This window comes from Sphingopyxis sp. BE235 (assembly GCF_031457175.1).
GTDB lineage: Bacteria > Pseudomonadota > Alphaproteobacteria > Sphingomonadales > Sphingomonadaceae > Sphingopyxis.
In genome coordinates this window covers 620,796-677,101 of sequence record NZ_JAVDWC010000002.1, presented here as the reverse complement: position 1 = coordinate 677,101, position 56,306 = coordinate 620,796, and the positions used below count along the sequence as shown (strand labels likewise).

56 protein-coding genes (2 of these 56 cut by a window edge) are annotated in these 56,306 nt (G+C 64.0%); 25 read left to right on the top strand and 31 right to left on the bottom strand.

Going from position 1 to position 56,306, the window contains the following annotated elements:
* A protein-coding gene (locus J2X38_RS10445; protein WP_310253798.1) for an acyl-CoA dehydrogenase family protein crosses the window boundary here: on the top strand, nt 1-517 show its 3' portion. Its footprint begins 677 nt before the window's first position; only the last 517 of its 1,194 coding nucleotides appear in the window; its start codon lies beyond the left edge, outside the window; it ends in the stop codon at nt 515-517.
* Between the two features lie 102 nt (nt 518-619).
* Complete coding sequence (locus tag J2X38_RS10440) at nt 620-1,759, top strand: acyl-CoA dehydrogenase family protein (protein WP_310253796.1); 1,140 nt, start codon at nt 620-622, stop codon at nt 1,757-1,759.
* 144 nt (nt 1,760-1,903) lie between these two features.
* Here the strand turns inward: J2X38_RS10440 and J2X38_RS10435 are convergent, their stop codons facing one another.
* The 5 genes from J2X38_RS10435 to J2X38_RS10415 form a co-directional block, all read right to left on the bottom strand.
* Entirely contained in the window at nt 1,904-4,411 is a 2,508-nt protein-coding gene (locus tag J2X38_RS10435) for a TonB-dependent receptor (protein ID WP_310253795.1), read from the bottom strand.
* Between the two features lie 2 nt (nt 4,412-4,413).
* Complete coding sequence (locus J2X38_RS10430) at nt 4,414-5,346, bottom strand: FecR domain-containing protein (RefSeq protein WP_310253792.1); 933 nt, start codon at nt 5,344-5,346, stop codon at nt 4,414-4,416.
* On the bottom strand, nt 5,336-5,857 hold the full coding sequence (locus J2X38_RS10425) for a sigma-70 family RNA polymerase sigma factor (RefSeq protein WP_310253790.1): 522 nt from the start codon (nt 5,855-5,857) through the stop codon (nt 5,336-5,338). The genes J2X38_RS10430 and J2X38_RS10425 overlap by 11 nt, the downstream gene beginning before the upstream one ends.
* Before the next feature lie 498 nt (nt 5,858-6,355).
* Nucleotides 6,356-9,571 (bottom strand): autotransporter domain-containing protein, encoded by a 3,216-nt coding sequence (locus J2X38_RS10420; protein WP_310253788.1) that lies wholly within the window; start codon nt 9,569-9,571, stop codon nt 6,356-6,358.
* A gap of 115 nt (nt 9,572-9,686) precedes the next feature.
* Nucleotides 9,687-10,538, bottom strand: a complete 852-nt coding sequence (locus J2X38_RS10415; protein WP_310253786.1) for a class I SAM-dependent methyltransferase — start codon at nt 10,536-10,538, stop codon at nt 9,687-9,689.
* A gap of 152 nt (nt 10,539-10,690) precedes the next feature.
* Between J2X38_RS10415 and glk the strand changes: the two genes are divergently transcribed.
* The 4 genes from glk to J2X38_RS10395 all read left to right on the top strand — a co-directional run bounded on the left by glk (nt 10,691) and on the right by J2X38_RS10395 (nt 15,009).
* Nucleotides 10,691-11,662 (top strand): glucokinase, encoded by a 972-nt coding sequence (gene glk / locus J2X38_RS10410; RefSeq protein WP_058538431.1) that lies wholly within the window; start codon nt 10,691-10,693, stop codon nt 11,660-11,662.
* Nucleotides 11,663-11,739: 77 nt separating this feature from the next.
* Nucleotides 11,740-12,480, top strand: coding sequence for a gamma-glutamyl-gamma-aminobutyrate hydrolase family protein (locus J2X38_RS10405; protein WP_058538432.1), 741 nt, complete (start codon nt 11,740-11,742; stop codon nt 12,478-12,480).
* A gap of 199 nt (nt 12,481-12,679) precedes the next feature.
* Nucleotides 12,680-14,053, top strand: a complete 1,374-nt coding sequence (locus J2X38_RS10400; protein WP_310253783.1) for an aspartate aminotransferase family protein — start codon at nt 12,680-12,682, stop codon at nt 14,051-14,053.
* Nucleotides 14,054-14,073: 20 nt separating this feature from the next.
* Nucleotides 14,074-15,009 (top strand): DUF808 domain-containing protein, encoded by a 936-nt coding sequence (locus J2X38_RS10395; protein ID WP_058538434.1) that lies wholly within the window; start codon nt 14,074-14,076, stop codon nt 15,007-15,009.
* A 268-nt stretch (nt 15,010-15,277) separates the two neighbouring features.
* Here J2X38_RS10395 and J2X38_RS10390 read toward each other — a convergent pair whose 3' ends face one another.
* The 8 genes from J2X38_RS10390 to J2X38_RS10355 all read right to left on the bottom strand — a co-directional run bounded on the left by J2X38_RS10390 (nt 15,278) and on the right by J2X38_RS10355 (nt 24,749).
* Nucleotides 15,278-16,408, bottom strand: coding sequence for an ABC transporter ATP-binding protein (locus J2X38_RS10390; RefSeq protein WP_058538435.1), 1,131 nt, complete (start codon nt 16,406-16,408; stop codon nt 15,278-15,280).
* Nucleotides 16,409-16,410: 2 nt separating this feature from the next.
* Nucleotides 16,411-17,253 carry an ABC transporter permease gene (locus J2X38_RS10385; protein WP_310253779.1) on the bottom strand — a complete coding sequence of 281 codons (843 nt, stop codon included), beginning with the start codon at nt 17,251-17,253 and terminating at the stop codon, nt 16,411-16,413.
* On the bottom strand, nt 17,253-18,158 hold the full coding sequence (locus J2X38_RS10380) for an ABC transporter permease (RefSeq protein WP_310253777.1): 906 nt from the start codon (nt 18,156-18,158) through the stop codon (nt 17,253-17,255). The genes J2X38_RS10385 and J2X38_RS10380 overlap by 1 nt, the downstream gene beginning before the upstream one ends.
* Before the next feature lie 23 nt (nt 18,159-18,181).
* Nucleotides 18,182-19,288 (bottom strand): PotD/PotF family extracellular solute-binding protein, encoded by a 1,107-nt coding sequence (locus J2X38_RS10375; protein ID WP_058538438.1) that lies wholly within the window; start codon nt 19,286-19,288, stop codon nt 18,182-18,184.
* 92 nt (nt 19,289-19,380) lie between these two features.
* Nucleotides 19,381-20,772, bottom strand: coding sequence for a glutamine synthetase family protein (locus J2X38_RS10370; protein ID WP_310253775.1), 1,392 nt, complete (start codon nt 20,770-20,772; stop codon nt 19,381-19,383).
* Nucleotides 20,773-20,779: 7 nt separating this feature from the next.
* A complete protein-coding gene (locus tag J2X38_RS10365) occupies nt 20,780-22,123 on the bottom strand; it encodes an aspartate aminotransferase family protein (protein WP_310253773.1) in 1,344 nt (447 codons plus the stop codon).
* Complete coding sequence (locus J2X38_RS10360; RefSeq protein ID WP_310253771.1) at nt 22,120-23,388, bottom strand: FAD-binding oxidoreductase; 1,269 nt, start codon at nt 23,386-23,388, stop codon at nt 22,120-22,122. The genes J2X38_RS10365 and J2X38_RS10360 overlap by 4 nt, the downstream gene beginning before the upstream one ends.
* A gap of 14 nt (nt 23,389-23,402) precedes the next feature.
* Complete coding sequence (locus tag J2X38_RS10355; RefSeq protein WP_058538442.1) at nt 23,403-24,749, bottom strand: glutamine synthetase family protein; 1,347 nt, start codon at nt 24,747-24,749, stop codon at nt 23,403-23,405.
* A 241-nt stretch (nt 24,750-24,990) separates the two neighbouring features.
* Between J2X38_RS10355 and J2X38_RS10350 the strand changes: the two genes are divergently transcribed.
* Nucleotides 24,991-26,307, top strand: a complete 1,317-nt coding sequence (locus J2X38_RS10350) for an aspartate aminotransferase family protein (RefSeq protein ID WP_310253769.1) — start codon at nt 24,991-24,993, stop codon at nt 26,305-26,307.
* Between the two features lie 12 nt (nt 26,308-26,319).
* Here J2X38_RS10350 and J2X38_RS10345 read toward each other — a convergent pair whose 3' ends face one another.
* From J2X38_RS10345 to J2X38_RS10330, 4 genes are all read right to left on the bottom strand, one after another.
* Entirely contained in the window at nt 26,320-26,532 is a 213-nt protein-coding gene (locus tag J2X38_RS10345) for a hypothetical protein (protein ID WP_058538444.1), read from the bottom strand.
* A 226-nt stretch (nt 26,533-26,758) separates the two neighbouring features.
* Nucleotides 26,759-27,022, bottom strand: a complete 264-nt coding sequence (gene infA / locus J2X38_RS10340; RefSeq protein ID WP_058538445.1) for a translation initiation factor IF-1 — start codon at nt 27,020-27,022, stop codon at nt 26,759-26,761.
* A 4-nt stretch (nt 27,023-27,026) separates the two neighbouring features.
* On the bottom strand, nt 27,027-27,233 hold the full coding sequence (locus J2X38_RS10335) for a cold-shock protein (protein ID WP_058538446.1): 207 nt from the start codon (nt 27,231-27,233) through the stop codon (nt 27,027-27,029).
* Nucleotides 27,234-27,410: 177 nt separating this feature from the next.
* Entirely contained in the window at nt 27,411-28,643 is a 1,233-nt protein-coding gene (locus tag J2X38_RS10330) for a cell wall metabolism sensor histidine kinase WalK (protein ID WP_058538447.1), read from the bottom strand.
* Between the two features lie 149 nt (nt 28,644-28,792).
* Here J2X38_RS10330 and J2X38_RS10325 point away from each other — a divergent pair, with 149 nt between their 5' ends.
* A complete protein-coding gene (locus tag J2X38_RS10325; RefSeq protein ID WP_058538613.1) occupies nt 28,793-29,206 on the top strand; it encodes a hypothetical protein in 414 nt (137 codons plus the stop codon).
* A 57-nt stretch (nt 29,207-29,263) separates the two neighbouring features.
* The gene (locus tag J2X38_RS10320) at nt 29,264-30,265 is read left to right on the top strand and encodes a fumarylacetoacetate hydrolase family protein (RefSeq protein WP_310253765.1); all 1,002 of its coding nucleotides are present in this window, start codon (nt 29,264-29,266) and stop codon (nt 30,263-30,265) included.
* Nucleotides 30,266-30,324: 59 nt separating this feature from the next.
* On the opposite strand, the gene J2X38_RS10315 is transcribed toward J2X38_RS10320, so the two are convergent.
* From J2X38_RS10315 to J2X38_RS10285, 7 genes are read right to left on the bottom strand one after another with little or no spacing between them, the layout of a single operon-like run.
* Nucleotides 30,325-31,368: a type II secretion system F family protein gene (locus tag J2X38_RS10315; protein ID WP_082639763.1), complete on the bottom strand. Its 1,044-nt coding sequence runs from the start codon at nt 31,366-31,368 to the stop codon at nt 30,325-30,327.
* A gap of 13 nt (nt 31,369-31,381) precedes the next feature.
* On the bottom strand, nt 31,382-32,350 hold the full coding sequence (locus tag J2X38_RS10310) for a type II secretion system F family protein (RefSeq protein WP_058538450.1): 969 nt from the start codon (nt 32,348-32,350) through the stop codon (nt 31,382-31,384).
* Nucleotides 32,351-32,407: 57 nt separating this feature from the next.
* The gene (locus J2X38_RS10305; RefSeq protein ID WP_058538451.1) at nt 32,408-33,679 is read right to left on the bottom strand and encodes a pilus assembly protein CpaE; all 1,272 of its coding nucleotides are present in this window, start codon (nt 33,677-33,679) and stop codon (nt 32,408-32,410) included.
* Nucleotides 33,676-34,317: a CpaD family pilus assembly protein gene (locus J2X38_RS10300; protein ID WP_058538452.1), complete on the bottom strand. Its 642-nt coding sequence runs from the start codon at nt 34,315-34,317 to the stop codon at nt 33,676-33,678. Before J2X38_RS10300 ends, J2X38_RS10305 begins: the two co-directional genes overlap by 4 nt.
* A gap of 25 nt (nt 34,318-34,342) precedes the next feature.
* On the bottom strand, nt 34,343-35,905 hold the full coding sequence (locus J2X38_RS10295) for a type II and III secretion system protein family protein (protein WP_058538453.1): 1,563 nt from the start codon (nt 35,903-35,905) through the stop codon (nt 34,343-34,345).
* A 1-nt stretch (nt 35,906) separates the two neighbouring features.
* Nucleotides 35,907-36,944 (bottom strand): Flp pilus assembly protein CpaB, encoded by a 1,038-nt coding sequence (gene cpaB, locus J2X38_RS10290; protein WP_310253760.1) that lies wholly within the window; start codon nt 36,942-36,944, stop codon nt 35,907-35,909.
* Between the two features lie 54 nt (nt 36,945-36,998).
* Nucleotides 36,999-37,481, bottom strand: a complete 483-nt coding sequence (locus J2X38_RS10285; protein ID WP_310253758.1) for a prepilin peptidase — start codon at nt 37,479-37,481, stop codon at nt 36,999-37,001.
* Between the two features lie 96 nt (nt 37,482-37,577).
* Between J2X38_RS10285 and J2X38_RS10280 the strand changes: the two genes are divergently transcribed.
* Nucleotides 37,578-38,708 carry an FAD-dependent oxidoreductase gene (locus tag J2X38_RS10280; protein ID WP_310253756.1) on the top strand — a complete coding sequence of 377 codons (1,131 nt, stop codon included), beginning with the start codon at nt 37,578-37,580 and terminating at the stop codon, nt 38,706-38,708.
* Between the two features lie 89 nt (nt 38,709-38,797).
* A complete protein-coding gene (locus J2X38_RS10275) occupies nt 38,798-38,974 on the top strand; it encodes a DUF1508 domain-containing protein (RefSeq protein ID WP_081933099.1) in 177 nt (58 codons plus the stop codon).
* 269 nt (nt 38,975-39,243) lie between these two features.
* On the opposite strand, the gene rnhA is transcribed toward J2X38_RS10275, so the two are convergent.
* From rnhA to ispH, 3 genes are read right to left on the bottom strand one after another with little or no spacing between them, the layout of a single operon-like run.
* Nucleotides 39,244-39,717, bottom strand: coding sequence for a ribonuclease HI (rnhA, locus tag J2X38_RS10270; protein ID WP_310253752.1), 474 nt, complete (start codon nt 39,715-39,717; stop codon nt 39,244-39,246).
* The gene (gene thrB / locus J2X38_RS10265; RefSeq protein WP_310253750.1) at nt 39,714-40,676 is read right to left on the bottom strand and encodes a homoserine kinase; all 963 of its coding nucleotides are present in this window, start codon (nt 40,674-40,676) and stop codon (nt 39,714-39,716) included. The genes rnhA and thrB overlap by 4 nt, the downstream gene beginning before the upstream one ends.
* Nucleotides 40,676-41,656, bottom strand: a complete 981-nt coding sequence (gene ispH, locus J2X38_RS10260) for a 4-hydroxy-3-methylbut-2-enyl diphosphate reductase (RefSeq protein ID WP_310253748.1) — start codon at nt 41,654-41,656, stop codon at nt 40,676-40,678. Before ispH ends, thrB begins: the two co-directional genes overlap by 1 nt.
* 174 nt (nt 41,657-41,830) lie before the next feature.
* Between ispH and J2X38_RS10255 the strand changes: the two genes are divergently transcribed.
* The 9 genes from J2X38_RS10255 (at nt 41,831) to tatC (ending at nt 49,101) form a co-directional block, all read left to right on the top strand.
* Entirely contained in the window at nt 41,831-42,502 is a 672-nt protein-coding gene (locus J2X38_RS10255) for a hypothetical protein (RefSeq protein ID WP_310253744.1), read from the top strand.
* A gap of 132 nt (nt 42,503-42,634) precedes the next feature.
* Nucleotides 42,635-44,362 carry an arginine--tRNA ligase gene (gene argS / locus J2X38_RS10250; protein ID WP_310253742.1) on the top strand — a complete coding sequence of 576 codons (1,728 nt, stop codon included), beginning with the start codon at nt 42,635-42,637 and terminating at the stop codon, nt 44,360-44,362.
* A complete protein-coding gene (locus tag J2X38_RS10245; protein WP_310253740.1) occupies nt 44,362-45,129 on the top strand; it encodes an SPOR domain-containing protein in 768 nt (255 codons plus the stop codon). Before argS ends, J2X38_RS10245 begins: the two co-directional genes overlap by 1 nt.
* A gap of 107 nt (nt 45,130-45,236) precedes the next feature.
* Nucleotides 45,237-46,244, top strand: coding sequence for a beta-N-acetylhexosaminidase (nagZ, locus tag J2X38_RS10240; RefSeq protein ID WP_310253739.1), 1,008 nt, complete (start codon nt 45,237-45,239; stop codon nt 46,242-46,244).
* 6 nt (nt 46,245-46,250) lie between these two features.
* Nucleotides 46,251-47,024, top strand: a complete 774-nt coding sequence (locus tag J2X38_RS10235) for a ScpA family protein (RefSeq protein ID WP_310253736.1) — start codon at nt 46,251-46,253, stop codon at nt 47,022-47,024.
* Nucleotides 47,021-47,614: an SMC-Scp complex subunit ScpB gene (scpB, locus tag J2X38_RS10230; RefSeq protein ID WP_058538465.1), complete on the top strand. Its 594-nt coding sequence runs from the start codon at nt 47,021-47,023 to the stop codon at nt 47,612-47,614. Before J2X38_RS10235 ends, scpB begins: the two co-directional genes overlap by 4 nt.
* A gap of 25 nt (nt 47,615-47,639) precedes the next feature.
* Nucleotides 47,640-47,876: a twin-arginine translocase TatA/TatE family subunit gene (locus J2X38_RS10225; protein WP_037515303.1), complete on the top strand. Its 237-nt coding sequence runs from the start codon at nt 47,640-47,642 to the stop codon at nt 47,874-47,876.
* A gap of 32 nt (nt 47,877-47,908) precedes the next feature.
* On the top strand, nt 47,909-48,304 hold the full coding sequence (gene tatB, locus J2X38_RS10220; RefSeq protein WP_310253732.1) for a Sec-independent protein translocase protein TatB: 396 nt from the start codon (nt 47,909-47,911) through the stop codon (nt 48,302-48,304).
* 41 nt (nt 48,305-48,345) lie between these two features.
* Nucleotides 48,346-49,101 (top strand): twin-arginine translocase subunit TatC, encoded by a 756-nt coding sequence (tatC, locus tag J2X38_RS10215; protein WP_058538614.1) that lies wholly within the window; start codon nt 48,346-48,348, stop codon nt 49,099-49,101.
* 22 nt (nt 49,102-49,123) lie between these two features.
* Here the strand turns inward: tatC and J2X38_RS10210 are convergent, their stop codons facing one another.
* Both J2X38_RS10210 and mgtE read right to left on the bottom strand, forming a co-directional pair.
* Nucleotides 49,124-49,252 (bottom strand): entericidin A/B family lipoprotein, encoded by a 129-nt coding sequence (locus J2X38_RS10210; protein ID WP_037515306.1) that lies wholly within the window; start codon nt 49,250-49,252, stop codon nt 49,124-49,126.
* Nucleotides 49,253-49,474: 222 nt separating this feature from the next.
* Nucleotides 49,475-50,926 carry a magnesium transporter gene (gene mgtE / locus J2X38_RS10205; RefSeq protein ID WP_310253731.1) on the bottom strand — a complete coding sequence of 484 codons (1,452 nt, stop codon included), beginning with the start codon at nt 50,924-50,926 and terminating at the stop codon, nt 49,475-49,477.
* Nucleotides 50,927-51,082: 156 nt separating this feature from the next.
* On the opposite strand from mgtE, the gene J2X38_RS10200 reads away from it, so the two are divergent.
* Complete coding sequence (locus tag J2X38_RS10200; RefSeq protein ID WP_056374810.1) at nt 51,083-51,529, top strand: peptidylprolyl isomerase; 447 nt, start codon at nt 51,083-51,085, stop codon at nt 51,527-51,529.
* Between the two features lie 37 nt (nt 51,530-51,566).
* Here the strand turns inward: J2X38_RS10200 and J2X38_RS10195 are convergent, their stop codons facing one another.
* Nucleotides 51,567-52,703, bottom strand: coding sequence for a nitronate monooxygenase (locus J2X38_RS10195; RefSeq protein WP_310253727.1), 1,137 nt, complete (start codon nt 52,701-52,703; stop codon nt 51,567-51,569).
* Nucleotides 52,704-52,799: 96 nt separating this feature from the next.
* Here J2X38_RS10195 and nadC point away from each other — a divergent pair, with 96 nt between their 5' ends.
* The 3 genes from nadC (at nt 52,800) to J2X38_RS10180 (ending at nt 54,675) form a co-directional block, all read left to right on the top strand.
* Complete coding sequence (gene nadC, locus J2X38_RS10190; RefSeq protein WP_310253725.1) at nt 52,800-53,648, top strand: carboxylating nicotinate-nucleotide diphosphorylase; 849 nt, start codon at nt 52,800-52,802, stop codon at nt 53,646-53,648.
* On the top strand, nt 53,635-54,357 hold the full coding sequence (locus tag J2X38_RS10185; RefSeq protein WP_310253723.1) for a ribonuclease T2 family protein: 723 nt from the start codon (nt 53,635-53,637) through the stop codon (nt 54,355-54,357). Before nadC ends, J2X38_RS10185 begins: the two co-directional genes overlap by 14 nt.
* Nucleotides 54,358-54,450: 93 nt before the next feature.
* The gene (locus tag J2X38_RS10180; RefSeq protein ID WP_058538471.1) at nt 54,451-54,675 is read left to right on the top strand and encodes a hypothetical protein; all 225 of its coding nucleotides are present in this window, start codon (nt 54,451-54,453) and stop codon (nt 54,673-54,675) included.
* A 6-nt stretch (nt 54,676-54,681) separates the two neighbouring features.
* On the opposite strand, the gene J2X38_RS10175 is transcribed toward J2X38_RS10180, so the two are convergent.
* Nucleotides 54,682-55,977 carry an MFS transporter gene (locus J2X38_RS10175; protein ID WP_310253721.1) on the bottom strand — a complete coding sequence of 432 codons (1,296 nt, stop codon included), beginning with the start codon at nt 55,975-55,977 and terminating at the stop codon, nt 54,682-54,684.
* A gap of 135 nt (nt 55,978-56,112) precedes the next feature.
* On the opposite strand from J2X38_RS10175, the gene pgsA reads away from it, so the two are divergent.
* On the top strand, nt 56,113-56,306 hold the 5' end (the start) of the coding sequence (gene pgsA, locus J2X38_RS10170; protein WP_037515508.1) for a CDP-diacylglycerol--glycerol-3-phosphate 3-phosphatidyltransferase. 379 nt of this gene lie beyond the right edge of the window; only the first 194 of its 573 coding nucleotides appear in the window; its start codon is at nt 56,113-56,115; its stop codon lies beyond the right edge, outside the window.

The window sequence follows — 56,306 nt, the reverse complement described above, 5'->3', positions numbered from 1 at the left end:
CGTTTATGAAGAGAATAAGGGCTGGACCTGCGCCAAGTTCCTGCTTGCGCACGAACGCACCGGCATCGCCGGCGTCGCGGCGTCGAAGCGCGGGATTGAGAAGGTGAAGGCGATCGCCCGCACCGAACTCGACGGCGACAAGCCGCTGCTAGCCAACGCCTTTTTCAAGCGCAAGGTCGCCGAGCTGGAAGTCGATCTGGCGGCGCTGGAATTCACCGAATTGCGCAGCCTTGCCGGCCCCAACGCAAATCGCGGTCCCGGGCCGGAATCGAGCCTGCTCAAGATCAAGGGCAGCGAAATCCAGCAGCGGCTGACCGAGCTGACGCTCGAAGCCGTCGGCCATTATGGCGCGCCCTATTTCCGCGGTTTCGGCGAAGGCGACAACGAGCATCCGATCGGGCCGGACTATGCGCATCGCGCCGCGCCGACCTATTTCAACATGCGCAAGACGACGATCTATGGCGGGTCGAACGAGATTCAGCGCAACATCATCGCGAAGATGGTTTTGGGTCTCTGAACGCGTCGCCCCCGCGAAGGCGGGGGCCGCATCGGCCTGACCTGACGCCGCAGCATAAACCTACAGCGGCCCCCGCCTTCGCGGGGGCGACGGGGATAAAAAATGGATTTCACCTACACCGAAACGCAGGACATGATCCGCGACACGCTCGCCCGTTTCCTCGGCGACACCTATGATTTCGAAACGCGCCAGAAGTTCATCAATAGCGACGCGGGTCGCGATCCAGCGATCTGGACGGCGCTTGCGCAGGAACTCGGCATGCTTGGCGCGCCTTTTGCCGAAGAGCATGGCGGCCTTGGCGGCGGCGCGCTCGAAAACGCGATCGTGATGGAGGAACTCGGCAAGGTCATCGGGGTCGAGCCCTATCTGCCGACCGTTGTCATCGCGGGCGGCGCGCTCAAGGCCGTCGGCGGCGCGCAGGCCGATGCGATGATCCCCGAGATCATCGCGGGCAATGCGATCATCGCCTTCGCTTACGCCGAGCCGCAGGGCCGCTATGACCTCGCGAACCTGCGCACCACCGCGAAGAAGGACGGCCCGGGCTATGTGCTGAGCGGACATAAATCGGTCGTCTATGCCGCGCCTTGGGCGACGCATCTGCTCGTCACCGCGCGCACCGGCGGTAATGCGCGCGACCGTGATGGTGTGTCACTGTTCCTGATCGACGCGAACCTGCCGGGCATCGTCCGCCGCGACTATCCGACGGTCGACGGCAGCCGCGCATCCGAAATCTATTTCGAGAATGTCGCGATCCCCGGCGATGCGCTGCTCGGCGGCGAGGGCACCGGCCTGCCGCTGATCGAACAGATCGTTGACGAGGCGACCGTTGCAGTCTGCGCCGAAGCGACCGGCGTGATGCAGAAGCTGCACGAAGGCACGCTGGAATATACGCAGCAGCGCAAGCAGTTCGGCGTGCCCATCGCGAAGTTCCAGGTGCTCCAGCACCGCATGGTCGACATGTTCATGGAAGTCGAACAGGCGCGCTCGATGACGATCATGGGAACGCTGAAGCTGGGTCTGCCCGCGAACGAGCGCATGGCGGCGGTCTCGGCCGCCAAGGCGAAGGTCGCGCGCGGCGCGAACTTTGTCGGGCAGAATGCAATCCAGACGCATGGCGGGATCGGCATCACGCAGGAACTGGCGATCGGCCATTATTTCAAGCGCGCGACGATGATCGAAGGCCAGTTCGGCAGCGCCGACCATCATATGGACCGCTACGAGCGGATCACGCTGGCGGATTGACCGCCTATCCTCCCTGTCGCGTAGCGATGGGGAGGGGGACCGTTCGCGAAGCGAATGGTGGAGGGGCCGCGACGTCGCGTCCTTAGCCCCTCCATCAGCCCTTCGGGGCTGCCACCTTCCCATGCCTGCGACACAGGGAGGATCTCAATAAGCGACGTCGACGGCGATCCGGAGCGTGCGCGGGCGGAGCGGCGTGAGGAAGCCCTCATTCCCCTCAAGGAACGGCGTTCCGAGCGAAAAGCGATTGCCGCGCGAATCGAAGAGATTGGTGAGCGTCAGCGACAGGCCGCGTCGTTCGTTGCCAACGCGCATCGCAACCCCGGTATCGACATAGTCGCCCTGACTTTCGCCGAGTACCGGCCCGATACCGAGCCGCGACGGGCCGATATAATTGGCCCAGCCGTTCACGCGGAAATCCTCGTCACCGATGACGGTGGCGTAATTGACCGACCCGCGCACCGCATGGCTCGCGACATTGGGAATGCGTCCGAGGCGGCCCGGCGCGGCGTCGAACACCGGCAGGATCTGCGGCGCGAGATCGTCGACCCGGCTATGATTGTAAACCGCGCCGAGTTCGAAGGTGAGCGCAGCGGTCGGCCGCATCGCGACCGCCCCCGACAGGCTGGTAATGCGGCCATCGCCGATATTGGCGGTCGTCGGGAAGCCCGTGCTGTCGATGAAATCGGCCTGGATATTGCGCCAGCGGCTGTGCGAAATCGAAATGCTGGCGTCTAGCAGGCTCTGCCCCTTGTCGCTGAACCGCATGCCCGCTTCCCATGTGCGGACCTGGTCGTTGAGGAAACGCCGCACGAAATTGCCGTCGACCGCGAGCCCGCCAGGACGAAAACCTTCCTGATAGCGCGCATAGAGCCGGACATTGTGGAGCGGCGTCGCGAGCAGCGAGAAGGACGGCAGCAAATCGGTTTCTTTACGCGATGCGGTCGCCGCACGGTTGGCCTGCGCGAGGGCATAGGAGACGCCCTCGGCCGCGCCGCCCAGTTTGGCGTGCGACAGGCGAACGCCGCCCGATGCGATCAGGTCGGGCATCACCTCGACGGTCGCCTCGGCATAGCCGGTGAATTCGGTGATCTTGTTGGTCACGCCGGGCAGGGTCGCACGAAGCGGGCCATAGCCATATTCGCGGTCCTGCCGCGCGCGATTGTCGATAAAGCTGGCGCCGATCACCCAGCCGAGGCCGTCGCGATACGGGCGCGACAGGCGGTTTTCGCTGACGAACATGCGCGTCGCATTATGCTGGTCGAGCACGCGCGGAACATCGTTCAGCGGAATGACCTGGACCGGCGCGAACAGGCGCTCGACATCGACGCTTCCAACCGAAGGCGGCGCGGGAACGCCGCCGCTGGACATATCGGTCCCTTGCCGCGCTTCGGGCAGGCTGGCGTCGAAGCGTTCGAACAGCCGGTGATCGATATAGGCGTTGGACGACTGGAAATGCAGATCGTCCCAGTCCTTCATCACGACGACGGTGCCCATGCCATAGCGCGCGGTCGCATTCTGCTCGACCATTGAATTACGGGTGAGCGGCGCGCCATCCTTGTCGGCATATTGCGCGTCGTCGGAGGTGATCGCCTGATAGACGCCGCCCAGGTCGACCGTCCAGTCGTCACCCGCCTCGAACCGGAAAGTGCCGCGCCCGCCGCGGACATGCACGCGGTTGACGTCGTTCTGCCCGCGCAACGGATTGTCGATATAGCCGCCGTCGGTGAGCATATAGCCGACGAGGCGCAGCGCGTGCCCGTTGTCGCTGACCGGGATATTGGCGATCGCGGCGATATCCCCGCCGGGGTCGCCATGCTGGGTGATCGAGACGCCGGCAATCGCCTGCACCGTCATCTCGCGCGGGTCGGGGGCTTTCGGGATGACGCGGATGATCCCGCCGAGCGACCCGGCGCCATAGAGTGTGCCCTGCGGCCCTTCGAGGATTTCGACATTGTCGATGTCGTAGAGGCGCAGGTCCGGGTCGGGCGCGTTATAGCTGAGCCGGATATCGCCGAGATACTGGCCGACGGTCGATTGGGTCGGTCCGGTGAAACTTGAATCGGCTATCCCGCGAATGAACAGCTTGTTGCGCCCCGAACCCAGATGGGTCGAGGACACGGTCGCGGTCCGCGACAGGATCGAATCCATCCCGCGCTCGCCGCCAAACGCCAAATCGCCGCCATCCAATTTGGTGACGACGCCGGCGAAGTGCGAAAGGGGCAAGTCGGTCTTCGACGCGGTGACGATGATTTCGTCCTGCGCCGCCGCGACCGCATCTTGCGATGGCTCGCGTGCCCTTGGCTGCGGTGCGTGTCGCGGTGCCGGTGCCGCCCGCGCGACACGGGCGGGGGCAGGGCGACGCTCGATACGCCAGCTCGTCGCGCTGACCCTTACGGCGCGCGCGTCGGACCCCGCGAGCAGGCGGCGGATCGCTTCTTCGACGCTCATCCGCCCGCGCACCGGTTTGACGCGGCCCTGCCACAGTTTCGCATCGCCGACGCTGATGCTGACCCCGGCCTGCCGGCTGATGACGGGCAGCGCGGTCGACAGGCTGCCTTTGGGCACGTCGAACGCGCGTTCCTCCGCCGCCTGCGCCTGCGCGGGCAGGCACAGCGCTATCGCTGCTGCGGCGAGGGAAAGGCGCGGGTGCATGCTCAGCGGGTCAATATCCAGCCATCGCCCTGGCGCTCGGCCTTCGTTCCCGACAGCGCGGCAAGATCGGCGATCGTGCGGTTCCGGTTTTTGTCGATGATCAAGGCGCCGCGGAACGACAGATCGCTTGCCTCGGGCGCGATACGGACCTGCATCTCGGCGGTCCGCTTCAGATCCTCGGCCACGACGGCGAGCGGCGTGCCGTTGTAGACGAGCAGGCCGCTCCGCCAGCCGCCGATGCTGGCCACGTCGACATCCTGGACGACCGGGGGCTGACGGTCGCCATCGCGCGCTTCGATGCCCTTGCCGGCAACGAGGCGGACCTTGTCGCGGTCGGGATTGTAGAGGACGATGCCTTCCGACACTGCGACCGACGTTTGGCGGTCACGGCGCACGACATTGAACGCGGTTCCGAGGTCGACGATCTTTGCGCCGCCCGTTTCGACCACGAACGGATCATCGTCGCGGTGGACGACATGGAACATCGCCTCGCCCGATTCCAGCCGGGCAAAGCGCGGTCGCTCCTTGTCGATCTCGATCACCGAGGCACCGTTGACCTCGATCTTCGAGCCATCGGCCAGCTCTATGGTGCGATGCTCGCCGGCCTTGGTTTCGATCCGGCCTTCGGTTCCGAACAGGCCGAGGCCCGACAGGCTGATAGCGCCGACCAGTGCCGCGGCCATTGCCCCGCCAAACCAGGCGCGCCGCGACGGGCGGCGCGGCGCATCGGGCACAATCACGACCGATGGCTTGGGCGCCGCGGGCAGGGCGTCGAGATCGCGGTCCAGGCTCGCGACCGCGTCGTAGATCGCATTGTGCGCCGGATCCTCGGCAAGCCAGTCGGCAAAGCCGTCCCAGTCGTCGAAAGCGGGGTCGCGCTGGCGGATCAGCCAGTCGATGGCGCGCGCTTCGGCGTTTGTCGCGTCAGCTTGCATCGAACTGCCTCCGGATCACGGCGAGCGCCGCATAGACCTTGCGCAGATCGGCTTCGACGGTGCTCAGGCTGACCCCCATTTCACTGGCGATATCGCGTTGATTCTGGCCGTCGACGCGGAACCGGCGGAAGATGCGTGCCGGCCGCTCGCCGGTCGCGGTGATCGCCGTTTCGACGAGCGCGAGTTGTTCGCGCGAGATCAACGAGGTTTCGGTCGAGGGGCTTTGCGTCGCGGCGGCTTCACCCCATGCCTTGTCGCGCAGATCGCTCTGGCGCGCCGACCGATAGCGATCGAGCATCAAATTGTTCGCGGCGCGCATGATATAGGGCATTGGCTCGGCGACGGGCCCAGTCTTGCGGTCGGTCAACCGCATCCACAAATCCTGGAACAAATCCTCGGCGCCGTCGCCCGCGCCGCGCACTTCCAGAAAGCGGACGATACGATCCCGGTTGGCGAGCAATACGCCTTCGATGCCTTGGGCGGCGTCGGTTCGATCACGCGACTCGGTCATGGATTGCTTGCTTTGGAACGCCATCTTCTGTCGGTAAGCGCCGCTTCGCCCTGCGCCATACGTCCCCCTGATGACGCCGTCATATAGCGCCATTGCCCAGCCGCGCAACTGCGGCGGAAAGAGAGGAGCGGTGGCAAGTGCAAGCATCGGTTCGTTCATTCATTTCTCGAGGGTCAGGACCTACCATTTGCACGATCGAGGCGTCGAAATGGCGAAGATATCGGGTTCGGGTGGCCGCCGCGGGTAGCATCGCTACCCGCAAGGTCACGCGGACACGAGATCGAAGCCATTTCGGCGTCCCTTCGGGATTTGACCGATTTTGTCCATTGCGTCGTCGGCAAGTCTGGAAATATCGACATATTCCTGCGCCTTGCCTCCTCGCACCGAACAAAATCGCTTCAAACCTCGATCGCGCAATTGGTAGGTCCTGACCCTAGGCAAGGGGGAAGCGTGGGTAGGGGTTACGCTTCCCCCTTGCGGGCGGGGCCGGCCGGGGGGCTAGAGGCCGACCCGCAAGCTCGCACGGAAAGCCCAGCCGATATGGCTTTGCTGTTCTTCCGCGGACACTTCGCCAGCGACCTGGAAGGCCGAATTTCCGGCGATGCCACGGAAACGGCCGACCCAGCCGCTCGTGCGATCATCAGGAACAAGGGTGAAAGGCGTGCCGTTCTTGAACGACGCCGTCGTCGTGCCGAGGGTGCCGCTGACGATCTGGCGGCGGCCGCCTTCGAGTTCGAAACGCGTCCAGCCGTCATATTCGTCGGCACCGCCAAAATCGAGACCGATGGCGACAGTGCCCGACACGGCAAGCTCATCGCTATCACGGCTCAGCACCGTGAGATCGAGCGCGTCGCCGCCGCCGGTTTCCTGATAGCCGTCTTCCTTCAGCTTGAAGTAATCGACCGCGACCATCGGGCGGAAGCTCAGGCCGCCGACGCGCGTGTCGTAAGCGACCGAACCCGAGGCCGACCACAAAGTGCCGTCCCACTTGCCCTTCATCGTCTTTTCGATGTCATCGGCGCCGGCTTCAGCGCGGAAGATGCGCGTGCCCTTCAAGCTGATCGGCGCGCCCGAAACACGGGCGCTCGCCATAAAACCGTCCGAACGCAGGCGCCAGTGCAGCGCACCTTCGAACTGGCTGGTGCTGACTTCATTGGCGTTGCTGCCGTTGCCATCCTTACCGCTGAGGTAAGCGATCGAGCCGCCGAAGTTGCCCAAGTTGCTCTTGATTTCGGCGCCGCCCGAAATGCCCCAGCCGCTGACGTCATAGCTCGCGGTGTTGCCGACGCCTTTCGACGTGCCCCAGACGGCCTGGTTGACCCAATAACCCCATTTGCCCTCGTCCTGGAACGGTGCGTTGGGGTCCTGCAGGTAGCGCGACAGCGCGCGCGAGCCCGAGGTGACGGTTTCGAAGACGCCGCCTTCATGTTCGGGCAGCATCTGGCCAAGCTGGTTGTGGAACTGCTCGCCGTCGGTGATGCCGAGGAAGACGTCCTCGATCTTCTGGTCGGCTACCACCGCGTCGAGCACCGCGTCGAACGCGCTCGATTCCGAACGGTTGAGCCCGAGTTCGGTTGTGGTCTTGCGCGATACGTCGACGATCAGCTGGGTCGCGTTCGATGTCAGCGTGCCCTTGTAGAGGAAGGGCAGCAACGTCTGCGATGCGGTGAGGTTGCTCGCGCCGGTGAGCGTCCCCGCGGTCAGCACGATATGCTGGCCCTCGGCCTTTTCGAGGCTCGACAGCTTGAGCGCGAGCTTCGATTCAGCCCCGAAGCTGGCGTTGCCGCTGACCTGAAGGTTGGTGCCCGTGGTACCGGTATCGAGCATCACGCCAAGCGTGCCCTTGTCGGTGATCGCGAGCGACGAAATCGTCGCGGCGCCGCCGACGTCAAAGGTGCCGCCAGCGACCGAAACCGCCAGACCCTGCGAATTGGCGAGCGTGCCCGAGAAGATCGAGGTGCCGCCGATTGTCAGCGTATCGGCGCCGCCGCCAAAGTCCGCCAGGCCGGTGAACTTCGAAGTGCCGGCCAGCGTCATCGTGTCGCTGCCAGCGCCGAAGCGGGCGTTGCCGGCGTAGGTCGCGTCACCCGACAGCGCGAGTTTGTTGTTGCCGGCGCCGAAGAAGCCGTTCCCCTTTACCGAGCCATCGGCGATATCGAACACATCGTTGCCGCCACCGAAGCGGACGTCGCCAACGATGCTGGGGGCGGTGATGCCCGCAGCGACCGCGGTCTGCTTGACCGTCGCGCCGTTGTTGTTCGCCGACAGGTCGATCGCGATGTTGCGGTCGGAGGAGGCGAGGGCGCCGGTGGCGCTGATCGTGCCGCTGTTTTCGACCGTGCCGACCTTGCCCGACAGATCGAGGATGGCGCGCGCCGTGCCATTGTCGCCGCCCGTCTTGGCGGTGATCGAACCGCTGTTGCGGATCAGCGGGACGTCGCCGCCCGCCTCGATCAGCACCGCGGTTGCAACTGCACCCGCGGCATTGCCGCCGGTCGTCGCTTCGATCTTGCCCGCATTGCGAAGTTCGGGGGTGGTCGCACCGCTGCCGAAGCGGATTGCGGTTGCCGCCGTGTCTTTCGACAATGCCGTCACGCTGCCGGTGGCACCGATGCCGATGCCGCCCGCGATGGTGACCGCACCGCCGAGGCCGCCGATCTGCATGCCGTTGCCGTCCTTGCCGGCGTAGAGGCCGTTGCCGAGCACGGCGCCGTCGATGATGAGGCCAAGGCCGGTGCCCGTTCCGGCGACGGGGCCGATTGTGACGGCGCGGTCGGCTGACCCGATGCGGATCGCGGCGGCCGAACCGAAGGAGCGCACGACGGCGTTTCCTTCCTTGTCGTCGTCGATGCCGTCCTTGTCCTCGTCCTTGTCGTCGGGCTTCGTGTCCTTGGGCGCGGCGGCGAGGACGATGCCGCCGGTGACATTGCCTTCAATCGATAGCGCGTTGCCGCCGGTCAGCAGGTCATCGGCGTCGAGCTTCGAGGGATCGGCAGGCGGCGTCGTGAAGCGGTAGCCGGTGGCGGTCAGATTGCCCTGGACGACCAGTGCGCCGTTGATGTTGCCGGCGAGCCGCGCGCCGATCGCGTCGACGCCTTGCACGCTGATCGTGCCGGCAAGGCGGACGTTGCCCGTCACATCCTGCATCCCGACGCCGAGCGCGCGGTCGCCGATGACGCTGATAGTGCCGTCGTTGGTGAAATTTCCGGTCAGCGGCCCGCCGAGGCGGATGCCCGCCGAATTATTGCCCTCGATCGCGATCGCGCCCGAGTTGACGATATTGCCGGTAAAGGCGCCTGCGGTCGCGATGCCGACGCGGTTGCTGCCGATAGCGAACGCGCCGTCGATGTCGCCGTCATTGTCGATGTCGGTCGGCGCATAGGTTTCGCCGATGGTGATCTTGCCGCTCGCGCTGTTGGTGATTCCGCCCGACGTGCCGGCATTCGCGAGAATGCCCGTGGCGCCGTCGACGTTGCTGAACTCGATCGTGCCTTCGTTAACGACCTTGTGATTGCTGTCGATGGTGACTGCCGGGCCCGTGACGGTGGGCTTGATCGAACCCGCTGCGACGATCTTGATGTCGTCGGCGGCGCCCGATTTGATCGTCGATGTCCGCACCGGCGCCGTAGTGGCGGTGCTGATCGTCGTCTCGGCATAGGCGGCGGTCGAAATGAGGGTGGCCAGGCAGGTGGAGGCCAGCAAGGTTTTGCGCATCGGGTTCCTCTTGAGATCGGGGCCGGGATGTCTTCCCGGCGACAATCACAAGACGGAGCGGTGTCGGCGCAGCCTTGGAAAAAAATCACCTCAATCGCGCGCGGTCTAAGCGCGGCTAATTCCGTGCGGTCACAATCCACGCCGCGCCGTCGATCTGCACAGACGTCTCGCCAAGGCGTTTCACGAATGCCGCACGGACAGCTGCCGCTGATTTCGCGCGAATATCGTCGGATTGGTCGGCGAGCGCGCGCGATAGCGGACCCACCTGGAACGCCATGTCGAGTGCATCGTCGATCGCCTCTTCGCGCGTTGCGCCGCGACCATAGGAAATACTCGTGTCAAAGGGCGTGATGTCGATCGCGGTAAAGCCTGCTGCCGAGAGAATATCCGCGACCTTTTGCCGATCGCCAAAGGCGAAGGGTCCGGGGGCATTCGGATCGGCGGGCACCGGCTGCACGATGTCGCGGATCGCCGCCATCGGCAGCCGCACCCAGTCATTCTCCTGCGCCCCGCGCCAGCACACGAACGCCAGCCGTCCGCCGGGTTTCAGGGTCCGGCGCATATGGGTGAAGGCCGCAACGGGCTCGTCGAAGAACATCACGCCGAAGCGCGAGAAGAGAAGGTCGAACTTTCCTGCGGGCAGCGGGGCGGTCGCGGCATCGGCGCATCGAAATTCGACGGGCGCGCCAGCAGGGGCGGCGGCGCGGGCGATCTCGACGAGCTGTTCCGATATGTCGACGCCAAGGATGTGGCCGCCGGCTCCGACCTGCTCTGCAAGCGGAAAGGTCGAGGTGCCCGATCCGCAACCGATGTCGAGAACCTGTTCGCCGGGCCGCGCATCGGCCGCTGCGATCGCGGCATTGCCGAAGTCCTCGAGCATCACATCCAGCCGCGCCAGGTTCGCGGCCCAGCGTGTTCCGCTGTCGCCGTTCCAGTCATGCGTGGGGACGGTCTCGACATCGGACATGCGCTTGCTCCTTTATTGCGAATAATTCGCAACTACGCCAATCTCCGGCCGAGCGCAAGGCTCGTCCGAATAGCTATGCCCTGTTGCATCGCTCCCGGCCATGCGACATTCCACCGGCAGGACCGGCCGCGTGGGACCGGCAAGGGAGAGTCATGAGCGAACAGATCGTCACGGTGGACATCGGCGGCACGCACGCGCGCTTTGCGATTGCCGAGATCGAAGGCGGGCGCGTTCTGGCGCTCGGCGAGGCGACGACGCTCCATACAAAGGACCATGCAAGTTTCCAAACCGCCTGGCAGGATTTCGAACGTCAGCAGGGCGGAACTTTGCCGCGGGCGGTTGCGATAGCCATCGCGGGGCCGACACGCGGCGAGATCATCCGCTTCACGAACAACCCGTGGATCATCCGCCCGGCTTTGATCAACGAGAAGCTGGGCGTCGATCGATATGCGCTGGTGAATGATTTCGAGGCGGTCGGTCATGCCGTCGCGCAGGCCGACGACAGCTATTTCGAGCGGTTGACGGGTCCTGACGAGCAGCTTCCCGCGACCGGGACGATCACCATCATCGGCCCCGGCACCGGCCTTGGCGTTGCGCATGTCTGGCGCGACGGTGCCGACTATCGCGTCCAGGCGACCGAGGGTGGACATATCGACTTCGCGCCGCTGGACAGCATCGAGGATGCGATCCTCGCGCGGCTGCGCAAACGCCATCGGCGCGTGTCGATCGAACGCATCGTGTCGGGACCGGGAATCGTCGACATCTACGAAACGCTGGCGGCGCTTGAAGGGCGCGCGATCCCGCGGCTCGACGACAAGGCGATCTGGACCAATGCCCTGAGCGGCGAGGACAGCCTGGCGGCGGCGGCGGTCGATCGCTTCTGCCTGTCGCTCGGCAGCGTCGCGGGCGACCTTGCATTGGCGCAAGGTGCCGGTGGGGTGGTCGTTGCGGGCGGGCTGGGCTTGCGCATCCGCGACAGTCTGGTGCGTTCGGGTTTCCCCGAACGCTTTATCGAAAAGGGGCGTTTCGAAGGCTTTATGTCCGCGCTGCCGGTAAAGCTCATCACCCATCCACAGCCCGGCCTGTTTGGTGCCGCGGCGGCGTTCGCGCGCCAATACACCTGAATCCGCAAATACCGCTGGCATCGGGCGGCGAAAATCGGCAGCAATGGAACTTCGATTTCTGAAGGATTCCATCGCTCGTGTCCGCCCGTCCCGTCCTCGGCATCATCGCCTGTAACCGGCAGGTCGGCTCCGAATATGCGCAGGCGGTGATGAACCGTTATGCGAAGGCCGCGATGCGCCATGCCGACTGTGCCGCGCTGCTCATTCCGTCGCTTCCGGACTATATGCGCGCCGACGAGATCGTCGGTCGGCTCGACGGCGTTTTGCTCACCGGCTCGCCATCGAACGTCGAGCCGGCACGTTATGGTGAGGAAGATGCAGGGGAGGGGCCGTTCGATCCCGATCGCGATCGGATGATGCGCGATCTGGTCGAGGCGGTGATCGCGGCGCAGAGGCCGTTATTCGGCATTTGCCGCGGGTTCCAGGACATCAATGTCGCGCTTGGCGGCACGCTGCGCCGGGACACCGCGACGAACGGCGAACTGCTGCGCCACCATACCCCTGACGGGACATTGTTCGATGCGATGTTCGATCATCGGCATCATGTTGACCTCGTCGATGGCGGCATGCTGGCGTCGGCCTATCGGGCGGAATCGCTCGATGTGAATTCGGTCCATTATCAGGGCATCGGACGGCTCGCCGACGGCCTGTCGGTCGAGGCGCGCGCGCCCGACGGACTGGTCGAGGCTTTCAGCGCGCGGCCAAACGGCGCACCCTTGCTGGCAGTCCAGTGGCACCCCGAATGGGCGGTCGACGGCAATGAAGAGAGCCAGACCTATTTCCGCCTGCTCGGACAGGCGCTGCGGGGCGAGCTATGAACCGGCGCGTCACCCGTTACGATCGCTATCTCGCGCGGCTCTGCTTCTCTCCCTGACCTGGATTCCCCTCCCCAAAAGGGAGGGGTTAGGGGTGGGTGGCTCGCCAAAGGCGAGCGCTCTTCCCTTCGACGTTCTCGGCGCTTCGCGCCTACCCACCCCGACCCCTCCCTATGAGGGAGGGGAGATCAGGATCAGAAATATGCCCCGCAATCACGACATCGCCGAACTGCGCCGCCTCGACGTCGCGCACCATCTTCCAGCACAAGCCGACTGGGCCGAGATCGAAAAACTTGGCGGCAGCCGCATCATCACGCACGCCGAGGGCTGTTATATCCACGATGGCGACGGGCACCGCATCCTCGACGGGATGGCCGGCCTGTGGTGCGTCAACGTCGGCTATGGCCGCGAGGAGCTGGTCGAGGCGGCGGCGGCGCAGATGCGCGAGCTGCCCTTCTACAACACCTTCTTCAAGACCGCGACGCCGCCGACGGTGACGCTTGCCGCGAAGATCGCGAGCCTGACCGGCAATCGCCTGCCGCATATCTTCTTCAATGCCTCGGGCAGCGAGGCGAACGACACGGTGTTCCGCATGGTTCGCCATTATTGGAAGCTGAAGGGCGAACCCAAACGCACCGTCTTCATCAGCCGCTGGAACGCCTATCACGGCTCGACCGTCGCGGGCGTTTCGCTCGGGGGCATGAAGGCGATGCACGTGCAGGGCGACCTGCCGATCCCCGGCGTCGAGCATGTCCGCCAGCCCTATGCTTATGGCGAAGGGCAGGGGATGACCGAGGAGGAGTTCTGCGACGCGTGCGTCCAGGCGATCGAGGACAAGATCCTCGAGGTCGGCCCCGAAAATTGCGCCGCCTTCATCGGCGAACCCGTGCAGGGTGCCGGCGGCGTGATCATTCCCCCCAAGGGCTATTGGCCCAAGGTCGAGGCGGTGGCGCGCAAATATGGCCTGCTCGTCGTCGCCGACGAGGTGATCTGCGGGTTCGGGCGCACCGGCAAGATGTGGGGGCATGAGACGATGGGCTTCACCCCCGACCTGATGCCGATGGCGAAGGGGCTGTCGTCGGGTTACCTGCCGATTTCGGCGACCGCGGTCGCGGCGCATGTCGTCGAAGTGCTCAAGACCGGCGGCGATTTCGTCCACGGCTTCACCTATTCGGGCCATCCGGTCGCGGCCGCGGTCGCACTCAAGAATATCGAGATCATCGAGCGCGAAGGACTGGTCGAGCGCACCGGGAGCATCACCGGACCCCATCTTGCGAAGGCGCTCGCCACGTTGAACGATCATCCGCTCGTCGGTGAAGCGCGCTCGATCGGGCTGCTCGGGGCGGTCGAGATCGTCGCCGACAAGGAAACGCGCGCGCGTTTCGGTGGGGCCGAGGGGGCAGCGGGACCGATGGCGCGCGATGCGTGTATCGCGAACGGGCTGATGGTGCGCGGCATCCGCGACAGCCTGGTCATGTGCCCGCCGCTGATCATTTCGACCGAGCAGATCGACGAGATGGTTGCCATCATCCGCAAATCTCTCGATGAGGTGCTGCCGAAACTCCGCGCGCTCTAAACAGGAAAGACCAAGACCTTATGCCCTCCGGCCTTTTTGCCCTGCTCGACGATATTGCGACGATCGCCAAGGTCGCCGCCGCGAGCATCGACGATATCGGCGCCGCGGCGTCGAAGGCCGGGGTCAAGGCCGCGGGCGTGGTGGTCGACGATACCGCGGTCACGCCGCGTTACGTCACCGGCTTCACCCCCGACCGCGAACTGCCGATCATCTGGCGGATCACGAAGGGGTCGATCTTCAACAAGCTGGTGCTGATCCTGCCGGCGCTGCTGCTCTTGTCGACGTTTGTTCCATGGGCGATCACCCCGCTGCTCATGATCGGCGGCGCCTATCTTTGCTTCGAGGGCGCCGAAAAGGTGCTGCACTCGCTGCAGAAGGACAAGACGAGCCTTGCCGAAGACGCCGCGATCGTCGCCGATCAGGATCATGAAGAGGCGATGGTGAAGGGGGCGGTGCGCACCGACTTCATCCTGTCGGCCGAGATCATGGTGATTGCACTGAACGAAGTGCTCGACGAGCATTTCGCGATGCGCGCCGCGACGCTCGCGGTGGTTGCGATCGCGATCACCATCGCGGTTTACGGCGTCGTCGGGCTGATCGTGAAGATGGACGACATCGGCCTGCATATGGCGAAAGAGGGCAATGCAGCGCGGCGGTCGATCGGGCGCGGGCTGGTTGCTTTTATGCCGAAGCTGCTGGCGGCGCTCGCGCTGATCGGCACCGCGGCGATGCTGTGGGTCGGCGGCCAGATTTTCATTCACGGCCTCGACGAATATCACATCGGCAACATCGGGCATGGGCTCCACGATTTCGCGCATGCGGTGGCGGGGAACCTGCCGGGCGCGGGGGTTTGGGAATGGCTGATCAACGCGGGCGGTGCGGGCGTATTCGGGCTGCTGCTCGGCGGCGTGATCGTCGGCCTGCTGCACTTGTTGCCGGGCAAGAAGGCCCATTGACCTCGTCATCCCGGACTTGATCCGGGATCCATTGCGGCGCCGAAGTCATCGACCGCGGATCAAGTCCGGGGTGACGAAAGTGGAATCCGTTCCCGAACGAGCCTTAAAGCCACAAAAGCCCCGCATGGAGACACTGCATTTGTGTCCTTTGTGGTTTTAAGGCCGGGTAAGCCCCGTTTGGCAAAGCGAAATATGAACGGGTAGAAAGAGCCGAAGCGAGAGGCTCTCACACGACCGCAATGTAGGAAAGCTTCTTTTGCCGAGCGCGTCAGCCAAGCAACACCACCGGACTATCCGCGCGCCAGTGCATGCTCACCTTGTCGCCCCAGGTGAAATCCTCCTGGTCGTGGCGCGACAGGTTCGGGCGCGATACGCGCAGGCACGCACCCGATTCCAGCTCGATCTCGAACAGGGTGATGTCGCCGAGATAGCTCATCCCTTTGATCTTGCCGCGCGCAAAATTATAACCGTCGGGCGCGTCCTGCGCCGCGGCCTTGACCGCCTTGCCCTCGCCGGGAACGTGGAGGTAGATTTTCTCGGGGCGTAGCGCGATCCACACATCGGCGCCGTGCGGGCCGGTGACACCGTGGTTGAGATACACCTTGCCGAGCCCCGGGCAATCGACCGCGGCCTTGTCCGGATCGTCGAGGGTCAGCTTGCCCTCGAAGATGTTCACCGATCCGACGAAATCGGCGACGAAGCGGTTGGCGGGATATTCGTAGAGGTCCGACGGCGTCGCGAGTTGCGCGACCTCGCCCTTGTTAATCACCCCGATACGGCACGCCATAGAGAGCGCTTCGTCCTGATCGTGGGTGACGGTGACGAAGGTGATGCCGACCTTTTCCTGCAGATCGCTGAGTTCGAACTGCATCTGTGCACGCAGCTTGGCATCGAGCGCCGACAGCGGTTCGTCGAGCAGCAGCACTTTCGGCCGCATCACCAGGCTGCGCGCGAGTGCGACGCGCTGGCGCTGGCCACCCGACATCTGGTCGGGCATCCGCGTTTCGAACCCGCCGAGCTTGACCAGCTCGAGCGCCTCGGCGACGCGGTCCTTGATCTCGCCGCCCTTCACGCCCGCAATCTTCAGGCCATAGGCGACATTGTCGGCAACGCTCATGTGCGGGAACACGGCATAGCTCTGGAACACCATGTTCACCGGGCGCTTGTTCGGCGGGATGCCCGCCATATCATGCCCGTCGATCAATATCTTGCCCTCGGACGGCAGCTCGAACCCGGCGATCATCCGCAGCAGCGTCGTCTTGCCGCACCCCGACGGGCCAAGCAGCACAAAGAATTCGCCGGCATTGATGTCGAGGGTGACATTGTCGACCGCTGTCACCTTGCCAAAGCGTTTCGAGACGTTCTGGATCTGAATGATCGGGCGTGCGGTTTCGGTCATGGTCAGTGGGTTTCCGCAATGGCTTTCACGCCCTGAAGCTTGAGCGCGACGAAGGTCAGGGCGACGGTGAGGAGAATGAGCAGCGTCGAGGCGGCGTTGACCTCGGGCGTCACCGAGAAGCGGACCATCGAATAGACTTTCACCGGGAAGGTGATCGTGTCGGGGCCGCTGGTGAAATAGGTGATCACGAAATCGTCGAGGCTCAATGTGAAGGAGAGAAGCGCGCCGGCAACAAGCGCGGGTTTGATGTGCGGGATCAGCACGTCGCGGAACACCTGCCATTCGCTCGCGCCGAGATCCTTCGCCGCTTCCTCCTGCTCGCGGTTGAAGGTCGCGAGCCGCGAGCGCACGACCATCGTCACGAAGGGGAAGCAGAAGGTGATGTGCGCGATGGTGATCGCGCCGAGGTTGAACGGCCAGATGAGGTCGGTTGGCCAGTTCACCGCGGCGAAAAACATCAGGAAGGCGACGCCGAGGCATATTTCGGGGACGATGATCGGCAGCGAGATCGTGCCGTCGATCGCGCTTTTGAGCGGGAAGCGGAAGCGCCACAGCATCACCGCGGCGACCGCGCCGAGAACGAGACTGACGATCGTTGCGAGCGCCGCGATGGTCAGCGAGTTGAGCAAAGCCTCGACGAGCTGGTCATTGCCCATTGCTTTCTCGTAATATTTGGTCGTGAAACCGCGCCACACGACGTTGCGCTTGCTGTCGTTGAAGCTGAAGATCACCAGCACGACGAGCGGCGCGTAGAGGAAGACCATCACCGCGCCGACCCAGAGACGCATCCACAAGGTACGGCTATATTCGAGCGGCGCTACGGGCGTGCGGGCGAAGAGCGCCATCAGCGAACCTCGGGCACTTTTTTGCGCATCGACTGGATCGCGATCAGCGCGAACATCGCATAGATGAGCAGGAAGGAGAGGGCGGCGCCGAACGGCCAGTCGTTCGCTTTCTTGAACTGGCGTTCGATGACGTTGGCGATCATCTGGCTGTCGGTTCCGCCCATCAGATCGGGGGTGAGATACGCGCCGAGCGCGGGGATCAGCGTGATCATCACCCCCGCGACGATGCCCGGCGCGGCGAGCGGCACGACGATGCGCATGATCGTGCGGAAATGCCCGGCACCGAGATCGAGGCTCGCCTCGATCAGGCTGCGGTCAAGCCGGTCGAGCGCGGCGTAGAGCGGCAGGACCATGAAGGGCAGATGGACGTACACAAGCCCGAAGACGACCGCGAAATTGTTGAAGAGCAGCTGCACCGGCTCCCATGTCGGGAGCGGCTGCAGCCCGACGAGCGTCTTGATCCAGCTCGTCCCTTCCCACAGCGCGCCGAGCCCCTTGTTCGCGAACCCCTGCGTCCCGAGGAGCATCATGAGCGCGTAAGTGCGGATGAGGAGGTTCGTCCAGAAGGGCAGCATGATGCCGAGCAGCAGCCAGGGCCGCCATTTTTCGCTGGCGAAAGTGATCGCCATCGCAACGGGAAAGCCGATGATCAGGCAGATTAGGGTGACGAGCGCCGCAACCGCGAAGCTCTTGCCGAAAATGGTCAGGTACAGCCATTCGGTCGCGCGCTTGTAATTGTCGAGCGTCCCCGAAATGTCGATTTCGGTCAGCCCCTTATTCTCGCCAAAGCTGTAGAGCCAGACGATCGCCATGGGCACGAGGAAGAAGAGGATGATCCAGAACAGCGTCGGCAGCGATACCGCCGCAAAGACTCTTTTGTTCGTTTTCCAGTCCTGTTCGGCCACCCCCCGATGCCTCCTTCAGGCCATCAGGCCGCCCGGACCCGTGTGAAGGCTTCCTCGTAAAGCGGCTGCAGTTCCGGATTGAACCGAGCATATTCGCATTTCGCCAGCGCCTCGGCGGGCGGGAAGATCACCGGATTGTTCTTGTAGCTGTCGGGCATCAGCTTCTTCGCGGCGGCATTAGGTGTCGGGTAGAGGATCGTCTCGGTGATTTCCTTGTCGACATTGGCGTCGAGAATATAGTTGATGAAGGCGTGCGCATTCTTCGGATGCGGCGCCCCCTTCGGGATGCACAGATTGTCCGAATTGAGCTGGCTGCCTTCTTTCGGGATGACGAAATCGATATCCTTGTCCTCGAGCATCGCCTGCGCGATGTCGCCATTATATTCGAGCACGACGTCGACATCGCCCTTGAGCAGCAAATCCTGCCCGTCGTCCTCGTGGAATTTCTTCACATTGGGCTTTTGCTTGATCATCATCTTTTCGATCGTCGCAATGTCCGCCGGGGTCAGCGCATTGACCGATTTGCCGAGATATTTGCCGTAAAGGCGGAACATGTCGCCGGCTTCCGACAGCCAGGCGATGCGGCCCGCATATTCGGGGCTGTCGAACAGGACCTTCCAGCTGTCGGGCTTTGCCGACACTTTCGATTTGCGATAGCCGATGCCGAGCGCGAGCCAGGTGTAGGGCATCGAAAATTTGCGCTGCAGGTCATATTCGACGTTGATGTAGGCTGGATCGATATTCTTCTTGTTCGGGATTTGCGCATGGTCGAGCGGCAGCAGCATGCCCGCCTTGCTCATCCGCTCGACAAAGTCGTTCGACGGCACGATCACGTCATAGCCGGGATTGCCCGCCTTGAATTTCGCGAACAGCACGTCGTTGCTGTCGAACAGGTCCATCGTGACGTCGACGCCGGTCGCTTCCTTGAAATTGTCGAGCGTATTCTCGCCGATATAGGTGTCCCAGTTGTAGAAGTTGAGCTTGGCTTCCTCGCCGTTCGAGAGCTTCTTGCCGCCCTCCTTGCTGCACGCCGCCAGGCCGCCGAAGCTGATGCCGATTGCCGCGACCCCCATCGCTTGCAGAAGCGAGCGGCGCCCGCGGGTTTGCTTGATCAGTTCGAACGGGTCCATGTCGCAGCCTCCCTGTATGTGACGTCAAGCTGACTCAATAAGGTCGGCTTGGGAAGAGCTTTTTTGCGCTGCACCAAGTTTCTTTGAAACTTTCATGCGTTGCGCAGATACCAATCGTAATCGAGTGTCGGGACGACGCTGAAATAGCGATCCTGCTCGACGCGCTTCACGATGCTGAACATGTCGACGAAGCGCGCACCCAGATAGTCGCGCATCAGGGTCGATGCATGGAAGCGGTCGACCGCGGCGAACCAGTTCGACGGCGGCTTGTCATCGCCGCTGTTGTCGCGGTCATAGCCGTTGCCGACGACCGCCGCGCCGGGATCGATCTTGTTCGTCATGCCGTGATGCATGCCCGCAAGAACCGCCGCGACCGCCAGATAGGGGTTCGCGTCGGCGCCGCATGCGCGGTGCTCGACATGGCGGCTCGGCGGCGGGCCGGCGGGGATACGGAAGGACACGGTGCGGTTGTTGACGCCCCAGGTGGGCGCGACGGGGGCATAGCTGTTCGCCTTGAAGCGGCGATAGCTGTTTGCGTGCGGCGCGAAGAGCGCAAAAGCGTCGCCGACGGTGCCGATCATCCCGCCGATCGCGTGGCGCAGCGCGGGCGTGCCTTCGGGATCGTCGCTGGCAAAGATGTTGGTATCGCTGCCGTCGTTGACCGACACATGGATATGCATCCCGCTGCCCGCCTGCTCGGCGAAGGGCTTGGCCATGAAGGTCGCCTCGAGGCCCTGTTGCTGCGCGATCGCCTTGACGAGACGCTTGTACATGATCGCATCGTCGCAGGCGCGCAGCGCGTCGGGCTTATGGCGCAATGTCAGTTCGAACTGGCCGGGCGCGAATTCCGAGATCGCGCTTTCAAGCGGCAAGCCCTGAACGTCGGTCGCGGCGTAAAGCGCGTCGAAGAAGGGGCGGAAGTCGTCGAGTTCGCGCAGGCCATAGACCTCGACATTGCGCGGGGTGTCGCGGCTGTAGCCGGGCCGCGCGGGGCGGACCCTGCCATCGCGGGCACGGCGCGGGTCGACGAGATAGAATTCGAGTTCGACCGCGAGCACAGGGACCAGCCCGTCGGCGGTGAAGGCGTCGATCACGCCGCCAAGCACATGGCGTGGATCGAGGTCGTGCGGGGTGCCGTCGAGCTCGTAGAAATCGACGAGGAACTGCGCGGCATGGTCGCCGCCCCATGGGGTGCGGACGAGGGTGCCGGGGATCGGCTTCATGGAACGATCGGCGTCGCCATCCTCCCACACAAGGCCGGTTTCGACGGTATCCTGCCCGGTGATGTCGACGACGGTGATGGAGCCGGGGAACATGCGGCCGCTTTCGTAGACGGCAAGCACCTCATGCTGGCGCAGTCGCTTGCCGCGCGGCACGCCGCCAAAGTCGGTGTAGATCATCTCGATCGAATCGACGTCGGGATTGGCCTTGAAAAAGGCCTCGGCCTCCGAACGCGGCGCGATCACGCCCGATGACTTCGACATCGCCCCACTACTCCTTCAATGCACGCACGCAATCGGCGAAAGCGCCGACCAGCCGGTCGATCTGATCGCCGGTGGTAACCGGGCTCACCAACATCATATTGTGAAACGGCGCCAGCAAAATCCCGCGGGTTGCGAGGAACAGGTGAATTGCCGCCTCCAGCTTGGGATGCATCGCCGCCTTCGCCTCGCTGCCGCTCAGCGGCGGGGTAGGGCAGGTCAGGAATTCGACGCGGGCGCCGACCTGCATGACGTGCCAGTCGAGACCGGCGATGGCGATTTCCTGCTCCAACCCGGCGACGAGCCGCGCCGCACCGCGCAGCATGTGGTCATATGCGGCGGGCGTGATGACGTCCGACAGCATCGCATCCATCGCGGTGATGGCGAGCGCGTTGGCGGACAATGTGGTGCCGATGCCGCTATGCCCGGAGGGGCGCGAGGCGTTCAGCGCAGCCATGCGATCAGCGACCGCCGCCGAGAATCCGTAGACGGCGCAGGGCACGCCGCCGCCGATCGACTTGCCGACGACGATGAGGTCTGGGGTGGGGCCGTTCGTGACGCCATGGCCGCCATATCCCGAGGAGATGGTGTGCGTTTCGTCGAAGATCAGCAAGGTGCCGCTCTCATCGCAAAGCCGGCGGAGGGTCGCCAGAAAGCCCGGCGCATCGCGCACCATGCCGACGTTGGTCATCACCGGCTCGGCGAGTACGCAGGCGATGTCGCCGCCGCGAAGCGCCGCCGCCAGCGCGGCCTCGTCGTTGAACTCGATCACTGTGGTCGTGTCGCGCAAATCGTGAACCTGGCCGATCAGGCTGGCCCGCATCACGGGTGCGCCATGCTTCAGATCGACAAAAGCATCGTCGACCGCGCCATGATAGGCGCCATTGAACGTCAGGATTTTAGGCCGTCCGCTGATCCCGCGGCACCAGCGGATGACCGCGCGATTGGCCTCACTGGCGGTCGTCGTGACCTGCCATAAAGGCAGGCCGAACATCGCCGCGAGGCGCTGCGACAGCGCCGCACCCCGCTCGGTCGGCAACATATAGCTCAGCCCTTCGCCGGCCTGTTTTGCTAGCGCGGCGGCGAGCGCTGGCGGCGAATGGCCGAACAGGCTTGCCGTGTCGCCGAGGCAGAAATCGTCGTAGCGCTGCCCGTCGATGCTGGTCAGCGTCGCGTGTTTCGCCGATGCGGCGACGATCGGCACGGGGCTGGGCCAGTCGCGCATCCAGTGGAACGGAACCGACTGAAACCAGCCCGTCGCGGCCGCGTGATGCGTGAAGGCTTGGCGGTTGGCGGCGCGGAAACGTTCGGCCTCGCGGCTTGCAACGCGGGCGATAGCAGCATCGGATATCACCCGAGCTTGTCCTTCATCGCATAATAGAGCAGCCCGAGCGTCGCGAGCGGCTGGCGCAGCCATTTGCCGCCGGGGAAGGGTTTCGAAGGAAGGTTCGCCAGCACGTCGAAGCGTTCGGCGGTGCCCGCCATCGCCTCGGCAATCAATTCGCCCGCGAGCGTCGTGACCAGCGCGCCATGCCCCGAAAAGCCATGCGCGTAAAAGACGTTCCCGCGCCGCCCGATGTGCGGCAGCCGATTCATCGTCACCGCGACCGCGCCGCCCCAGCCATAGTCGATCTTCGCATCGGCGATCTGCGGAAAGACCTCTGCCATGAACGGGCGAACAAAGGCTGCGATATCGCGTGGCGGCGTCTGCGAATAACGCTCGCCGCCGCCGAAGATCAGACGCTTGTCGGCCGAGAGGCGGAAATAGTTGAGCACGAAGCGGCTATCGGCAACCGCGGCATCGCTGGGCAATAGCGCGTCGGCGTTTGCGAGCGGCTCCGTCGCGATATTATAGTTCATGATCGGCACGGTGTAGCGGCCGAGGTCGGGTTCGACCTGACCTATCCAGCTATCGGTCGCGTCGATGGCATAGCGCGCTGCGATATGCGCGCGGTCGGTCAGCAGACCGATGCCGTCGGGCGTGTCGGTGATCCTGTAGGCACGTTCGCCCTCCCAGATGCGGACGCCCGCAGCCTCGGTCGCCTTAGCCAATCCGATCGCATAGTTCAGCGGATGGAAATGCCCGCCCTGCGGATCGTGGATGCCGCCGTGGTAAAGCGGGCTGGCAATATGCGCGCCCATGTTGTTCTTCTCGATGACGTGGCTCTGGTAGGCAAAGCGCGTCGCCAGAAACTCGGCCTCGCGCTTCATCGCGTCGAAATCCTTCGGCGTCCACGCGGCCTCAAGATGCCCGGTCTTGAGAACACAATCGATGCCGTGCTTTTCGATGCGCGCTTTCACCGGATTCGCGCGCCAGCATAGGTTGAACAGCGCCTCGGCGCGCTCGCGACCGAATTCACCCTCAAGCTCGGACGCCGACCAGCGAAGGCCAGGGATCAACTGCCCGCCGTTTCGGCCCGACGCGCCGAAGCCGACATGTTCGCGCTCTATCAGGATCACCGAGAAGCCGCGCTCGGCACAGGCGAGGGCAGCGGACAGCCCCGTGAAGCCGCCGCCGATGACTGCGACATCGAACGAAAGCTCTTCGCCTATTTCATATGCCGAACGCCACCGGTGCGCGGTCGCGGCATAATAGCTGTTGGCGAGCGGATCGGTCATGGCCGGCGCGCGGGTCAGACCCGCATCAACAGATGTTCGCGTTCCCAGCTCGACACCACCGACTGATAGTTGAAGAGCTCATAATCCTTCACCGCGAAGAAGATTTCGAAGAAATCGTCGCCGAGCAGATTGCGAACCTTCTTGCACGAAGCGAAGCGATCGAGCGCCGCCTCCAGTGTTCGCGGCAGGGTGCGGGCGCGGTTATACGCGCTGCCGGTGATCGGTTTTGCCGGCACCATGCGGTCGACCATCCCGATATAGCCGCAGATCAGCGAGGCGGAGATTGCGAGATAGGGGTTGCTGTCGGCGCCCGGCAGGCGGTTTTCGACGCGGCGGTTGTTTTTGTCCGAGATGGGCACGCGGAACCCGCACGAGCGGTTGTCCTCGCCCCACTGGACGTTGATCGGCGCCGCGCTGTCGGGCCGCATGCGGCGGAAACTGTTCACATTGGGCGCCCACAGCGGCGAGATTTGCGGCATATAGCGCACGAGCCCGGCGATATAGCTGCGGAACATCGCGCTATCGCGGCCGTTGGCGACCGAAAACAGGTTCTTGCCCGTCACCGCATCGACCACCGACTGATGGATATGCATCGCGCTGCCCGGCTGGCCCGCCATCGGGTTCGCCATGAAGGTCGCATAGACATTGTGCTGCTTCGCGACGTTGCGCACCACGCGCTTAAACAGGAACACCTCGTCGGCGAGCCGCAGCGGGTCGCCATGCTCGAAATTCACTTCGAGCTGCGCGGCGCCCATTTCGTGGATCATTGTGTCGATATCGAGCCCCATCAGCTCGCAATCGTCATAGATATGATCGATGATATCCTCATATTCGTTCATCGCCTCGAGCCCATAGGGCTGGCTCGCGGTTTCGCTGCGTCCCGACTGGCCGACCGGCGGGGTCAGCGGGAAATCGGGGTCGGCGTTCTGCGAGACGAGGTAGAACTCGACCTCGGGCGCGATGATCGGCTTCCAGCCCTTTTCGGCGTAGAGGCCGAGCACTTTTTTCAGGATTGTGCGCGGCGCGATGTCGACCTCGCTGCCGTCGCCATTATAGGCATCGGCGATCACAAATGCGGTCGGCGAAGTGAACCCCGGCGCGACGCAGATCGTGGTCGGGTCAGCGATCAATATCTTGTCAGGATCCTTGTCCCAGATATCGTCGATATCCTCGGGATAATGGCCGTCGATCGTGCAGATGAAGACGCTGCCCGGGATGCGGAGCGACTTGTCCTTGACCGAGGAGAGGAACTTCTTGGCCGGCAGCACCTTGCCGCGCTGGACCCCGTTGATGTCGGGGACGATGCATTCGACTTCGTCGATTTTATGGTCGCTGATCCATTGTTCCAGATTGACTGACATGCGCCCCCGATTGGGCCGAGGCTCGACCCGTCTGTGGAATGGGCAGCGTATCGCAAGGTTGAAGGAAGCGCCAGAGGGGGCCGTTATCCGGCCATCTCGGGTATCATTTCATGCCGGATTCTTTGCTTGCGCGAAATCGGCGCCCCGTCATCTTCGTCATACTGGACTTGACCCTGCATCCGCCGCATCCTCGGCGCCGCGCGATAGTCGCATTCGAATATGCTGGAAGGAGATTGAGGCGATGCGGGGAGAAAACGACCATTTAGCGTCCTTCTGGATGCCGTTTACCGCCAACCGCGCGTATAAGGCGAACCCGCGCCAGCTTGTCTCCGCGAGCGGCATGCATTACCAAAGCGCCGATGGGCGGACCATCCTCGACGGCACGTCGGGCCTCTGGTGCAGCAACGCGGGGCATTGCCGGCCCGAAATCACCGAGGCGATCGCGAACGCCGCGGCGACGCTCGATTTCGCCCCGACCTTCCAGCTGGGTCATCCGCTGCCGTTCGAACTGGCGCAGCGACTTGCCGCGCTGATGCCCGATGGGCTCGACCGGATATTCTTTACCAACAGCGGATCCGAATCGGTTGATACTGCGCTAAAAATCGCACTCAATATCCAGCGTGCGAAGGGGCAGGGAACGCGGACGCGGCTGATCGGGCGCGAACGTGGCTATCATGGCACGGGCTTTGGCGGGATCAGCGTCGGCGGCCTTGTGAACAACCGCCGCGCCTTCGGCGGCGGGCTGCCCGGGGTCGACCATATTCGTCACACGCACGACGTCGAACGCAACGCGTTCACGCGCGGCTTTCCGCAGCATGGCGCGGAACTGGCGGACGACCTCCAGCGGCTCGTCGACCTGCATGGTGCCGACACCATTGCGGCGATCATCGTCGAACCGATGGCGGGCTCGACCGGGGTGCTCGTCCCGCCGGTCGGCTATCTCCAGCGCCTGCGCGAAATCTGCGACAAACACGGTATCATCCTGATTTTCGATGAAGTGATCACCGCGTTCGGCCGCGTTGGCGGCGCGACGGCGGCAGGGCAATGGGGCGTGACGCCCGACATCATCACGATGGCGAAAGGGCTGACCAACGCCGCGGTGCCGATGGGCGCCGTTGCGGTGAAGCGCGAACTCCACGATGCGGTGATCGACAGCGTGCCGGGCGGGATCGAACTGTTCCACGGCTACACCTATTCGGGCCATCCGCTCGCCAGCGCGGCGGGTCTTGCGACGCTCGATCTCTATGCGCGCGATGGCCTGTTCGACCGCGCGAATGAACTCGGCAGCTATTGGGAGGATGCTGCGCACAGCCTGAAAGGCGCGCGCCATGTCATCGATATTCGCACGATTGGTCTGGTCGCGGGCATCGAACTTGAGCCGCGTGCGGGAGCACCGACCGCGCGCGCGATGGAATTGTTCCACGCCTGCTTCGACAATGGTTTGCTTGTTCGCGCGACGGGCGACATCATTGCGCTGTCGCCGCCGCTGATCGTCGAAAGGGCGCAGATCGACGAGATGTTCGGGAAGATTGCCGAATTGCTGGCCCGCATCGACTGACGGGAATGCCCGTCAGTCGGCGTCGGCGTTGGCTTCCGCCTTGGCTGCCGCTGCAGCGACCTGCCGCGCGCGCGTGGCTTCGGTCTGGATCAGGCGTTCGGCCATTGTGCGCCACGCCTGTTCGGCGCGCAGATTGCGGTCGCGGACTTGCGACAGTGTGCTTTCCGCCGCGTCGGCCGCGCATTTGTCCGCCTGGATCAGGTAGAAATCGCTGGTGTTCGACATGGCGGAAATCCTTAGGGTAGAGGTGGTTGAAGGTCTGAACCGGAAAAGTCAGTCGACCATTTGGGCAATCAGGCGGCGAAGTTCGCGCCGCGTCAGCGTCGGCGATCGCCGGGCTGGCTTATCGGCCCGCGCATCGATCGCGGAATAGGGCCGAAGAAGAGAAGGAAAAGCATTCAAATTAAAGTTCATAATATCCTGTAATGATTGTTTTATTCTGGTTGGGTATTCAGCGTCGATTGCCCTTGCGGGGGCCGCCTCCCGCCGGACCGGCGCCGCGATCGCGATAGATGATGCGGCCCTTGGTGAGGTCGTAAGGCGTCATTTCGACGCGTACGGCGTCGCCGACGACCGACCGGATGCGAAAACGTCGCATCCGGCCTGCCGTATAAGCGATGATCCGATGATCATTTTCCAGAACGACGCCAAAGCGTCCATCGGGAAGGATTTCATCGATCTGGCCGTCGAGGGTCAGTAGTTCCTCTTTGGCCAAAAGATCAGGCCGACTGGATGTTGACGGCGGCGACTTTGCCGCGCTGGTCGGTTTCCAGGTCATAGGAAACGCGCTGATCCTTGTTCAGCGTCGTCATCCCGGCGCGTTCGAGGGCGGTGATGTGGACGAAATTGTCGCCCGAACCGTCTTCGTTCGCGATGAAGCCATAACCTTTTTCGGTGTTGAAGAATTTTACGGTGCCGATCGGCATGGGGTCGTTCCTTTCACGGAATCGGATTTACCACCGGCATGTGCCGATGGCGCCAGGTAGCGTGAGGATGGAAGTGTCCGCCAAGCAGGCAAAAAAATCCGTCGTAGGCGACGATAGCCTGCCGAAGATGGGGCTTGAGCTATAAAAAGTCAAGGATAGGCTTGGATTCGCGCGCCGTCATGCCTGTGCGAGCAGCGGAAAAGTCACCGAAACGCGGGTGCCTTTGCCGACTTCGCTGTCGATATCGAGCTGTCCTTGATGACGCTCGCTGATGTGCTTGACGATGGCGAGGCCGAGGCCGGTGCCGCCGACCGAGCGGCTGCGCGCCTCGTCGACGCGATAGAAACGTTCGGTCAGGCGCGGCAGATGATCGGCGGCGATGCCGTCGCCCTCGTCGCTGACCGACAGCCGCACACGGCGGCCCTCGCGCGCCAGCTCGACCGTCACCGGGGTTCCCGCGTGACCGTATTTCATCGCGTTCGAAATGATATTGTGCGCGAGCTGTCCGAGCTGCGCTTCGTCGCCCAGCACCGGTTGCGGATCGTCGCCCAGCCGCGCGACGATGTCTTTGGTGCGCGGCTGTTCGCTATCGCGCAGCTGCGCAATCGTGGTCTGGACGATGACGGCAAGGTCGACCGGGGTCGTCGGGCGACGAAAGCGGTCGGCCTCGACGCGTGAAATCGACAAAAGGTCGATGACGAGTTGCTGCATCCGCCGCGCCTCGCGATCGATGATCGAAAGGAAGCGATTGCGCGTCGGCGCGTCGGCCTCGCCGTTCATTTCCTGGAGCGTTTCGACATAGCCGAGGATCGCGGCGAGCGGCGTGCGCAGTTCGTGGCTGGCGTTGGCGACGAAGTCGGATCGCATGCGGTCCGCGGCATCGATTGCCGACCGGTCGGACAGGAAGATGATATATTCGCTGCCCGACAGCGCGGCGATGCGCATCGTCCAGCGCTGGCCGGGGCGCGGAAAATCGACCAGATTGACCGTTTCGAGCGGATCTTGCCCGTCGATCCGCGACAGCCAGTCGGTCGCCGCGGGATGGCGGATCGCGGTGCGGACGTCGGCGCCGACGATATGCCGGCCCAGCAGCCGGATCGCGGCGTCGTTGGCGATCGTGACGATATTGTCGGCGGTGCCGATCAAAGGCTCCTTTTCCTGATCGACCCAATGGGCAAAATCGGGATGGCGGAGCAAGGAGACGGGCAGGGCGGCCGCGGGTTCGGGCCCGGCGCCCTTCGTGTCGGGCAAGGCGACGGGAAGCGCGCCGTAAACCGTCGCGGCGGCGAGGAAGCCCGCGAGCACCATGATGGCGATCGACAGCGGATCGCCGCCCGTCAGCGTGGCGAAAATCGCTGCGATGGCGACCAGCGTCAAAGCGATGACCAGGCTGGAAAGGCGATCGAACATCGCCGTTGCGCCTCGCACGAAGAGGTGACGATGCGCAAGGATGTTTACGGCAATTAACGTCCTGGCCGCGAATGTCCCAAAGCGGGAAGGGCAAGGCGGCGACCCGTCTTTTGCTTTTCCTTGGCGCTTCATTGGGTTATGCGCGCGACATGGAAAATAGCGACATTCCCGCCGAAAACGCCATGGAGACGGACGAAGCCATCCCGTCGCGGCGCAAGATGCTCGCGCTCGGTGCCGTTGGCGTTTCCGCCGCGCTGACGATCCGTCCCGCCTTTGCGCAGACTGCGGTGTCGGTGATGAACTGCCAGATTCCCGTTCCCGGCCCGACGGGCGCCGGCAAATATATCAGCACCGCGGGCAAACTGGTCCCACCGGGCACCAAGGGCGCGTTTCCGGGCTCGGTCCGCCCCTTCACGGGCGAGGAAGTAAAGCGGGCATTCCGTGGGCAGACGCTGCCCGGTACGACGTACAACCAGTCGCAAGCCTATCTCCAGTATATCCGGCGCTTGCAGGCGGGGCAGAGCGGCTTTACCTGTTTCGCATCGATCACGATGACGCGCTGATTTTCGCTCCTTTGAGGCGATGTCGGTTCAGCCGCATCGTCAGCCAAAGGAGTTCTCGTGAAACTAGCTTCGCTCAAACAGGGCCGCGACGGACGCCTGGTCGTCGTTTCGGACGACCTTGCCTGGTACGCCGACGCCGGCCAGATCGTCCCGACGATGCAGGCGGCGCTCGACAATTGGGCCTATGCCGCTCCCCGCCTCGCGGCGCTGGCAGAGGATCTCAATCACGACGCGATCCCGAAAGACCGCTTTCACGAACATGACGCCGCGTCGCCCCTGCCGCGCGCCTATCAATGGGCCGACGGCAGCGCTTATGTGAACCATGTCGCGCTGGTGCGGCAGGCGCGCGGCGCCGAAATGCCCGACAGCTTTTGGCACGATCCGCTGATGTATCAGGGCGGAAGCGACGCGTTTCTGGCTCCGCGCGACCCGATTCCGCTCGGCGACCCCGCCTGGGGCTGCGATATGGAGGCGGAAGTCGTGGTCGTGACGGGCGATGTGCCCAAGGGGATCGATGCCACCGCGGCGCGCGAGACGATCCTGCTTGTCGGTCTGACTAACGACGTGTCGCTGCGCGGCCTGATCCCCGCGGAACTCGCCAAGGGCTTCGGCTTTTTCCAGTCGAAGCCGTCGAGCGCGATGTCGCCCGTGTTCGTGACGCCCGATGCACTGGGTGATCGCTGGAAGGACGGCAAGCTGCACGGCACATTGTCGGTCGATCTGAACGGCCAGCCGCTCGGCCGCGCCGACGCCGGCGTCGACATGACGTTCGATTTCGGCGCGCTGATCGCCCATGCGGCAAAGACACGCGACCTGGGTGCGGGCACGATCATCGGGTCGGGCACGGTGTCGAACCGCGATGCCGATGGTGGGCCGGGCAGGCCGATCGCCGCCGGCGGGCTCGGCTATAGCTGCCTCGCCGAAGTGCGGACGGTCGAAACGATCCAGCAGGGCGAGCCCAAGACTCCGTTCATGCAAAAGGGCGACACGGTTCGCATCTGGATGGATGACGACCGGCATCACAGCATCTTCGGCGCAATCGAACAGAGCGTGGGCTGATAGCAAAAGAGGGCGGAATTGCTTCCGCCCTCTCCCGATCTCGTGCCGGTGTTGCCCGGCTATTTGGCGCCGAGGCTGCCGCCGGCCATGGCGTCGCTCAGCGAACAGGCCGCCGGGCCAAGAATGACGATGAACAGCACCGGCAGAATGAACAGAATGAGCGGCACCGTCATGATAGCGGGCAGGCGCGCGGCCTTTTCCTCGGCGCGCATCATGCGCTCGTTGCGGAATTCGGCCGACAGGACACGAAGCGCGCTGGCGAGCGGCGTGCCGTATTTCTCGGTCTGGATCATGGTCGTGACCACGCCCTTTACCGATTCCAGATTCACGCGATAGGCGAAGTTTTCGAAAGCCTGGCGGCGTTCGGTCAGAAAGCCGAGCTCGATCGACGTCAGCGCGAATTCTTCGCCGAGTTCGGGATACGCCCGGCCCAGCTCCTTCGAGACGCGTGAAAAGGCGGAGTCGACCGTCAAACCGGCTTCGGCGCAGATGACGAGCAGGTCGAGTGCGTCGGGCAAGCCTTTGCGGATTGCGTGGGTACGCTTCTGGCGCTTATTATCCACAAAAAGGTCGGGTGCCTTGTAGCCGAGTATCAAGGCGCCCATCGTATACATGGACCGCTTGAACGACGTCAGGTCGGGCCACATATCGACCCAATAGATCAGGAAAAGAGCGAGGCCGCCGAAGAGGATCGGCAGGACCATGCGGCCGAAAATGACCGCCACGGCGAGATCCTTCGACCGGATACCGGCCTGCGCCAGCTTTTGCTGAACCTCCTTGACCTGTTCTTCCTGCAGCACCTGGAGCCGGCCAAGGAAGGTCCGCATCTTGTCGGCGGTCTGGTTCTTGCGGACAAGCCGTGCGCGGCGTTTCGCTGTCGAGGCGGTGATGCCCGCCTTCAACTGCTCGCGCCGATCGTTCAGCGCCTTGACGCGCTTGGTCATCGGATTGCGAACGGTCAACGCGTTGTAGATCGCGAACAGGACGGCAAAGACGCCGACCGCCGCGAGCATTGTACCGGCCCATACGACGTCGATACCAAGGATTTTCGGTCCGGCTTGTGCGCCAGAGAAAGCCGAAGAGAGAAGGAGGCCGCTGTTCATTTCTATGCCCCCGTCAGATTTCGAAGTTGACCATTTTGGCCATGATGCCGGCGCCGATGCTCATCCAGATCAGGCCGCCTATCCCCGCAATGATGAGGCGCTCTTCGACAAAAAAGCCCGCCAGATAACCGGGGTTCACTGTCCAGACGACGCCGAACACAAAGAAGGGCAGTGCGCCGACGATATAGGCGGAAGCTTTTGCTTCGGACGACATCGCGCGGATCTTGAGCTTCATTTGCGCGCGCTTGCGCAGAACGTCGGACAGATTGGCCAGCGTTTCCGCGAGGTTGCCACCCGTTTCGCGCTGGATCTGGATCGTGATGCAGAAGAATTGGAATTCGGGCGTGCCGAGCATTTCCGCCGTTTCCTGCAACGCCGCTTCCATCGTATTGCCGATACGGATGCGTTCGACGACGCCCTTGAATTCCTCCCCGACCGGCCCGGGAAGTTCCTGGCTCACCACTTGAAAGGTTTCGGTGACCGGCAGACCGGATTTCAGGCCACGTACCAGCAAATCGATAGCATCGGGAAAGCGGGCGTTGAACGCCTTGACACGCCTGTTGATCGTCATGCCGACGACAAGATAGGGCAAGCCGAGCCCGAGGAGCAATCCAACCAACGCGGCCATCAGGAACGGCGCGCGCACGATGAGCATGCCGCCGGTTGCCACGACGAACACGATCATCGACGCGAACATATATTGTGTAAGCGTCCAGTTTTTGCCGGTCCGGCGGATGCGCTTTTCCAGCTCGTCCCGGCGCGGCAACAAAGCGATCAGCGATGAATCGCCGTTGCGGCCCGACTGGATCGTCTTGCGCATCTGTGCTGCCACCACCGCTTCGGTCGAGGCTGCGTGGCGGTCCTTGACCATTGCCAGTCGCCGCGTCTTTGCCTTGCCGGACGAAGGCCCGCCAAGCAGGATCACGAGGATCGAAAAGGCCAGGAAAGCTCCGGCGATGATAAGGATGACTGGCAGATTCATGGTCAGCTGATGTCCGCTTCTATCGCTGGAGGTGATGACGGCCCGTCAGGCGCACCGTCACGCTGCCTGTTTCACACCCTTTTTCGTCAGCCCGAGCTTGCCGAGCAGCGAGCCGCCCGATTTGCTCTTCGCGGCGACGATCTGCGCTTCCTCGGCTTCGACATCCGCGCCGTCGAGGATGATGCGCATCAGGTTGCTCCACACCTGCGCCGACTTGGTGCCCTTGCAGGTTTCGGCATAGGATTTGCCGAGCTTTGCCGATTGGGCGACCAGCTTCGGGTCGAACGGGATGACGATGTCGATCGGTCGTTCGATCGACGATTCGAATTCCTTGCGCGACAGCTCGCCGATGGCGTTTTGGAACTTGTTCGCGACGAGCACGACACGCGCGCCCGGGATGTTCTGCTTGAACCAGGACAGTAGGCGGATCGTGTCGCGCGCCGCGGCGAGCGTCACATCGCTGACGAGCAGGATTGTACCGGCTTCCGACACGAGGTGCGGGAAGGGGATCAACACCTGGCGCGGGATGTCGACGATCGTCATCTCGAAGGCGGAACGCAGCTCTTCTTCCAGCTGGAAAAAGGCCGAACCGTCGGTCATCACCGGCTGATGGATCGGCGCTTCGGCCGACAGCAGGCTAAGCTTGTCCGACGCTCGCACCATCGCGCGTTCGATGAACAGCCCGTCGATGCGGCTGGGATTGTCGATCGCGTCGATCAGGCCGCGCCCCGGTTCGAGGTCGAGCGTCAGCGCGCCCGTGCCGAAATGGATGTCGAGATCGAGCAGCGCCGTCTGGCGGCCCGCCTGTTCGCTGATCGCCCAGGCGAGCGAGGTCGCCACCAGCGACGCCCCGACGCCGCCGCGTACACCGACAACCCCCATCATATGATGCGGCTTGTCGTCGTGCATGTCGGCATGTTTCGGCGCCGACAGCATGGCCTGCGCCATGGTGAACGATTCGCGGACCTGGTCGAGCGACAGCGGCTTCAGCAGATAATCCTGGATGCCGCTGGACAGAAGGTCGCGGTACAGGCGAACGTCGTTCACCTGGCCCGCGGCGATCACGACCGTGCCGGGTTCGCAGACTTCGGCCAGCGCATTGATGTCGTTGATCGGATCGCCCGATTCCGACATGTCGACGAACAGGATGTTCGGGCTGGCGGAGACCGAAAGCGATTGCACAGCGTTGCGCAGTCCGCCCTTGTTACATTTTTCGATCGGCCAGCCCATGTCGTTGACCGCGGCGCGGATCAGCTCCAGCGTATCGTCGTCGCAAACGAAGGCGTTGAAGGGATCACGCGCGCCTGCTGATTTGAAAGGAGCGTTCACTGGCTGCCTCCGCTGGTAGGTGCCTTGGTCAATTCGCCTGCACCGGTTTGGGGTTTGGTACGATAGGTCTGGATCGCACGCGTCGCCGCCGTCGGATCGCTGCCCGTGTTGCTGGCGCCCTTGATCAGGTCGTTCGGATCGGCGACCATCGAGGCGAGATTGCTGTTGACCGCGCAGCCATAATTCGACGACGTCGAGTTGGTCGGGTTGATCGACGATTTGCTTTCCCAATTGGGGCAGCCGGGTACGGATGCCGTCGCCCGCGTCACGACGACGCGCAGGTGGTCCTGCGGCACGGCACCGGTCGTTACCGGGACATCCCTGCTGAGCAGCAGCCCGCGGCGTTCGACCATCGACCGAACGGTCGCCAGCGCTGAGCCGGCGCCATAGGCCGACGGATCCTCGATCGCGACGCGGTCGCCATAGCGGACCCCCATCGAATCGAGCCAGCCTTGCAGGCGGCCCTGTTCGCTGGGCGGCAGCTCGCCGTTCGAAGCGGCAACATCGAATTGATAGATGGCGTTCCGCACGACGGGCTGGTGGACCGAATCGAGGCTGCGGTTGCTGACCGCCGCGCCAGTGCAGCCGGCGAGCGACGTGGCCAGAGCCAGGATCGTCCAAGTTGCGATTTTTTTCATCACTTTGCTCCTGAAATCCAGCGCGTCACTTGATGCTGAAGCCGGGCGACGCGTCGCCGCTGCCCCGCGGGCGATCGGCGTCGCCGACCGAGGTGTCGAGCCGCGGTTTCGGCCGGTCCCCGCCCGTCACGCCGTTGCTCGTCTGGTTGAGCAGAATCCGCTGCAGGTCGTCGGAATCCTGAAAGGCGTCGGTGGGCAGTTTGATGTCGTTCGCCGACACCGGCTGGACCAGATAGGGGGTCACGACGATGACGAGTTCGGTTTCGCCGCGGCGGAAGCTGTCCGATTTGAACAGCATGCCGAGCAGCGGAACGTCGCCGAGACCGGGCATCTTGTCGATCGCGCCGATCGAACGATTGTTCATCAGCCCGGCGATCATGAAGCTTTCGCCCGAGCCGAGTTCGACCGTCGTTTCGGCGCGGCGGATCGTCAACGCGGGAACCTGGAACCCCTGCATCACGATCGCGCCTTCGGTCGACAGTTCGGATACTTCGGGGCGAACGCGCAGGCTGATCCTACCATTCGACAGCACGGTCGGCGTGTACGCGAGGCTGACGCCATATTTGCGATACTCGATCGTCGTACCGGCAAAATTGCCGGGGACCGGAACCGGGAACTCGCCGCCGGCAAGGAAGTCGGCGGTTTCGCCGGAAATGGCGGTCAAATTGGGCTGCGCCAGCGTCGCGACCAGACCCGATCGCTCGCCGATGTCGAGCGAAGCCATCAGGTCGAGCCCGAACAGGCGGCCGGCACCGGCCAGGCTCCGCTTGCCGGCGGGCGTGTCGAACCGGTAATTGGTGCCCAGCGTTGTCTGGCCAGGGGGAAGCGGCAGGCCGGTCGAAGGATCGTAAGGCCGCGCGGCCGGGCTTCCCGGGAAAACCGCGGTCGGGGCAGGGATGCTGGTGATCTCACCCGGGCTGCGGCCGCCGAACACGCCGCCGAGGAAGCCGTTGCCCAGCGGGCCATCGGTATCGCGCGTCAGCAGGTTGCCGCTGATTTCCTTGACCAGCGAGCGGTTTACTTCGGCGATGCGGACCTGCAGGTTGACCTGTAGCGGCGTGGCCGTGCGAAGACGCGACAAGACCTTGGTCGGCTCGCCGACGAATGCCTGGACGAGCCGTTCGGCTTCGGCGGCATCGTCGGGTGACTGGACCGTACCGGTGAGCAGCACGAAGCCGTTCATCGTGTTTGCCGAAATGCTGGCGTCGGGCATGGCGAGCGACAGCATCTGGTCGATCGTCTCGATATTGTTGCCGACGCGGGCGACTGTCGAGAAAACGACACGGCCGCTGGCGTCGGTGGCATAGATGCTGGTTTCGCCCGGCTTCTTGCCAAAGATATAGAGCTGGCGGCCCGAACGCACCTGGACGTCGGCGACTTCGTCGTTGGCGACAAAGACGTCGGACATCGAGGCCGGAAGGCTGACCAGGCGGCCACGGCCCACCGAGAGTTCGATGCTGCTGCTGGCATTCTGGACGGCCTGGGCGATGGCGGGCGCCGAAGGTGCCGCTGCCAGCGTGGCTGCCACCAGGCCGATGGCCAGGGTGCGGGCCAGAGCCGCCGCCTTGAATTTGGCTGTGCTGTTCATCTTACTTACCCCCAACCGGAACTTCGGTCATCTTGTCGCCGCGGGTCACGCGCACGACCGGACCGGTCGGAACGGACACGGCGCCCCCATTAGACGGCATGAAGCCGCCGCCATTCGTCGCAGCCTGCGGCGCCCGCGAGGAGTTCACGCGGCCGCGTACCGGGATCCAGAAGCGCGACACGTCGCCGCCCGTGGTCACCGTCGAGCGGCTGGCAACCGGACGTGCGGCGGCTTCGGCGAGCATCCGTTTTTCCGCCGCGGAGCCGCCCTTGGCCGGCACATTGATGTCGCCCGACGCGATGGCCGCATCGAGTTCGCCGGCGCTTTCGGCCAGCGGACGCAGTGCGAGCGACAATTTGCCCATGTCCTGCGCGACGGCGATCTTCTCGGCAATTTCCGGCGTGGCTTCGAGCGTTACCGAGCCAAAGGTGCGAACCGGGGTCTTTCCGGTTTCATCCTCGGCGTCATAACGCTGATCGGTCGCCAATATGCGGACATTGCGAACGATCGTCTCGGCCGTGAATATCTGCTTGTCGGGATAGCTGCTGCCTTCGTCGACCGAGATCGTCTGAGCCAGCACCACATCGACGCGGTCGCCCGGAAAGACGAAACCGGCGACGCCCTGTTCTTGGCTGACCTTGACGGTAACGGCACGCATGCCCGGGCCAAGCGCCGCGGCGAGGAAGCCGCGATCATCGGGATGGACGAGTGCGCCTTGCGTCAGCGGCTGGCCGGCGGTGATCGGATAGCGCACGACGGTGCCGACCAACGTGTTCACGTCGGTCTTGTCCTTCATGAAATAGGCCTTTTCGACCAATTCCTTGGGCCAGGGCTGGAAACGGAAGCTGTCCGGGCCGACAATCGTGCCGACGGGCAGTTGCCGCGTCGCGACAAGGATCATCGGACCGGTAATGTCCGGCGCCGCGGCTGCACGCGCTTGCGGAGTGGCTGCTCCGCGCATCATCTGGTTGACCCCGAACGCTGCGCTGATGGCAATCACCAACGCGCCGACGATCAGCATAATCTTTCGCGTATCCATGACGATTTGTCGCCCTCCTGCACCCACCAGAGACGGTCGTGCTTTTCCCTCAGGTCATCCGATAACCTGAAACTGGTTAAGATATTGTTGGTGAAGCGCCCAAAGGCCCGCAGCGGCGATGGCAACCCCATAGGGAACCTCGACCGGCTTGTCCGAAGGGCGCAATTTCATATGGATAAGCATCACAGCCGACAGGATGCCACCGCCGATGGCCATGACCATCAGGGTCGGCATGAACAGCGGAAGCGGGATCCAGAGCATCACCGCGCCGATCATCTTGACATCGCCGCCGCCCATCGCGCCGATCGCGAACAGGCCGGCAAAGACGAGAAAGACCGCGAAGGCGGCGCCGAACTGAAGCGGCACATCGGGCCAGAGAGCGAGGCCGCTCGTAATCCAGAACGGGATTGCAAGCAGCGCCATCGCGGCGTTGAGCTCGTTGGAAATGGTGCGCGACCGGACGTCGCTGATCGCCGCGGCAATCATCAGCAGGCCGAGTAAGGCCATCAGGCCGAGCGAGATTGTGCCGTTATCCATCGGTTTTCTCCTACGCAACATGGCTTACCAAAGCGTAACCATGTCGGCGGGGACGCTGCGGCTTGCATTCCGCGGTCCAACCGATATGCGGCGGGCATGACCGATGCGCCGCCTTCCGCCACTGATGTGCTGATTGTCGGCGCCGGAATCGCGGGTGCAAGCCTCGCGGCGGCGCTCGCCCCCTGGCGCCGCGTCCTGCTGGTCGAGGCGGAGGACGCGCCCGGCTATCACGCGACGGGCCGGTCAGCGGCCTTCTGGCACGAAAGCTATGGCGGGGTGGGGGTTCAGCCGCTGACCCACGCATCGCTGGAGATGTTGAACAGTCCGCCGCCCGAATTCTCGGATCATGGCTTCCTGTCGCCGCGCGGCGCATTGACGCTGGGACAGAGGTCCGAGGCCGCGGCGGTCGACGCCTTCGTTGCCGAATTCGCGGCGCAGGGCGTCGATGTTGCAAGAATGTCGGGCGATGCGGTTTCGCGCATGGTTCCGGGTCTTCGTCCCGAATGGAGCGAAGCCGCCTATGAGGCGGCGTGCCGCGACATCGATGTCGGCGGCCTGCATGCGGCCTATCTTCGCGCGGCAAAGCGCGCCGGCGCAACATTGGTCACGCGCGCGCCGTTGCGGCGGGCGCGCCGTGTCAGCGACGGCTGGGACGTCGAACTGGGCAGCGGGCAGGTCCGCGCGGCGCTGATCGTCAATGCCGCCGGGGCATGGGCGGACGAGGTCGCGGCCGCGTGCGGCATCGCGCCGGTCGGCATCCAGCCCTATCGCCGCACGGTGATGCAGGTTCGGCTGGGCGTTCCGGTTCCCGCCGACCTTCCGCTCGTCATCCACGTCGGCGGCGAATTCTATTTCAAGGGTCAGAGCGAGGGGCGCGTCTGGCTGACCCCTCACGACGAGACGCCGACCGCACCGCACGACGCGGCGCCGGAAGAGCTGGACGTCGCGCTCGCGATCGACCGGATGCAGTCGGTGGTCGACTGGCCGGTCGTTGCGGTCGAGCGCAAATGGGCGGGGCTGCGCAGCTTCGCGCCCGATCGCATCCCGGTTTTTGGCGCCGATCGGCATGAGCGCGCCTTCATCTGGTGCGCAGGGCAGGGGGGCTTCGGGATTCAGACTTCGCCGGCGATCGCCGCTTTGCTTGCGGCTGAGCTTGGCGCCCCGCCGCCCGGCGGCGCCATTGGCCGCGTCGATCCGACGCCCTTCGCGCCATCGCGCTTCGCCTGAACCATCTAGCCGCTTGCACAGCGAAACGACCGCATTAACATGGGCTTGGCCGTACCACCCCCGGCACGGCCCGACCTGTGGAGGATGGCATGGCCCATTATTTCGAGATCAAGAAGAACAAGGCCGGCGAATTTGTCGCCTATTTCAAATATAATAGCGAACCCATCTTCTGGACCGAAGGCTATAGCAGCAAGGCCTCCGCACAGAATGCCATCGACTCAATCCTGAAGAACGGCCCGGGCGCCGAAGTCCGCGAAGCCGAGTGATGCCCAGGGTCGGGACCTACTAATTGCGCGATCGAGGTTTGAAGCGATTTTGTTCAGTGCGAGGAGGCAAGGCGCAGGAATATGTCGATATTTCCAGACTTGCCGACGACGCAATGGACAAAATCGGTCAAATCCCGAAGGGAGGCCGAAATGGCTTCGATCTCAGGCCCGCGCGGCCTTGCGGGTAGCGATGCTACCCGCGGCGGCCACCCGAACCCGATATCTTCGCCATTTCGACGCCTCGAACGCGCAATTAGTAGGTCTCAACCCTAACGCGCGGGTGCCCTGCGCGCCCGCGCGACTTCGAGGGCGGCGTCGCTCGCCAGCTGGTCGGCGAGTTCATTGTCGCCGTGACCCGCGTGACCCTTGACCCAAATCCATTCGACCTTGTGCCGCGCGTTTTCCTTGACGAGACGCTGCCACAGATCGGCATTGGCGACCGGCTTTTTCGCCGCGGTTTTCCAGCCGTTCTTTTGCCAGCCGAAAATCCATTTGGTGATGCCGTCGCGGACATAGACGCTGTCGGTCGACAACTCGACGTTGCAGCTGCGCTTGAGCGCGGCGAGCGCTTCGATCGCGGCCATCAATTCCATGCGGTTGTTCGTCGTGTCGGGTTCGCCCCCCGACAGCTTTTTCACGACGTCGCCCCAGCGCAGTACGGCGCCCCAGCCGCCGGGGCCGGGGTTGCCCTTGCACGCGCCGTCGGTGGCGACGATCACGGTCTTGCCGGTGTTTTCGTTCATCCGGCTGCGAACAGGCTGGCGGCGTCGGGAGCGCTGTAGCGCTGCAAGCGGGCAAGGAACGGCGACGGATCCTTGCGCGTGACGAGCGCGTCGGCGGGCGTATGCACCCAGTCGTGCGCGCGCGTCAGCAGGAAGCGCAGCGACGCGCCGCGCGCCAGCAGCGGCAACGCAGCAACCTCAGCGTCCGACAGCGTGATTTCGCGCGCATAGCCGCGCATCAGTGCTTCCGCGCGCGGGGGGTCGCATTGCTTTCCGTCGGCGGAAAAGGCCCAGGACGCATGCGTGATGACCAGGTCATAGGCGCGGAAGTCGCTCGCGGCGAAATAGAAGTCGATAAGGCCGGTGACCCGGTCGCCGAGCATCAGCACATTGTCGGGAAACAGGTCGGCGTGGATGACATGCGCGGGCAGGTCACCCGGCCAATGCGCGTCGAGAAATGCCAGTTCGTCATCGACGATCGATTGCAGCCCCGGCAACACGACATCAAGGTCGCCGGTCGCTTCGGCAACGGCGCGCCAGTGAGTATGGCCCATGCTGTTCGCGCGCGCACCAGTATAGCCCTCGAGCGCACGGTGCATCGCGCCGAGTGCAGCGCCTGCGGCTTCGCACTGGGCCGGGGTCGGCTGCGTCAGCGAAATGCCGGGCAGGAACTGGATGACGCACGCCGCGCGGCCAGAGATCTGCTGTATCGCGACGCCGCCCCGGTCGCGGATCATCGCCGGGACCGGGCAGTTCTGGCTGGCGAGATGGTTGAGCAGGTCGACAAAGAAGGGCAGGTCACCCTCGCTGACCCGCTTTTCGTAAAGCGTCAGGATGAAACGCCCGCCCGTCGTTTCGAGCAGGAAGTTGCTGTTCTCGACGCCTTCGGCGATGCCCTTGCACGACACGACGGTGCCGATGTCGTATCGGGCGACGAGAGCGGCAAGATCGTCGGGCTCGACGTGTGTGTAGACAGCCATCAGGCGGCTTCGAGCCCGCGCGGCAGTTTGAAGACCATATTCTCTTCGGCGGTGACGACCACGTCTTCGATGATGGGACGAACCGAAGCGACGGCGTCGATCACCTCGCGGACCAGTGTTTCCGGCGCGCTCGCGCCGGCGGTGATCCCGAGTGTCGCGATGTCGTGCAGCCACGCCGGGTCGATGTCCGTGCCGCGCTGGACGAGATGCGCCGGGGTCCCCAGCCGCTCGGCGACTTCGACAAGCCGCAGGCTGTTCGAGCTGTTGGGTGCACCGATCACGATCATGCGATCGCATTCGCCTGCGATCGCTTTCACGGCATCCTGGCGGTTCGACGTCGCGTAACAAATATCCTCGCCGCGCGGGCCCGTGATCGCCGGAAAACGATGCTGGAGCGCCGCGATGATGTCGCGCGTGTCGTCGACCGACAGGGTGGTCTGGGTCAGGAAGGACAGCATCTCGGGATCGGGCGGCGACAGCGCCGCGACGTCGTCGACCGATTCGACCAGCGTCATCGCGCCCTCGGGCAATTGACCCAGCGTGCCGATCACTTCGGGATGGCCGGCATGGCCGACAAAGACGATATGGCGTCCCGTCTCGTGCGCGCGCTCGGCCTGTCGGTGGACTTTCGACACCAGCGGGCAGGTCGCGTCGATATAGTCGAGCCCGCGCATCTCGGCTTTCGCCGGCACCGCTTTGGGCACGCCGTGCGCGCTGAACACGACGGGCACGCCATCGGGAACCTGGTCGAGCGATTCGACGAAAATCGCGCCCTTGGCCTTCAACGAGTCGACGACATAGCGGTTGTGGACGATTTCATGCCGGACATAGACCGGCGCGCCATATTTCTGCAGCGCCAGTTCGACGATGCGGATCGCGCGATCGACCCCGGCGCAGAACCCGCGCGGCGCCGCGATCAAAACCTTGAGTTCTGCCGCTTCGCTGCCTTCAGCTTGCGTCATCGGATGGGTAGCGTTCATGATGCGCGCGCTCTAGCGCAGCAAGCCATCCGGGGTAAAGCCGCTTCGTCCCCCTTCGCATTCTTGTTCTCTTTGTTGCGCCGCGTTCATCGCACCGATAAGAAGCGGCGCGCATGAAGCGGGATCAACTGTCCCGACGCCTGTCAAAGCGCCTGTTTGGAAAGCCCGTTTATCATGATGTCCATTTCGTTTCCGTCCCGTAAGTTCCTGACCGTGCTGTGCGGCACGGCGGCCATGGCGACGGTGGCGGGCTGCGCGAAGGACAATGAAATCGACCTCGCAGGCGGCGTCGGCATCACCTCCACCCGCACCGCATGTCCCGCGGTCGCGGTGCCGCTGCACACCGGCGACATCACGCTGTTCGACCCCGCAACGAGCCGTGATGCGCGCGCTGTCGATGTCGTCGCCGCGATCACCAATGTGACGCCGGTATGCAACGACGCCGCGGAAAAGGTCTACCAGCTCGCAAGCTTCGACGTGGTCGCGACGCGCCGCGATGCCGGACCCGCGCGCACCGTGACCTTGCCCTATTACGCCACGGTTCTGCAGGGCGGCACCGCGGTTGTCGCCAAGCGGCTGGGCAATGTCGCGGTGACCTTCGCGGAAGGCCAAGTGCGCGGCACCGGTCGTGCGCAGGCTTCGGCCTATGTCGATCGCGCCGCGGCAACGCTGCCCGCCGACATTCAGGAACGCATCACCCGCAAGCGCAAGGCGGGCGACCAGGACGCAGCGGTCGATCCGCTGAGCCTTCCCGAAGTGCGCGCCGCGGTGCAGCGGTCGAGCTTCGAACTGCTCGTGGGCTTCCAGCTGACGCAGGAACAGCTCGAATATAACGTCCGACGATAGGGCCGCGGCGGCGCTGCGGCGCCGTTCGCATCTTCACGCCCCGCGCGCCGATCGGCGACGCGGGGCTTTTCGCGCCCGCCCAGCTGCTATAGGGCGCGCGCAAGACTTTCCTGATCGAAGATAGGCCAGCCCGTGACCCTGTTCAGCCGCTTTTCCGACCATATCGGCGCCGCGCTCGACGCGCTTGCCGCCCGCGATGCCCTGCCGGGCGGCCTCGACCGCGGCGCGATCAGCGTCGAGCCGCCGCGCGACCCCGCGCATGGCGACGTCGCGACCAACGCCGCGATGGTGCTGGCGAAACCCGCAGGCATGAATCCTCGCGCGCTCGCCGATTTGCTCGTTGCCGAACTCGGCGCGCTCGACGAAGTGACCGAGGCGAGCGTCGCGGGGCCGGGCTTCATCAACCTGCGCCTCGTCGATGACAGCTGGCGCGACGAGCTCGCGCTGATTTTCAGCGAGAGCGGCGACTATGGGCGTTCGACGATGGGACAGGGACGGCGCGTAAACGTCGAATATGTCTCGGCGAACCCGACCGGCCCGATGCATGTCGGCCACTGCCGCGGCGCGGTCGTCGGCGATGCGCTCGCCGCGCTGCTCGAATATGCCGGGCACGAGGTGATCCGCGAATATTATGTCAACGACGCCGGCGCACAGGTCGATGTGCTCGCGCGCTCGGTGCACATGCGGTATCGTGAAGCGCTCGGCGAGGATATCGGCGCGATCCCCGAGGGGCTGTATCCGGGCGATTATCTGATGCCGATCGCGGGCAAGCTCGCGGCCGAATATGGCGAGCGCTTCGTCGGCGCGCCCGAAAGCGCGTGGCTCGGCCTGTTCCGCGCGGAGGCGGTCAGCGCGATGATGGACATGATCCGCGCCGACCTCGCCAAGCTCGGCATCCATCACGACCTGTTCTCGTCCGAAGCCGAATTGCAGGCCGAGGGCAAACCCGCCGCCGCCGAAAAATGGCTGCGCGACCATGACCTCGTCTACGACGGACAGCTCGAGGCGCCGAAGGGCGAGACGCCCGAGGATTGGGAGCCGGTCGAATTGCCGCTGTTCCGCTCGACGCAGTTCGGCGACGATCAGGACCGACCGATCAAGAAGTCGGACGGCAGCTGGACCTATTTCGGCGCCGATCTCGCCTATCATTTCCAGAAGAGCCAGAATGCCGACGAACTGATCGACATCTGGGGTGCCGACCACGCGGGGACGGTCAAGCGGATCAAGGCCGCGGTCGCCGCACTTACCGGCGGCAAGACGCGTTTCGACGTCAAACTGGTGCAAATGGTGCGGCTGCTTAAAAATGGCGAGCCGTTCAAAATGTCGAAGCGCGCGGGCAATTTCGTCACGCTCGCCGATGTCGTCGACGAGGTCGGCAAGGACGCGGTGCGCTTCACGATGCTGACGCGCAAGGCCGACGCGCAGATGGATTTCGACTTCGCCAAGGTTGTCGAGGCTTCGCGCGACAACCCCGTCTGGTATCTGCAATATGCCAATGCCCGGATTTCGCGGCTGCGCAAAAAAGCCGCGGATGCTGGGATCGTGCTGCCGGAGCCCGCTCCCGCGCGCCTCAATGCGCATGAATTGGGGCTGGTGAAACTGCTCGCGCAGTTCCCGCGGATCCTCGAAGCCGCCGCGTCGGCGCGCGAACCGCACCGGATCGCCTTTTACCTTGCCGATGTCGCGGCGGCGTTCCACGCCTGGTACAATCTCGGCAACGATGACCCCAGTTTGCGCATCGTTCTCGACAATGACCCCGAATTGACCGCGACGCGCCTTTATTTGGCCGACGGAATCGGGCAAGTCATCCGTAACGGGCTGTCCCTGATGGGGGTAGAGGCGCTCGAGGAGATGAACTGATGGCCGGCGACAAGAACGCAGAGCAGGGGGATGCAGGTCTCGGTCTCGATGACGAGGATCGTCTGCCCTGGCTCGAAGCCGCCGACGGATTCGAGGAGGATGGCGAGGTTTCGCCCGCCCGTCTGCTCGTGATGGTGCTCGGCGGGCTCTTGCTGATCGGGGTGGTCCTCGGCGGTCTGTGGTGGGTTCAGAATGGCGGCACGCGCAGCGACGGCGAACTGATCGCGGCGCAGGACGGCGACTATAAGGTCGCGCCGAAGAATGACGGCGCCAAGGCGTTCGAGGGCGAAGGCGATGCCAGCTTCTCCGCCAGCGAAGGCGCCGAACCCGCGGGCAAAGTCGACCCGACGCGCATGCCCGAAGAGCCCGCTGTAACGCCTCAAGAACGCGAGGCCGCGGTAAAGAAGGTCGCAGCAGACAAGGCCGCCGCCACGAAAGCCGCTGCCACTAAGGGGGTGCCGGCGGACAAGGCGAAGCCCGCCGCAGCGCCGGTGAAGACCGCCGACGCTCCCAAGGCCGCTCCGGCATCGGGGGCGGCGATGATCCAGCTCGGCGCGTTCAGCAGCGACGCCGCGGCGGCGAAGGCATGGACGAACCTGTCGAAGCGCTTTGCCTATCTCGCCGAACTCAACAAATCGGTTTCGCCCGCGAAAGTCGGCGACGGCACCGTCTATCGGCTGCGCGTCTCGGCAGGGACAGCCGCCAATGCCAAGAATTTATGCGGAAAATTGCGCGTTGCCGGTGAAAATTGCGTCGTCGTTCGCTGATTCGGCCCGCTTGGCCGCAGACTCTGTTGGTGCAAATCCGTCGCCATGGCATGGTTGCCGCTTGGTCATCGCCTGAGGGGTCGGCGATCGATGGAGTTTGATGCACGATGATACCGGCAATTTTCGGCCTGTCGGGCCTGACCCTCACCGACGACGAGCGCGCTTTCTTTCGCGATAGCGATCCCGCGGGCTATATCCTGTTCGGGCGCAATATCGAAAATCGGGAGCAGCTGCGGCGGCTGACCGATGAACTGCGCGATCTCGACGGGCGCGCCAATCTGCCGATCCTGATCGATCAGGAGGGCGGGCGCGTGGCGCGCATGCGATCGCCCGAATGGCCGCTTTTCCCGAGCGGTGCGGCGTTCGACGCGCTGTACGATCGCGCGCCCGCAAGTGCGATCGAAGCCGCCCGGCTCAACGCAATGGCGCTTGCTGCCATGCTGTCCGAGGTTGGGATTACGGTCGACTGCCTGCCGCTGCTCGACGTGCGTCAGCCGGGTGCGAGCGATGTCATCGGCGACCGCGCGCTCGGCAGCGAGCCGATGCGTGTTGCCGCGCTTGGCCGCGCGATCCTCGGCGGTTTGCAGGCCGGCGGCGTCGTCGGCATCGTCAAGCATATCCCGGGCCACGGCCGCGCGCTGCTCGACACGCATGAAGCGTTGCCGATCGTCGCCGCGCCCGACCGCGATCTCCAGACCGATCTCGCGCCCTTTGCGGCATTGCGCGATGCGGCGATGGCGATGACGTGCCACGTCATATTCGAGGCGTGGGACCCCGACCGGCCCGCGACGCTGTCGCCGATCGTCATCGACAGCGTCATCCGCCAGCGTATCGGATTTCACGGGCTGCTGATGACCGACGATCTCGACATGAAGGCACTCTCGGGCGACGTGCCTTCGCGCGCCGCCGATGCAATTGCTGCAGGGTGTGACATCGCGCTCAACTGCTGGGCGAAGATGGACGATATGGTCGGCATCGCCAGCGCGCTCGACCCGATCAGCACCGTGTCGCGCGCGCGCCTCGAAGGCGCGATGGACCGGATTTCGGGCGACAGCGACGCGCGCGCGTTCGCGACGCTGGTCGACCAGCGCGACGCGCTGCTGGCGACGGCCTGATCGCCGATGGAGGAACTGCCGCTCGATTTCGAAATCGTACCGGCAGCGCCCGAGCGCGACGACGCCTTGCAGCTTTCGTTCGAAAGCTGGGAAGGGCCGCTCGACCTTTTGCTCACGCTCGCGCGCAGCCAGAAGGTCGATCTCAAGCAGATTTCGATCCTGGGGCTGGTAGAGCAATATCTGACCTTCATCGCCGAGGCGCGCGAGCTGAAGCTTGAAGTCGCGGCCGATTATCTCGTCATGGCCGCGTGGCTCGCCTATCTTAAATCGGCGCTGCTGCTTCCCAAGGACCCGCTTGAGGACCCGTCGCCCGACGAACTCGCGTTGCGCCTGCAATTGCGGCTGCAGCGGCTGGCCGCGATGCGCGAGGCGGCGGCACGGCTGCTCGCGCGCGACCGCGTCGGCCGCGACGTCTTTCTGCGCGCGAAGCCCGAGGGGCTGCGCGACATCAAGGTGCGGCGCTGGGACGCCAGCCTTTACGATCTCCTTTCGGCCTACGGCCAGGTCAAGCTGCGCTCCGAGCCCGTCGTGCATATGGTGTCGCGGCGCCCGGTGATTACGCTCGATGCGGCGCTGCATCATCTGCAGAGGATGATCGGCGTAAAGCTCGACTGGGCCGAACTGTCGGATTTCCTGCCGCCCGATTATGACGGCCCGCTGCGCCGCTCGGCGATCGCGTCGAGTTTCGTCGCCGCGCTCGAACTCGCGCGGCAGGGGCGCGTCGACCTGAAACAGGACGGCGCGTTCGAACCTCTTTATCTGAAGGCATCCGGGGCATGATCGACGATCTCGAACGCGCGATTGAGGCGATGCTGTTCGCGAGCGACACGCCGCTCGACGCGCGGCAGGTTGCGGGGCGGCTGGGCGATGAAATGACGCCGGGCGAGGTTCGCGCGATCATCCAGACGATCGCCGCACGCCATGCGGGAAGCGGGATCGAACTCGTCGAGCGCGGCGGGCATTGGCATTTCCAGACACCTGCCGATCTCGCGCACCTGCTCCGCCGCGAACGCGACGATCCGCGCAAACTATCGCGCGCGGCGGCCGAAGTGCTCGCCATCGTCGCCTATCACGAGCCCGTCAGCCGCGCCGAAATCGAGGCGATCCGCGGCGTTCAGACATCGAAGGGCACGCTCGACGTGCTGATGGAGGCCGAATGGGTCGCGCCCGCGGGGCGCCGCGAGGTGCCGGGACGGCCGCTGATTTACAAGACGACCGACGCGTTCCTGCAACATTTCGGCCTCACGAGCCGCAAGGACCTGCCGGGAATCGAGGATTTGCGTGCGGCGGGACTGCTCGACCCGGTCGATCTCGCTTTCGAGGAAGCGATGGGCGAACTGGACCTAGTAAAAGACGGCGAAGAGGCTTAGATGACGGCCTCAAGGAGAATTTAAGATGGGTAGCTTCAGCATCTGGCACTGGCTCGTGGTCGGGATTCTTGTCCTGCTGCTGTTCGGCAAGGGCCGTTTTTCGGACATGATGGGCGATGTCGCCAAAGGCATCAAAAGCTTCAAGAAGGGGATGTCGGAAGACGACGCGCCGACGACGCCCGCACCCAAGCACATCGAGGGCCAGCGCGCGCCCGATGCCACCCCGATTTCGACCCCGACTGCCGAGCACGACAAGCTCTGATCGCCGTCTGCCTGCGGGGGAAGTTTTAGGTCATGTTTGACGTCGCGCCGACCGAGTTGCTGCTCGTCGTGTTGGTGGCCTTGGTGGTTATCGGCCCCAAGGATCTGCCCAAGGCGATGCGCTTTGTCGGCAAATGGATGGCGAAAGCGCGCGGCATGGCGCGCCATTTCCGCTCCGGGCTCGACACGATGATGCGCGAAGCCGAACTCGAAGAGCTTGAAAAGCAATGGCGCGAACAGAATGACGCGATCATGCGCGAATTCCCGCGCATCGACGATGTGAACGCATCGCCGGCAACACCTTCGAATGCAGCATCGACCGAACCCACGAAGACCGAGCCCGTGACAGAAGCCGGGATCGACGAAGCGGCTGCGGCCAATCCGCCCGAAACGCATGCGATACCGCCGAAGGACGGCCCGCTGCCGTGACCGAAGAAACCGCGACAGATGAGGATGGCGCCGGCGGCAAGATGCCGCTGCTCGATCATCTGATCGAACTGCGCTCGCGCTTGCTGAAATCGCTGATCGCGATCGGCCTCGCCTTTGGCGTGTGCCTCTATTTTGCCAAGCCGATTTTCGGCATTCTCGTCCAGCCGCTCGTTCGTGCGGGGCAGGGGAAGCTAATCTATACCCAGCTGTTCGAGGCGTTTTTCGTCGAGATCAAGGTCGCGCTGTTCGCGGCAATGATGATCGCCTTTCCGGTGATCGCGAACCAGCTGTGGAAATTTGTCGCGCCGGGGCTGTTCAAGCAGGAAAAGCGCGCGCTGCTGCCCTTCCTGCTCGCAACACCGGTGTTGTTCGCAATCGGCGCCAGCTTCGCCTATTTCATCACCATCCCGATCGCGCTCAAATTCCTGCTCGGATATCAGGGCGACATTGGCGGGATTACGCAGGAAGCGCTGCCCTCGGTCGGCAATTATCTGAGCTTCACGATGCAATTCATCATGGCGTTCGGCATCGCGTTCCTGCTGCCGATCCTGTTGATGCTGATCGAGCGGTCGGGGCTGGTGACGCGCGAGCAACTGGTTTCGGCGCGGCGCTATATGATCGTTGCGGCCTTTGCGATCGCCGCGGTGTTCACGCCGCCCGATATTTTGAGCCAGCTGCTGCTCGCGGTGCCTTTGGTGTTCCTGTACGAAATGTCGCTGCTCGCGATCTGGTTTACTCAGCGCCGACGCAAAACAGGCGCCGAAGAGGCGCCTGTCGAGCCTCTCGAAGAGGCTTAGGGTAAGTTAGTCTCAGTCCCGATTAGTCGATGGCATCGCTGCCAGCTTGACCGACAGATTCGATGTCGCGACCGGCACCCTTTACCGTGTTACAGCCAGCGACCAGAAAGCTTGCCATCAGGGCGAGAAGGATTGCGCGGTAACTCGTCATATTTCTACCTCTCAGGATTTGTTGCAAAATGGCCCGGCACGCTTTCGAGGGGGGGGAGGGAATGCGGGCCGGGCCAATGTTGCTGAGCAGCGCTGCGGGGGGGCGATGACCGCTGCTCGAAATGGGAAACGACCAAAGCGGCGGATAAGTTCCGAAAAAAAATTGCGATAATGAATTTTTTTTCGGGTCTTTTTGAATCGCTTGAATTTCAGCGACTTGCCTTCAGAGAGAGGTCAATCCGCTGAGCACGGCGAGGCCCAGGAAGGCCAAAAATCCCATGGAATCGGTCGTCATCGTGACAAAAATGGAACTCGCAACCGCGGGATCCTGATCAAGTCGATCGAGCAGCAGGGGGATCGCGACCCCGGCGACACCGGCAACGAAGATATTCACGACCATCGCCGCGGCGATGACGGCGCCAAGCTGCGGATTGCCGAACCATAGCGCAGTCGCGGTCCCCGCGATTAGGGCTATCGTCCCGCCGTTGAGCAACGCGATCTTCATTTCGCGCCAGATCGCACGCCAGCTGTTCGAGTCGGTGAGCTGGTTCATCGCGAGTGCGCGCACGGTGACCGCCAGCGTCTGCGTGCCCGCATTGCCGCCGACGCCCGCGACGATCGGCATCAATGCCGCCAGCGCGACCATATGCTCGATCGCGCCGCCGAAAAATCCGACGATCGACGAAGCGAGCAGCGCGGTGCCAAGGTTGGCGATCAGCCAGCGCACCCGCGCGCTGTATGTCTCGCGGATCGGTTCGTTGATGTCGCCGTCGCCGGCGCCCGACAGGCGCAAAATATCCTCGCCCGCCTCTTCCTGAATGATGTGGACGACGTCGTCGACGGTGATCATGCCGACGAGCCTGCCGCCCTTGTCGACGACCGCGGCGGAGATCAGCGCATATTTCTGGAAGCGCAGCGCAACCTCTTCCTGATCCATGTCGACCGGGATCAGCGTCTGCTCGCGTTTCATCACGTCGCTGATCGCGATATCGCGCGGCGTGCGGAGGATCCAGCTCAGCTGGCACGTGCCGACCGGGCGGTGCCGGGGGTCGACGACGTAAATTTCCCAGAAGTCGCTGGTGAGGTCTGCATCTTCGCGTAGCCGGTCGATCACGTCGCCGACGGTCACATGTTCGGGCACCGCGACCAGATCGCGCTGCATCAGGCGCCCGGCGGATTCCTCGGGGAAGGAGAGGGCATCCTCGATCGCGGCGCGATCTTCGGGCTCCATCGCCTGGAGAACGGCCTGCTGCTCGTCCTCCTCCATATCCTCGATGATTGCGACGGCGTCGTCGGTATCGAGTTCGGACGCGAGTTCGGCGACTTGCTCCGGCGCGAGAAGATCGATCAGTTCCTCGCGGACATAATCGTTCATTTCCGCCAGCACGTCGGCGGACAGCATGTCGCCGAGCACCGCGGCGAGCATCGGGCGCTCGTCGGCGCGCGCGAGTTCGAACAGGTCGGCGATGTCGGCGGGGTGGAGGCGGCCGATCCGTTCGCGCGCCGCTTCACCTTCGCCGGCTTCGGCCAACTCGATCACGTCGCGCACGAATTCGGGCCTCAGCCGGTCGTCTTCGTCGAGTTCGGTGTCGGTTTCGCGTGCCGGTTGTTCGCGGTCGCGGTCATCGGCGATGACAACATCTTCCGGCGGCAGGGATTCTTCGCGTTTGTCCATCGCGCGGTCCTCCCTGAAAGTTGCGGCGTTCGAGCTTTCCCCTAGTGCTGCGGCCCGCGGATAGCAACGCCGCGAACGCCTTTTCGCGATTTAATGCGTGGCTTTGGCGGCCGCCCCGGCTATGGGACCGCCAACATAGACCGCAGGAGTTCTACCATGTCCGACACTCTCACCCTTTCGCTGTCGACCGGCGATGTTGTCATTCGCCTTCGTCCCGACCTCGCGCCGCAGCATGTCGAGCGCATCACCGGCCTCGCCAGCGAAGGCTTTTACGACGACGTCGTGTTCCACCGCGTGATTCCGGGCTTCATGGCGCAGGGCGGCGACCCGACGGGCACCGGCATGGGCGGCAGCGAGCTTCCCGACCTGCCGCAGGAATTCAGCAGCGAACCGCATGTCCGCGGCGTTTGCTCGATGGCGCGCGCGCAGAACCCGAACAGCGCGAACAGCCAGTTCTTTATCTGCTTCGACGACGCGCGCTTCCTCGACAAGCAGTATACCGTCTGGGGCGAAGTGATCGAAGGCATGGAAAATGTCGATGCGCTGCCCAAGGGCGAGCCGCCGCGCGAGCCCGGCAAGATCGTCAAGGCGACCGTCAGCTGATCTACGAAAATCCCCGCTTCGGCGGGGATTTTTTTGCCTAGTCGCCGATAAAGCCATTAAGCCGCTCGCAGGCCGCGACCCAGTCCTGCTTGAACTCCTGAACGACCTGCCCGGCGCCCATCGCCTCGTTCATCAGGCCAACGCCCTGGCCGACCCAATAGGTGGCGAGCGCCTTCGCGCCTTCGTGGCCGCCTTCGGACAATTTATCGACCTTGCGCAGCGCCGGTTCGCTGACCAGCGATTGCAACGGCATCGGCAGCGGTTTCGGCGCGTCTTCGGCTTCCCATGCGTCGGTCCATGGCGAGCGGAGCTGGCGCGAGGGTTTGCCGGTGCGGCTCTTCGACCGGATGGTGTCGCGCGACGACGCGGCGAGCATCTTTTCCTTCACGACAGGATTGGTTTCGGCCTCGGCGGTGGTGAGCCACACCGAACCCGTCCAGGCGCCATGCGCGCCCATCGCCATCGCCGCCGCCATCTGGCGCCCGGTGACGATACCGCCCGCGGCGAGGATCGGCGTGCTAGCGCCGACGGCTTCGACCGCCGCTGCGACTTCGGGCACCAGCACCATCGTCGCGACTTCGCCGCAATGCCCGCCCGCTTCGCCGCCCGCGACGACGAGGATATCGACCCCGGCGCGGACCTGTGTCAGCGCATGATCGCGCGTCCCGACGAGCGCCGCGACGGGCACGCCGTGGCGCTTGCCGAGTTCGAGCATCAACGGCGGGGGCACGCCGAGCGCGTTGGCGATCAGCGCGATCGGGTGACGAAAGGCGACCTCGAGCAATTTGGCGGCGCCGTCCTCATGCATATTGTCGCCGAAGCTCTGCCGACCCGCCATCGCCTCGGACAAGCCCGCTGGATCGACGCCGTGTTTTTCGAGCAAGCCGGCGGCAAAGTTCAGATGCGTCTCCGGCACTTTCGCGATGGCGGAGGAAGGCGCCTCACCCTTGCCGACGAAGCTGTTGGGGACGATCAGGTCGACGCCGTAGGGGCGCCCGCCAATATGCTCGTCGATCCACGCGAGCTCTTCCTCAAGTCGCTCGGGGGGCAGTGATGCGGCGCCGAACACGCCCATGCCCCCGGCTTTCGACACCGCGACGACGACGTCGCGGCAGTGCGAGAAGGCGAGCAACGGAAATTCGATGCCGAGCATTGCGCAGATCGGGGATTGCATTGGGGACCTCTCCATTTGTCTATTTGCACCCATGTCAGCGTCAGTTGACGTAAACGTCAAGTTGATTTGCTGGGCAGGCGGATTATCGCGGGGTTCATGACCCAGTTTTCCTTGCCCGATTTCGACCTCGATGCCTTCGTCCGCGCCACATTGGCCGAGGATCTGGGGGCGGGGGGCGATATCACCTCGATGGCGACGATTCCCGCCAATGCACGTTTTGGCGGGGTGATGGACAGCCGCGACGCGATCACCGTTGCAGGCTTGCCGATTGCCGAGCGATTCTTTCGTGCGCTCGAACCCGCCATGGAGATCGAGATACTGGTCGAGGAGGGCGCGCAGGTCGCATCGGGCAGCGACCTGATGCGCCTGTCGGGCAATGCGCGCGCGATGCTGACGGCGGAACGGTCGGCACTCAACACCGTCCAGCATCTGTCGGGTATCGCGACGATGACTCGCCAATATGTCGACGCACTCGCCGGAACCGGCGCCACGCTGCTTGATACGCGCAAGACGATCCCGGGCCTGCGCGTGGTCGAGAAATATGCGACGCGCATGGGCGGCGCGACCAACCACCGCATGGGCTTGTGGGACGCGGCGATGATCAAGGACAATCATGTCGCGGTCGCGGGCTCGGTCGAGGAAGCGGTGCGCCGCGCGGTCGCGGCAGGAATCGCGGACATCATCGTCGAGGTCGATCGCGTCGCGCAGGTCGGGCCGGCGCTGAACGCCGGAGCGACGCACCTGCTGCTCGACAATATGGGTCTTGATCAGCTGCGCGACTGCGTCGCGCTGGTCGCTGGCAAGGTGCCGACCGAAGCGTCGGGCGGGGTGCGACTCGATACGATCCGCGCGATCGGCGAGACCGGTGTGACCTATGTGTCGGTCGGGCGGCTGACCCAATCGGCGCCAGCGGCGGACATCGGGCTCGATTTTGCGCTGGCCTAGTCTCGCCGTTCTCGGCCTGCTGTTGTCGCCGACGGCGGCCGAGGCGCAAGCGCTGGCGTGCAGCATAACCGACCGGATTCCGGTTCCGCGCCTTGAACAGCCAAAGCGCGGCGAACCCGTCCGTAATCCGGCGACCACCGGCTATCTGTTGGCCATGAGCTGGTCGCCTCAGCATTGCGCCGACGTCCGCAATCCGAAGGACGTACGCGATCGCTTTCAATGTTCGGGCGAGAATGGCCGTTTCGGCTGGGTGCTGCACGGGCTATGGCCCGAAACCGATAATCCGGGTTATCCGCAATGGTGCCGCCCGGCGAAGATCGTACCGCAGCCGGTGCTGAAAAAGCATATGTGCATGACGCCGTCGGCGCAGTTGCTCCAGCACGAATGGGCGAAGCACGGCACCTGCATGAGTCCGAATCCCGCGGCCTATTTTCGCTCGGCCGAAATCCTGTTCCGCGCCGTCCGCTTTCCCGACATGAAGGTGCTCGCCGCCAAACCGCAAACCGCGGCCAGCGTCCGCCGCGCTTTTTCCGCTGTCAATCCGGGCGTGACCGCGCCGATGATCGCCGTGTCGGTCGACCGGCAGGGATGGCTGAACGAGGTGCGGCTGTGCCTGGGGCCGCGCATGAAGCCGACAAGGTGCAAGCCATTCCAGAGCGGAGCGAAAGACGGCCGCCAGATCCGCGTTCGACCGATGCCCGCGCGTTAGGGCGAATCCCGAAAAGCGTGCCAGTGCGGGACGGCGCCGCGTTAACTCTCTTTTAACCTTATCGACTCGTTAACATGGCCCTAGCTTCCCTGCATGGACTCGAGCGATCAGATCGACATTCGCGGCCGCGTTCGCGATCATGGCAAGCGGCAGCTGGTCATCGCGCGGCTCAGCGCGCCGGCGGACTGGCAGGGCGAGCTCCGCGCCGCGCTCGCGGCCCATCGCGAGCCCGTCACGATCTTTTCGGCCAATGATTTCCGTCTGTTTCTTCAGAGCTTCGCGATCTTCTTCACCGCGACGATGATGTTCCTGCTCTGAATTCGATCAATCGCAGGCGCGGTGCAGCTTCTGCGCGAGCCAGGCGGACACCAGGCACATCGCGGCGCTCATTAAGAGCTGGTCGACGACGCCGACGCCGGCGAAGCCCAGCCCCATCGCGAGCAGCGATCCCGCGACCATCGCGCCCGAATTGACGATATTGTTCGCGGCGACGGTGCGTGCGGTCTGGTCTTTGGGCACGGTGGTCGTGAGGAAGGCGTATAGCGGCACGACGAACATGCCACCGCTGATCGCGATGCCGAGCAGGCTGAGCAGAAGCGGAATGACGTCGGCGTGGTTCAGGAAGCCCGATATGCCGTACATCACGCCCGAGGGATCATGCTCCCAGTTGCGGCAGACCCAATAGAAGGCGACGACGAACACGCCCATGACGATGACGCTGGCGGGGCTGTATCGCGCCGATACCTGCCCCTTCAGCAGCCGGTTCACCGCGACCGAGCCGATCGCGATACCGATCGAGAAGATTGCGAGGAAAAGGCTGGCGACGCTCTTGTCGGCGTGCAGGATATTCTTCACCAGCGGCGGAAACTGGATGAACAGCACCGCGCCGATCGTCCAGAAAAAGCTGATCGACAGGATCGCGAGATAGAGGCGCGGGATGTGCATCGTGCCGCGAACGAGCGTGATCGACGAGCGGACGATATGCCAGTCGATGCCGGTTTCTTCATGTTCGGGCGGGGCCGGGGGCACCTTTCGACCGGTCCAATAGCCGATCGCGGCGACGAGGACGACACCGAGCGCGGCCCATTCGACATCGATGACTCCGGCGAGGATCGTGCCGGCGAGGATCGCGATATAGGTCCCGGCCTCGACCAGCCCCGTCCCTGCGAGAACTTCGTCGCTTTTCAGATGCTGCGGCAGGATCGCATATTTGATCGGGCCGAAGAAAGTCGAGTGGATGCCCATCGCGAACAACGCGAGCATCATCAGCGGGATCGCGATCAAATGGACCGCGAAACCCAGCCACGCGAGGACCAGCCCGGCGCCGCCGACGAGCATGATCAATATTTCGCAAAATTTGACGATACGGATGATCCGCGCCTTGTCGCGCGTGTCGGCGAGCTGCCCGGCGAGCGCCGAGAGCAGGAAGAAGGGCAGGATGAACAGGCCGGTCGCGACCGCGCTGAACAATGTTTCGGACGCTTCGTCGTTGAACACGCCGTAAACGACGAACAGCACCATCGCGTTCTTGAACAGATTGTCGTTGAAGGCGCCGAGGAGCTGCGTGACAAAGAGGGGAAGGAACCTGCGTTGTTTCAGCAGCGCAAAGGAACCGGTCATTGAAAATCCATTTTTACAGCCCGACATGTCAACACCGGCTGCCGTCTCAGGCAATTCGGTTGTCGCCGGGGGGGCTTATCGGTTAGGGCATTCGGGGTCAAAGCCCATTTTGGAACGGACACGCCGACAGCGATCATGCTCAGCCTTCCTAACATCCTGACATTATCGCGTATCCTGGCGGTGCCGATCCTGCTGTTCCTGCTGTGGCCCGGGGTGGTCGAAGGGTCGCACCAGCCGAAGCCGATCGACTATGCGCTCGCCTTTGGCCTGTACTGCCTGATGGGCATTACCGATTATTTTGACGGCTATGTTGCACGCTCACGCGGGAT

Excerpts from the sequence above, each read along its gene's own strand:
- J2X38_RS10295 (WP_058538453.1), bottom strand. The coding sequence starts at position 35,905 with ATGAACAGCACAGCCAAATTCAAGGCGGCGGCTCTGGCCCGCACCCTG.
- J2X38_RS10315 (WP_082639763.1), bottom strand. The coding sequence starts at position 31,368 with ATGAACAGCGGCCTCCTTCTCTCTTCGGCTTTCTCTGGCGCACAAGCC.
- J2X38_RS10200 (WP_056374810.1), top strand. The coding sequence starts at position 51,083 with ATGTCCGACACTCTCACCCTTTCGCTGTCGACCGGCGATGTTGTCATT.
- J2X38_RS10355 (WP_058538442.1), bottom strand. The coding sequence starts at position 24,749 with ATGTCAGTCAATCTGGAACAATGGATCAGCGACCATAAAATCGACGAA.
- J2X38_RS10300 (WP_058538452.1), bottom strand. The coding sequence starts at position 34,317 with ATGAAAAAAATCGCAACTTGGACGATCCTGGCTCTGGCCACGTCGCTC.
- J2X38_RS10175 (WP_310253721.1), bottom strand. The coding sequence starts at position 55,977 with ATGACCGGTTCCTTTGCGCTGCTGAAACAACGCAGGTTCCTTCCCCTC.
- J2X38_RS10360 (WP_310253771.1), bottom strand. The coding sequence starts at position 23,388 with ATGACCGATCCGCTCGCCAACAGCTATTATGCCGCGACCGCGCACCGG.
- J2X38_RS10350 (WP_310253769.1), top strand. The coding sequence starts at position 24,991 with ATGCGGGGAGAAAACGACCATTTAGCGTCCTTCTGGATGCCGTTTACC.
- J2X38_RS10370 (WP_310253775.1), bottom strand. The coding sequence starts at position 20,772 with ATGTCGAAGTCATCGGGCGTGATCGCGCCGCGTTCGGAGGCCGAGGCC.
- mgtE (WP_310253731.1), bottom strand. The coding sequence starts at position 50,926 with ATGGACAAACGCGAAGAATCCCTGCCGCCGGAAGATGTTGTCATCGCC.
- J2X38_RS10435 (WP_310253795.1), bottom strand. The coding sequence starts at position 4,411 with ATGCACCCGCGCCTTTCCCTCGCCGCAGCAGCGATAGCGCTGTGCCTG.
- J2X38_RS10325 (WP_058538613.1), top strand. The coding sequence starts at position 28,793 with ATGGAAAATAGCGACATTCCCGCCGAAAACGCCATGGAGACGGACGAA.
- glk (WP_058538431.1), top strand. The coding sequence starts at position 10,691 with ATGAGCGAACAGATCGTCACGGTGGACATCGGCGGCACGCACGCGCGC.
- J2X38_RS10245 (WP_310253740.1), top strand. The coding sequence starts at position 44,362 with ATGGCCGGCGACAAGAACGCAGAGCAGGGGGATGCAGGTCTCGGTCTC.
- J2X38_RS10195 (WP_310253727.1), bottom strand. The coding sequence starts at position 52,703 with ATGCAATCCCCGATCTGCGCAATGCTCGGCATCGAATTTCCGTTGCTC.
- nagZ (WP_310253739.1), top strand. The coding sequence starts at position 45,237 with ATGATACCGGCAATTTTCGGCCTGTCGGGCCTGACCCTCACCGACGAC.
- J2X38_RS10275 (WP_081933099.1), top strand. The coding sequence starts at position 38,798 with ATGGCCCATTATTTCGAGATCAAGAAGAACAAGGCCGGCGAATTTGTC.
- ispH (WP_310253748.1), bottom strand. The coding sequence starts at position 41,656 with ATGAACGCTACCCATCCGATGACGCAAGCTGAAGGCAGCGAAGCGGCA.
- J2X38_RS10400 (WP_310253783.1), top strand. The coding sequence starts at position 12,680 with ATGCCCCGCAATCACGACATCGCCGAACTGCGCCGCCTCGACGTCGCG.
- J2X38_RS10415 (WP_310253786.1), bottom strand. The coding sequence starts at position 10,538 with ATGTCCGATGTCGAGACCGTCCCCACGCATGACTGGAACGGCGACAGC.
- cpaB (WP_310253760.1), bottom strand. The coding sequence starts at position 36,944 with ATGGATACGCGAAAGATTATGCTGATCGTCGGCGCGTTGGTGATTGCC.
- rnhA (WP_310253752.1), bottom strand. The coding sequence starts at position 39,717 with ATGAACGAAAACACCGGCAAGACCGTGATCGTCGCCACCGACGGCGCG.
- J2X38_RS10310 (WP_058538450.1), bottom strand. The coding sequence starts at position 32,350 with ATGAATCTGCCAGTCATCCTTATCATCGCCGGAGCTTTCCTGGCCTTT.
- J2X38_RS10255 (WP_310253744.1), top strand. The coding sequence starts at position 41,831 with ATGATGTCCATTTCGTTTCCGTCCCGTAAGTTCCTGACCGTGCTGTGC.
- nadC (WP_310253725.1), top strand. The coding sequence starts at position 52,800 with ATGACCCAGTTTTCCTTGCCCGATTTCGACCTCGATGCCTTCGTCCGC.
- J2X38_RS10440 (WP_310253796.1), top strand. The coding sequence starts at position 620 with ATGGATTTCACCTACACCGAAACGCAGGACATGATCCGCGACACGCTC.
- J2X38_RS10430 (WP_310253792.1), bottom strand. The coding sequence starts at position 5,346 with ATGCAAGCTGACGCGACAAACGCCGAAGCGCGCGCCATCGACTGGCTG.
- J2X38_RS10345 (WP_058538444.1), bottom strand. The coding sequence starts at position 26,532 with ATGTCGAACACCAGCGATTTCTACCTGATCCAGGCGGACAAATGCGCG.
- J2X38_RS10395 (WP_058538434.1), top strand. The coding sequence starts at position 14,074 with ATGCCCTCCGGCCTTTTTGCCCTGCTCGACGATATTGCGACGATCGCC.
- J2X38_RS10335 (WP_058538446.1), bottom strand. The coding sequence starts at position 27,233 with ATGCCGATCGGCACCGTAAAATTCTTCAACACCGAAAAAGGTTATGGC.
- thrB (WP_310253750.1), bottom strand. The coding sequence starts at position 40,676 with ATGGCTGTCTACACACACGTCGAGCCCGACGATCTTGCCGCTCTCGTC.
- J2X38_RS10280 (WP_310253756.1), top strand. The coding sequence starts at position 37,578 with ATGACCGATGCGCCGCCTTCCGCCACTGATGTGCTGATTGTCGGCGCC.
- tatB (WP_310253732.1), top strand. The coding sequence starts at position 47,909 with ATGTTTGACGTCGCGCCGACCGAGTTGCTGCTCGTCGTGTTGGTGGCC.
- J2X38_RS10330 (WP_058538447.1), bottom strand. The coding sequence starts at position 28,643 with ATGTTCGATCGCCTTTCCAGCCTGGTCATCGCTTTGACGCTGGTCGCC.
- J2X38_RS10375 (WP_058538438.1), bottom strand. The coding sequence starts at position 19,288 with ATGGACCCGTTCGAACTGATCAAGCAAACCCGCGGGCGCCGCTCGCTT.
- J2X38_RS10425 (WP_310253790.1), bottom strand. The coding sequence starts at position 5,857 with ATGACCGAGTCGCGTGATCGAACCGACGCCGCCCAAGGCATCGAAGGC.
- J2X38_RS10180 (WP_058538471.1), top strand. The coding sequence starts at position 54,451 with ATGGACTCGAGCGATCAGATCGACATTCGCGGCCGCGTTCGCGATCAT.
- tatC (WP_058538614.1), top strand. The coding sequence starts at position 48,346 with ATGCCGCTGCTCGATCATCTGATCGAACTGCGCTCGCGCTTGCTGAAA.
- J2X38_RS10225 (WP_037515303.1), top strand. The coding sequence starts at position 47,640 with ATGGGTAGCTTCAGCATCTGGCACTGGCTCGTGGTCGGGATTCTTGTC.
- scpB (WP_058538465.1), top strand. The coding sequence starts at position 47,021 with ATGATCGACGATCTCGAACGCGCGATTGAGGCGATGCTGTTCGCGAGC.
- J2X38_RS10385 (WP_310253779.1), bottom strand. The coding sequence starts at position 17,253 with ATGGCGCTCTTCGCCCGCACGCCCGTAGCGCCGCTCGAATATAGCCGT.
- J2X38_RS10235 (WP_310253736.1), top strand. The coding sequence starts at position 46,251 with ATGGAGGAACTGCCGCTCGATTTCGAAATCGTACCGGCAGCGCCCGAG.
- J2X38_RS10420 (WP_310253788.1), bottom strand. The coding sequence starts at position 9,571 with ATGCGCAAAACCTTGCTGGCCTCCACCTGCCTGGCCACCCTCATTTCG.
- J2X38_RS10285 (WP_310253758.1), bottom strand. The coding sequence starts at position 37,481 with ATGGATAACGGCACAATCTCGCTCGGCCTGATGGCCTTACTCGGCCTG.
- J2X38_RS10390 (WP_058538435.1), bottom strand. The coding sequence starts at position 16,408 with ATGACCGAAACCGCACGCCCGATCATTCAGATCCAGAACGTCTCGAAA.
- J2X38_RS10210 (WP_037515306.1), bottom strand. The coding sequence starts at position 49,252 with ATGACGAGTTACCGCGCAATCCTTCTCGCCCTGATGGCAAGCTTTCTG.